The following is a 57,671-nucleotide window of genomic DNA, read 5'->3' as shown; positions in this document are numbered from 1 at the left end:
CGCCCTTGGCTTGCTTGGCTGCAAGATTTCGCGCGGCCCCCGGCCCTCCATTCACCGGAGTGGTCAGGACCGTTGCGCCCATTTCCCGCGCAAGGGCGGCGGTATCATCCGGAGATTGATCGTCGACAACCAGGACTTCCTGCACCTGATCTGTGTTCAGCATGTCAATCAGGGGCGGCAAAACCCGAGGCAACAAATGTTCAGCCTTGTATGCAGGCATGACCACACTGATGGAAAGTGGATGATCTGAAGTCACGGTGTTTCTCCGGCGGCATTTTGCGGCGGTCCCGACCACCTGACAAGGAATAGAAAGGCCGCCGAAAACGGCAGCAACCACATGACGCGCGCGCCGTATCGGTCGGCGGGTTGGGACACGCCGCCGCAAACCAGTGCGTTGACCGCAATCCCGATCAAGATGAACAGAACAAAAAGCTTGATGTTCGGCGCCACGCTGCCTGGTCGCAGCAACATGAACACAATGAAGGCAAATGAAGCGGCATAAATCACGCTGTGCAGGGTGTCGACAGGATCGATCCAAGCCCGGTCCCGAGACAATTGCCCTGCTTGAATCAAATAATGCTGGCTCTCTTCGAGACGAGCGAGGTCGCGCGCACTGTCCAATGCTGCATCAGTCGGGATCGTCATGTAAATGCTGTCGCGCAGGACTTGCCGGTAAGCGTTGTTTGCCAGCGCCAATGATGTGGCGACAGGTCGGGACAGGAAAACGTCTTTCGCGAAATCTCTTTGCGTCAGGGCGATCTGTTTCTGTTCCTCGGCGGATAACAGGCGGAACGAACCCAGACGTTGCGAGCGTTCAAATATGATATGAGACGCCGTCATCCTGTAAGGATCATCCGACCAGGACAGCGCCTCGTGCAAGGCGCAGGTCGGGACTTCTGTGTTCGGGCAGATTTCGTTCAGGTAGTCCAATCCCGGGCCGTCGACGATGAGTCGGGCGGTAATATGAGGCGTATATACGACTTCTTTGTTGGTTTTGGTTTCAACCGTAATCTGAAACGCCTTTCGCTCGGCAACGGACAGGGCAAGAACCGCGATCATAAGAACCGTTGCGCGCCAACGCCCACGCATCCTGCTAAACAATGCGGCAAGGATGACAAAGGGTATCATCAACCCGGCAATCGCCAGATGCGACGGATGCAGCAGTGTGCAGACCAGCGCCAGACCGGACATCAGCAAAAGTTCCCAAATCCGCATTGTTCGGCCAAAGGCCGTAAGCGCTGCGATCATGATCAACATGACCGGTGCGAAAATGTCCGGCATCATATACGCAATATAGAATGGCAGTGATGTGCTGGCCGCGACCAGCAGGGGAACCGTGGTCAGAACCGTTGTGTTCGGAGCCACGTTCAAAGACCGGCTGGCTGTTTTCGCCAGCAGCCATGCCGTCAGCAACACAACAAACATGTGCAGGATCGGAACCGCGTTGAGAGCGTTGGCACGAAGAAACGTAGCCATGATGAGTCCGTAGATCAGTGATCGGGACCCGGTCGCGGTATTGTCGTCATCTGCGGTGTACGCTCCGCCCGGCGTGCCGCCTTCGGTCACCGGTGGAAAAATGCTGTTCAGGGCGACGCTGCCCTGTCGGATATAGCTGCCGGTATCAAAATAATATAGTGGTCCGCCATTGATCAGCAGCACTGACAAACAGGCAATAACCGCCGCGAGCACCAGTACAATCGCTCTGGCGCTCAATAGTCGTTTATCAGAGCGAACCGTTACGGTCATATCCGTTCGTCTGCCTTCTCCGCCGCCAATGCGGTCCGCTGGAAGTATGCGATCGTCGCCTTCAACCCGTCTTCCAAAGGCACTTTAGGCGCCCAACCCAGCTGGTCGCGGGCGCGGGTGATATCCGGTTGGCGCTGAATAGGGTCGTCCTGCGGCAACGGGCGCTGAACCAGTTCGGATTTCGACCCGGTCAGACGGATAACGGCCTCTGCCAGCTCTCGGATGCTCAGTTCCACCGGGTTGCCCAGATTTATCGGTCCGGTCACATCCTCGGGCGAATCCATCAGCTTGATCAGACCGTCGATCAAATCGGAAACAAAACAGAAGGACCGGGTTTGACTGCCGTCGCCATAAATGGTGATGGGTTCGTCGTTCAGGGCCTGCATGATGAAGTTCGAGACCACGCGCCCGTCATCGGGGTGCATATTCGGGCCATACGTATTGAATATCCGTGCCACCTTGATCGGCAGATTGTGCTGCCGGAGATAGTCAAAGAACAAGGTCTCGGCGCATCGCTTGCCCTCGTCATAGCACGAGCGCGGTCCGATGGGATTGACGTGGCCGACATAATCCTCGGTTTGCGGATGGATCTGCGGGTCGCCGTAGACTTCGGACGTCGAGGCCTGCAGAATTCGCGCGCCGACGCGTTTGGCCAGCCCAAGCATGTTGATCGCGCCATGCACAGCCGTTTTGGTCGTCTGCACCGGGTCATGCTGGTAATGGAAGGGCGAGGCGGGACAAGCCAGATTGTAAATCTCGTCAACCTCTACATAGAGAGGGAAAGTCACATCGTGCCGCATCACCTCGAAGCAGGGATTGCCCAGAAGATGGCGCAAGTTTCCCCGACGCCCCGTAAAGAAGTTATCGACGCATAAAACCTCGTGCCCCCGCTCCAGCAAGGCGGCGCAAAGATGCGAGCCCAAAAAGCCCGCGCCTCCGGTTACCAGCACACGCTTGGCGTTCAAGTTTATGTTGTTGGGATCAAAATCGGACGCGTTCATAGGCGCTCTCTTCTGTTACATGCCAAAGTGCAGGCGCCCACTTTGGCTGAATAAAACAATCAGGCACTACAAACGGTTTAAGAACATATTCCGGCTGCAAAATGAGCGCCTGTAATAAGTACGTACGGGTTCGTTGAAGTTATACGAAGATTTTTAAGCGACGAAGAGTAAATTTTACAAGTGCCGGGATTTTGTGAACTTTCACAGGTCTTTCGCTTAAAGCGGCGCGATCCGACAGATCTGGCAACGACAATTGCCTGGTAATCTCGGGATTGTTCCGTCTGCTGGCATGTATCACCAACAAAATGGTGTAAGGAATCTGCTCGCCCCGTGCAAAGTGAGCAGCACATCTGTTATCTGTACGGAAAGATGGCTGGCTCCGGATGGCGTGCTTTTGGATGCGCAATGAGGCCGTAGAGTGAGGTCGTGTCGAACTTTCTGGAGATTCGCTTTTTCGCCACATTCTACGCGGAACTGTTGTCGCTCCAGAAACAAACGGAGGTTTAGTGTAAGATTTTTCGGCAAATCAACCTATGCGAACACAAAAAAACCATATTTTTCAAAAAAATCCTCGCGTGCTGGAAAAATAATGTGTTAACTCAAATGGAAGATTGAGTACTGCACCCTGTGATTAAAGCAGGTGCATCCTGACAGTGTAACGAGGGTGGAACATGTTTAAAGCATTAAAGATGATGGCCATTGCCGCAACGGCGGCCCTATTTTTCTCCGGGTCCGCTAACGCAATTACAGTAGTAGTTGACGGTGGCAGCTATGACATCAAATCCGACAACTTCTTCACGGGTACTGTGTCGACCAATGGCGGTCCGGGCATGTACTCGGTGAACTTCACGACTTCCGTTGACCCGTTGAGAGGCGTTGCGAATGCGTCTGTTACGGCGAATATTCTGGGGACATTCACCGGTCTGACTATGAGCTGGGTGGACGCCGCGACCAACACGCTGGTGAACTCAATTTCATTGGTGGCGGGTATCACAACGCTCGACACGATCTTCACCGCGGCCAACACCAACGGTCAGGACCTTGTCTTTACATGGTCGGATTCGCAGTCGGCGAATGGTGGTCCGATCCAGTTTGATTTCGACGTGGCTGCTGTGCCGCTTCCGGCCGGTGGTCTGCTGCTTCTGACCGCGTTGGGTGGTCTGGGTATCGTGCGCCGTCGTCGCAAAGCAGCTTAAAAACATTCGGCCAAGCAAAAACTGGCTTGGCTGGCTTCTATCTTCGGAAGGCCGCGCTTGAAGGCGCGGCTTTTTCGATTTTTGGTGGACGGGTAGTCAGGTTGTGTGTTCGAAAAGCACCTAAACCCATTGTTGGCAACTCGGTTGATGGCTGCGCTTTGAAACCAGTATTCTTGAATAATCGAATTCATACGGCGGGATCGCTCATTGCATCGAGGTCCGGTCTCGAAATCAGCCGGGAGAGAATGGCGTGGTGAGCAGGATTTGGATCGGGCTGATAGCGTTGATCGCCCTGGGCCTTGCCATATTTGCATTTGGGGCGATCGGGACGCCAAGGGGACATTCCTACGGTTTCAACATGAGCTGGACCGTGGCTTTTACGGACGCCCTAGGACCCGGCTCGATTTACCCACGGTTTCTTCCCGCACTTTGGGATGGCGTCGGTGGGTTCGATTTCTTCTTTTACGCTCCGCTTCCCTTCTATGTGGCTGCCGGACCGGTACAATGGCTTTGTCCGGATTGCAGCCCGCAGGTTCTGTTTGGTCTGTCCGGTGGGATTCTGTGCTGGTTGTCCGGCGTGACATTCTGGGTTTTCGGTCGTCAGTTCCTGCCACCGGCGGCCGCCCTGTTTGCGTCGTTTGTCTGGGCGCTGGCGCCCTACCATTTGGGCATAGACTGGATGGTCCGGCAATCAGCGGGTGAGTTCGCGGCATACGTCTTTGTACCCCTGGTCTGCCATGGCGTTCTTGTTGCCTTGAAAGACCGCCGTCCGGCATGGTCATTGCCGATTGGGTTGGCTGGTCTTGGCCTAAGCCATCTGCCGACGCTCCTTCTGGTGGCACATGTGCTGGTGGTTGTTGTCGGTGCATGGCTGTTGATCTATCGCACCCATATCATTCGATCGCTTGCGATCCTCGTCGTTTTGGGAGGGGCAGGTGTAGCTTTGTCCGCTTTCTATTGGTTGCCCGCTGTTGTGCTCATAGGTGATGTTTCACCTGAGGGGTTGTACACGCAGGAACTGATCCCCGAAAATTGGTACCTGTTTGGATTCGACACCCTTCCCAACAACAAATTCAGAATAGCCTTGTTGGTGTGTCAGGAAGCCGCGTGTGTCCTGGCCGGCTTGGCAGCCATTGTCTCCAAAGGCGAAGCAAGGAAGCGGTTGATCGTCTGGGCGCTGATGACTGCTGTTCTTGTTCTTTTGCTGAACGGTTCGTTCTCTCGGGTGATTTGGGACAGTTGGGTGATTGCGAAAGTCCAGTTCCCATTTCGGCTGACGATCATGTCGGATCTAGCGCTCGCGCTCGCGTCAGGAGCGGTGCTAAACGCCGTTCTGCATGGCCACAGTAAAAGGTGGCATGTCTTGTTTGGCGCGGGGTGTCTGGTTCTCTCTTTTGCCTTTGTAGGTTTGCTGGTGCCGGACCGGATCGCAGAAGGTATAGCCTCGCGAGGACAGCCGGTTGTGATGAGGGGTGCGCCAGAATATCTGCCGCCAGCAGTGTTTGAACCCCTGGCTGTGAAAATTGAAGCCGCCGACGCTCCGATCTGGGACCTGCCGCAACATCTTTTGGATTTCGTGGCGACGATCAAAACCCCTGGCTCCGGCTTCACGGAACTAACTGCCGAGGGGCCGCGCCAGTGGCTGATACCTCAAAATCAGGGACAACCGCAGGAGTTGGTGCGGGTCGAGTTGATGTATTGGTCCCATATGAAGGCCATGACTGCTGATGGCACTCACGTTCCGTTGTCCTGGGACCCAAACAACGGATTCCTGACATTTGAACCGGTTGAGGCTGATGTCAGAATCCTGTTGCCTTTGCACTGGAGCGAAAAGGTCGGGCTTGGCCTCACGGGATTGGGTTTGATAGTCGCGCTGCTCTTTGGTTTGTGGATGCGTTCCGAGCAACACCGGACACCCGTCTTGGATGCGCCAACCGGGTGACATTATCTCCTACCCGGGTTTTCGAAACACCCAGAGGGTCGAGATTATGTAATTTGCGACAAATGACGCGCCAATGGCCACCAGCAGGATGAACCAGAAGGGCAGAGCCGTGAAATAGGCCAACCCTTCCACCACTGCGAGGCGTATGCCCAGAGATGACATTACGGCCAGAAAATACTTGCCGTATCCCCTGAGCGATATGGTGCTCTGACTGGTATGTTCGTAACTAAAGATGTTGTGGCCGACATAATTGATGATCGAGCCCAGAATGAATCCCAGAGTCGAGGCTATCGCATAGGGCGTGGACAGAGTTACCGCCAGAAGCAGTGCCAGCACGTAATCAGCGGCCGTTCCGAGGGCACTGATGCCCAGGAATCTAATAAGCTGTCGTTTGTCGTTAAGGTCCGAGATCACGGCGACGGGGCTTTCTCAATGTCAATCATTCAACGGCTTGGGTAATTTTTGACAAGTGTCGAACCGGCTTTGAGGCGATCGATCTCACTGCCGGGACGAACACCATATTCATGAAAGCCATTGGTGGAACCCGTTTTGTAAACGATGAACTCACGATCATAGTAGCCGCCGGCCGAGGGCGACACGTCCTGAATGATGGCATTGTTCAGAACGGCCCAGTCGCGTTGGTTCTCATACCCGGTGATCTCGCTGACGGCGTTCTGTTCAATGACGACAGAAGTCGAGGATGTCACGTTTATGCGAGGGATTGTCACTTTGCCGCTGTTGGATATGGGCACTCGGATAATGGAATTCTTGCGAATGGAAAGATCGTCCACACCATGTACAGAAATACCATGAAGGTGTGCATTGTAGATAACGTTGTTCTCGATCAGAATGTTCCGATGGCGCAATTGCGGATTGCTCGTATCCTTGCCGCTGGCACCCATGAAGATTGTCTGAGTGTAGTCCCCGGCCCCGATGTCGAAAATATTGTCGCGGATCACGATATTGGTGCTGCGGGTATTCGTCGTGCGCATCAGCTGGATCATATCACGGTGATCCCGCGTGCTGCCGGCGCGGAAATTGTGCAAGGTGTTTCTTTCGATTACCACGTCATCAATCCCGCTGAATGCCATCCCGTCCGCACGAATATCGTAGATCTGGTTTCCCCGGATTGTAAGAAAAGTCGTGTGCACCGCCGTGATAGCACGCAACCACTTCCTCATGATGTTGTTGGAGATCGTGATTTTGGAGCTGTCCCGGATAAAAAGACCGCGGCCGTGCCCGATCCGGGCGTTATAGTCACCGTCGAATATCGAGTTTGAGATCGTGATGCCGTGGCTGTTTCTGATCTCAAAGCGGATAACATGCACCTTGTCACCCGGCGCCCGCACATAATCGAGCACCAGCCCGTCAAAGATGATGTTGCTGGACTTGGTCACGCGCAGCTCTGTCAGGCAGGCGGGGGACTGCGGATCAGCGGACCGTATGGTGACAGGCTTTTTGAATGTCTGCCGAACTCTCACCGCGCCATAGTTGCCGCCGGCCAGCAGAAAGGTTTCGCCTCCGCGCGCGCTTTTGAGTGCTGCGGTCAATTCCTGGGCGCTGCTGATGGCCTGACCGCCAGTGGCCTTCGGCAACGCTGCGGTGATGACAAAGCCACGGCAGGCGGTTGCGGCGTGCAATGGCGCGGCAAGAGCAAGCTGGAAAACGCAGACAATCAGCATCAGGCCAACGGAGGGGTATGTGAATCGCATGTGCAGTCACTCTTCCTGATGTAGGGTGCAGAATTACCCTACGAACACTCAAAAGCCTTGTCCATGACACGATCCGGCAGGTTTCGAAGAGATGACTCGGCGGGCTTACGTACCGGAAAGGGGCAATTTACCGCCTACGATTAGCGCGGATACGCGGCCCAATGCCTGAAAAATGGCAAAACTGTGTCCTTTGTTGCGGAACGGGAATCAATTCGCCAAACCCTTAATTACCGCAAAGGGAAGAGGAACAATTCCCAGTATCGAGTATCGAGTTTAACTCGGAAATGACGGCAAAGGGGCAGTATTGTCCCAATTCGGGCGACAATTTCCAATCATAGCCATATTCCGGCCAACGTGTCGCCATTGTGCGGCTGTTCCATCTGCCCAAGTGAGCGGAAACTCGTGCGCTGCCACTCATAGCGCCACTGATACAGAAGGTGAAAGATGTCGACGATAATTACGGTAACGTCTGCGGCAGAGTTGAAGCAAGCTCTCTCACAGGCAACTGGTGGGGAAACGATACTGTTGGCAACCGGCGACTACGGTCGCCTGGATGTCAGCAATCAGTTCGCATCCAATGTCACAATCAAATCAGCAGATCTGAACGCGCCTGCTACAATCTCGGAACTGCGCGTCAAAAATGCAGCGAATATCACGTTTGAAGAAGTGAAATTCGACTACACGTTCAATGGCGAAGCTCAAAGCTACAGGCCATTCCAGATTCAGGGCAGTTCGAACGTCACAATCAAGGATTCGGTCTTTGATGGGGATGTGGCGTCAGGCGTGTCCTCGGCTGCGGATGGCTTTGGTACGGGTTACGGCCTGTATGTGCGAAACAGCTCGGGCGTAACCGTTGAAAACAACGAGTATTTCAACTGGCTCAATGCGCTGCATGTCGGTGCCAGCAGCAATGTTGCCATCAAGGGGAACAATATCCACTCGATACGCGCAGACGGGATGTATCTGGATGGCAACCAGGGCATTCTGGTTGAAGGGAACTACCTGCACGATTTCAACCGGTCGCTCAACTCGGGTGATCACGGAGACTTCATCCAGTTCTCCAAACTGCTTGGCCCGAGCACCGACATTACCATTCGTGGCAATGTCATCGATATGGCCGGCGGTGACTACGCGCAGGCGATCTTCATGGGAAGCGGTCATGCCGACCCCAGTGATCCCAACATGTTCTACCAGAATCTTCTGATCGAAGATAACATGATCTACAATGGTCATATTCACGGCATCACCGTGTCTGGCGCCAACAATCTGACAATATCGAACAACACTACACTGGCGGTGCCGGGCTTGCTGACCGGTGGGGTATCGGTGCCCGCGATAAACGTGTCGGGTGCTTCGACGAATGTCACGATCGACAAGAACGTTACATCTGGAGTTATCGGCCATAACGGGCAATCAGACTGGAACGTATCGAGCAACGTGTTTGCCCAGAATACAAATCCAAACGCGGCCAACTACTACGACAACCTGTTCACGTATTACGCCACCGGAGCGAAGGACGGTTACAACCAGTTTGGCGTCAAGCAAGGCAGCGTCATTGACAACCTGGGCGCAGGCTCGAGCCTGGCGCAGCAACTCCCGATGTCCTACGACAATTGGGTTGGTACCAGCACAACCGGGTCAACCGGATCGAACACTGGCACCACCAGCCCGGACAATGGGACCAACAACCCTGATTCAGGTGCGTCGAACCCGGATAACGGAACCAACAACCCTGATTCAGGTGCGTCGAACCCGGATAACGGAACCAACAACCCTGATTCAGGTGCGTCGAGCCCGGACAATGGGACCGACAACCCCGATTCAGGTGCGTCGAGCCCGGACAACGGGACCGACAATCCCGATTCAGGTGCGTCGAACCCGGACAACGGGACCGACAATCCCGATTCAGGTGCGTCGAGCCCGGACAATGGGACCAACAACCCTGATTCAGGTGCGTCGAGCCCGGACAACGGGACCAACAACCCCGATTCAGGTGCGTCAAACCCGGACAACGGAACTACCAAACCGGATACAGACACTTCCAGCCCGGATACAGGTCCTACAAGCCCGGATACCGGCCAATCGTCTGGCATGATCTTCGATGACTTCATCTTGGATATCGCAAACCTGCCGGGTAACGATCAGGCTTCGCTGAGAGGCGATGCGCATATCGCGGATACCGGGTCCGGTCCGGCGATTCAGTTGGATGGCACGGACGATTTCGTCAAAATCGGCCGGTTGAAAGAGTTCGAGGACTCGGATCAAATCGCCTTTACGATTGAATACGCCCGCGACGAGGCCGACGGCAGCACGCAGCGCCTGGTCTGGAACCACAAAAAATTCGGTGTGATGCTGACCAAAGACGGTCTGAAGGTGCATGTCGCAAATGACGACGCCAAGTTCCACAAGGGGTTCACTGCAGAAAACATCGGTCTGAACGACACTGAAACGCACGAGATCACCGTGCTGGCGGATCAGAGTGCGGATCGTCTGCAGGTTCTGGTCGATGGCCAAGTGGTCATTGATGAATCCAGTGTCGACTTCGACTTCACCGGTGGGCGTGAATACGGTTGGATGCTTGGATCTCCGTGGGGCGCCGACATGGATGGAGAGATCAGTGCGTTTGCCATCGATAATGAGGTCGAGTTCGTAAACACCTGGGTTCAGGATGACGCGCAGTTCATCTGATGCGTGATATTCTGAACAATAAGTAAACTACTTTCGGAATGTTTAAGCGGGGCGTACAGTGTTGCGCCCCGTTTTTTTCATTCTTAGGCCGAAGACTGGTGTAGTTGGGAACTATCGGCCAACTGGTTTCGGACATATTGCGAAGCAAATTTTACACTTCGATCGCCCGCCAGGACATCAGCGGGTTTGGATGCATGAGTTTTCTCTATGATTCTGTGGCAATTGAGCTGAACAGGCGGAGGTTCGGCGTTGCGTTTTTTAATGCGGCCACGGGCAATAACATATCCAGGGCCGGGTCCATCCTTGTATGGTCGCGTTCCTACCCATCAGATATAGGGTGAAAACAATTTGGCTTTTGGTAGTATGAAAGACGATTTTGAGCGTTGGGCAGCGAGGGGTTCGCTGCGCGGCAGACACCCGAGTTCGGGGATTTGAAACGAAGTCAGACAAAGTTCAGTGGTAGCATCGGCAGATACAGCAAGAACGTTACACGCACCGGGGGCGCGGGCCGGTGCGAAGGGAAGCCCGTTTGTCATCCCTCTGCTTTTTTGCGGCTTTGTCCTGCCATTCTATTTTGAAGTCGCCGGATTGCAGATCGGTACATATCGACTGGTACTGCTGATCTTCTTTATTCCAGCCATGGTCCGCTGGCTTGATGGTTCCGGACGATACTATTTTGCCGATTACATGATGATCTTCTATGCACTTTGGAGCAGCTTGGCGATCCTCATAAACCATGGCATCGCCCGGTGGGAATACATCGGAATCGCCGCCGTCGAGACGCTCGGCCCCTATTTCATTGCACGCTGGATGATACGAGACGCAGACGCGTTTCGAGCCTTTGCCAAGTGGATGTTCATTCTGATTTTGTTCATGCTGCCGTTCAGCATCTATCAGTCGCTGATGGACAAATCCATCATTCTGGACTTCTTTTCCAAGTTCGCGAAAGTGCCCAATGTTGTTCACTATGAACCGCGACTTGGATTCTATCGCGCGCAGGGGTCCATGCCGCACCCCATTCTGTTCGGAATATTCTGTAGCGTCGCGTTTTCTCTGACGTGGTACGTGCTGGGCTATGGCAAAGGGATGGGCAACAAGGCGAGCCGTGTCAGTGTCGTGCTTGCGGCGACCTTCACCTCCTTGTCTTCGGGGGCATGGCTTTCGGTGGCCGTGCAGATTGCCCTGATGATGTGGAAGGTCACGTTTGCTTCGATCAAGAAAAAGTGGAACCTGCTGCTGTACCTGTTTGCCGGGTTTTATGTGTTGCTCGATGTTGTGGCAACGCGGCCTCCGGCGCAGTTGTTTGCGGCCTATCTCACGCTGAACAGCAATTCTGCCTGGTACAGGATTCATATTTTCAACTACGCCTATGATGACGTCGTAAACAATCCGATTTTCGGCATTGGCCTCAGAACATTCAGCAGACCGGCCTGGATGGTTGCGAGCCTAGATAACTTCTGGATGGTTGTTGCTTTGCGCTATGGATTGCCCGCGCTGTTTGTGCTGCTTGCAACAATAGTGGTGATCTTCGTGGTCGTCGGGCGTGCGCCGCTGTCGGGCCGGTTGGCTAGCTATCGGTTGGGTTACCTGTTTGCGATGACAGGATTCAGCATCGCAGCCATCACGGTGCATTTGTGGGAGGCAACCTATTGCCTTCTGATGTTCATGCTGGGTGCCGGTGCCTGGATGATCGATGCGAAAGATGAAGCAGCGCAGTCCGAAAACGATGCGCGGGCACCGCAGGCGAAAAAGATAAGGTATACCCGGTTCGAACCCACGGAAAGGCAATCTGCCAAGGATGCGTGATCAGAGGAACCGAGGTTGGGGTGTTTAGTATAAGGAAGTTATTGAGTGTCAGCTCAGCCTGAAAAAATCATGACGGATGCCGGAATTGGCCGCAAACCCAAACGATCGGGATTGCGAAAGGCCGTCACGCAAATCCCCATTTCGTTTCGCAAGAACTATGGCCTGTTAAAGAACCCCGAACTGTGGCGGATGATGCCCCTGTTTCTGGCGTGCAGACGCGAGGCAAAAGGGGCTGCAAAGCTGCAGCACAGGATATTTGTAGGGACCCATCACAAAGCGATGACCACCTATTTCAAGGCTGTGCTCAAGTTGCTGGCCTTTGGTCTTGGTGAACGGTTCGAGGACATTTCGCGACAGGCACCGGCGAAAGACACGAATGTTTTTCTTTCGATACACAGTCAGACGCCGCTATCCGAAATCGGACCGTACCGCGGTATTCACATCATGCGCGATCCGCGCGACATGATCGTCTCGTCCTACCACTACCATCTTTGGACAAACGAGATCTGGGCGCATGTGCCCGACGAGAATGGGCAGACCTATCAGGAGAAGCTGCTGGCGGCAGACAAGACCGAAGGGCTGTTCATGGCCATTCGCCACTTTATCTTTTTCAGCCGCGAAACGCTGGAAAACTGGGATCTGAACGACCCGGACATTCTTGAGGTCTCCTATGATGACTTGATGGGTGAAAACCGCGACGAACTGTATGATGAAATGTTTTCCTTTCTTGGATTGAACAGCAAAGCGCATGAACTGGGGATTCGCCTGATGCGCCTGTTCGAGGCCGGTAAGCGCAGCAAGATCTCGGCAACAAAAACCAATGAACGAGCGCATATACGCAGCGGGCGAAGCGGGCAGTGGAAAGACGAGCTGGAACCAGAACATATTGCGTATATCGAACATGAGCTGGGGCATATTCTGGACAAGTTCGGATATGCCCGGTCATCCGCTGACAGCTCGCAAGGCGCGGTGTGACCGTTGACTAACGCAGCGGAAACAGTCGCTTTCTGATCATGCCAATGGCACGCCGCAATTGTCTGGCGGGGGGTATATGGCCGGCAAGAATCGCATCGAATTCAGTCTGGGTCATATCTCTGCGCAGGGAAGTGCGGGGGCGCAGAAAGACCGCGTCGTTCATTAACCCGGTGTCGCTGGAAAACGCTGCACGGTAACCATGGCGGCTCAGCGCGCGCAGGACGCGGGCGTTGTAGCGGCCAAAAGGTATCCCGGCTTCGGTCACTTGTTGGGCGCACAAGTCCTGCAATTCGTCGCGCGATTTAGACAATTCCATATCCAGCGCAGCAGGCGCCAACTGGCTCCAGTCGACATGTGCTATACCGTGGCTGCCTATACCCATCCCTGCGGCGACCAGGGCTTTGACATGATCACGCCGCAGCGAACCGGGCTCATCCAATCGCCCCGTCAAAACAAAGAAACTGGCGGTCAGATCTCGCTGCTGCAAGGCAGGCAAGGCGATCTCGTAGTCCGAGAAGTTGCCATCGTCGAAGGTGATAACGAATTTTCGCGGGTCCGGCGCAGAAGCAACGCGGTCCAGGATATCCGTGAACTGCGTTTCCGACAGCCAGTACGGTGCCTCGCCGTCTTCCAGATCCCGCGCCGGAGTACCGATTCCGTGGAAATTTATGCCAATTTTCTGCACCACGTCAGGACTTCAGCTTTCTGTGCATGGATTCCGCAATGTCGATCAGGCTGGCACCATACCCGGCAGGCCGGGCTTCGTAAGGTCCAGCAGCAACGGATTCCTTGCCCCCGGTTCGCAGCTTGAATCGGGTAACGCTTGGGTTTGTCTCGGGATCAATGCCGCCCAAGTCGAAGCATTTGACCCCCTGCTCGCGGCAGTAGAGCATGGCTTGCCACATCAAGTAATGCCCTGCATTCAGTCGCCGCCCAGCTTCCGACGTCGCGCCGAATAAATACGTCGCGTTTCGGCCGGCACACCCAATGGTCATCGCACCGATATCCTCGCCATCTTTACGCGCGATCAACACGTCATGGTCGAAATCCTGCCCCGACAGATCGTAGTAGAAGTCCGGAGGGATATCGGGTTGAAACCCCTTGGCTTCCCGCACCTGTTCGTACAGATGGGAGAAGCGATCTGACAACTCTGATATCGCGCCCCTTTCCAGTTCCAGCCCGGCCTTCAATGCGTTGCGCAGCGGATTGCGCCATTTGCCATGTAAGGCGCGCATCAGGTCGTCATCATCGTGATCCGGATCAATCAACACAGTTCGATACACTGCGGCCCTATCCGTCGGTTCAAAACCGGCTTGTACAATGGCCTGTTCCGGCGGAACCGCCTGCACAGGAAATCGCAGGCGCAATACGTGACCTGCGTCATACGTATAGTCGCGCAATTTCGACAGGATCGTGCCCATCATCGCCGCAGATGGTTCGGGCTGGCTGCTGCTACACGTCAGTGGACCGGCCGCAATCCAGGCGATACCCCGGTTCAGTAGCGGGATTTTCTTGATCCTCAGACAAGCCGCGGCAACCGGGATGTTCTGCGCGTTGTAAAGGGCAACGAATTTTGCATTGGCGCCGATGCGGTGCGCAGCCGCCTGCGCGTAGGTCAGGCTCTGTTCATATGTCAGATCACTGAACAGGCCACTGATGCGGGGCCAGTCTTCTGGTGTGACGGTTCGAAGGGAGAGCTGGTTTTGATCCATCAATCCGCCACCCTGACGTCCTGACGTCCCAGCAAACCTTTCAGCAAGCCCTCTTCGTCGGCTTCGAGTGGCTTGGAAGGTCTGAGAGTGAATTGTTCGGGAAGCGTGTTTTGCTGCAACGCCACTGCGGGGACACTGTGCGCGGACAGAAATCCGGCCACATCGGACAGTGTTCCCTTTGGGTCGGCACAAAGCGCCGCGTAATCGATCACGAAGCGCCGGTCCACGCCGACATGGGCACAATCGCGTTCGATATCTTCAGCCACGCCACGGACCTGACGGCATGCCCGTTCGATATCCGTGTCACCCCCTGCGTTCGATGGGCGAACGGACCACCAGTCGTCCTCGTGCGCCTCCGGTCCCTTTTTGCGGCGCTGTGCCCGCAGGATCGATCTGGCGGTGTCTTTGGCGTCGCGCCGCACTTCCATAAACAGGCAATTGGGAAACAAGGCATCCAGCAGACGCACCCGGTTCGAGTGCATGACGTTCTTGTTGATAAAGGGCGAGGAAGACAGGTTCGACATTCCGGATATCGTTGATCTGATCTCATCGACTGGCAGCGTCGCAATCCTGCTCTCATCTGCCCATGGGCCATCCTCCAGCCAGCGCTGCCAAATCCAACCCCCTTCATTTGGCGCGGCCCAACCGGAAATATGGCCATAGTCACTTTGGTAGGACGGAATATGACGAGAGATGAAAGGTCGCCCGAACCTGGTTGCCGCCAGAGGTGTCTTGAAAAACCGATGTGCCAGGTTGGTGAAATAAGAGAACTCGAACTGCGTCGTCATCAGTTCATAGAACAACGACGTCCCGGATCTTGGTGCGCCCAGAATAAACACGTGGGGCCATCTGGCCGCGGGCTGCTGCGACAGCATTCTGGCCTCCATCGGACCAAGAGCCGTATGCACCGTCCCGCGCACGATGGATTTCGCCAAAGCCTTCATGTCACCAACCCGATATCAGGTTGCGGAGGCGTTTGCCCTTTCGGTTGCCTGAACAAAGCGCCTAGCAAGAATGCAGTCCGCGCGCGCCAGGCTTCGGCTCCTTTGTGGCCAGGTCGGACCAGAGAGATGGGCAGAAACCAGACGGCGCGAAGAAGATCGGCCAGCGTCATAAGCGCGGTTCCAAGCCAAGCGATAAAGGGGCCACGCGTAAAACGAAGGAAAAGAATGTGGCCCTTGGCGATTTCAACGGACTTCCACGGAGAGGTCTGACCCGTAGAGACGGCGCCATAGTGCATGAGGCGAATATCAGGATTGTAGCGCACTTTCAATCCGGCCTGCCGGACGCGCCAACACCATTCGGATTCCTCGCTATACATGAAAAAGCGGTCATCCATCATCCCTACCTTTTCAACGACATCCCGCGAGATCATCATGAAGCAACCTGCGACGACCTCTACGTCCTGCACCGCATCACGCGATAACGAGGCATAGCGCTGATCACCGAACAACTGGCTGCGACGCAGGACCCGGTTCGGGACAACGAGACCCCAGAACAACTTGCCGAGCGAAACTTCCCGGAACAGGGTCGGCTGTTGCGTGCCGTTTTCCAGAGATACATGACCACCCAAAATGCCGACCTGCGGGTTCTCTTCCATGTAGCAGACTGCACGTTCGAGCGTTCCCTCATAAACCAGCGCGTCGGGATTAAGGACCAGCAGAAAGCGCCCCCGCGCGCTTCGGATACCGACATTGTTCCCCCAAGCGTATCCGCCGTTATGACCGGCTGCCAGTATAGTTGCTTGCGGATGGGCTTTGCGCAACGCTTGGACACTGCCATCCTGGGAATCGTTGTCGACCACGATCACTTCGATATCCAGTGACCCGGAGTGATCCAGTACAGACTGTATCGCCTTCGATGTAACGTCAGGGGTTTTGTAGTTTACAATAATGACGCTGAGATCGATCCGAGGTGTCGCGGTTTGTGTCATGGTCCGCAACTTTCCCTTTTATTGCTAGTGGAAGACATGTCTGCGCATCTTCCCGGCCAGCCTGAATACCGCGCTTTCCACACCTTCGGGCCGTTTGGACAGGTGCCAGAGCAACAAGTGAGTACCGACATAGGCCCCGGCCCCCACCAGAACCTTCACAATGAAGCGAAAGCGCAACAGGGGCAGATCGTCGAATGACTCGTACGCCCAGCCGATCACTTCGGTGCTGCCATAGGCGCTGCCGACAAACAGCACAGCGGCAATCATGACCAGTGTCGAGACAAAAGACCGCCAGGCAACTGTCAATGGGCCGACAAATGTGCGTTTGCCATATCGCTTTGCCAAAAACAGGGTCGTCACGATTGCGGCTGCACTTCCGGCCCCCGCGCCAGCGAGCGCCCCGGTGAAGCCGTAGCCCACCCCGACCCACATAAACAGGCATACAATTACCAAAAGGAAAGTGTTGCGGATCAGTAGAATCCTGGTCGATCCTTCGACATAGGAAGCCGACTGGACGTTCTCCTGCAGTGTTTCCAGTGCTTTCAGCGGCGCCAGAACCCATATGACCTGGGCCGCGCCCAACCATTGCGGACCAAGCACCACGATCACGACGTGATTGGCCACCAATGCCATTCCAACCGAAACGGGCAAGACGATGGCAAGCAGCAATTCGTTCAGCCGGTTAAACGTTTCGTCCTGCCTGTTCGTGTTGCGTGAAATATCTGCAAGTCCAGGATAAAGCACGCGTTGCAACGGGGCGAACAGTTGCGTGGTGACCAGCGTGCTCAGCCGGTTTCCCAGCCGAAATACCCCTGCATCCGAAAGCCCCAGCGTTGCACCAACAATCAGCTGCGGCATATTTCTTGAAAAGAACTGGGCCACCAGGGCACCGGTGGACCAGATTGAAAAAGAAAAGCAATCGTGCCAGCGCGCCAGTGACAGTTTCGGAACCATCGGCGCAAAGTAGAATGTCCAGGCGCAGCGTGTGGTCAAAGCGCAGAAATTGGCCACGACGATGGCCCAGAAATCCCCCCAGTACCAGGCCAGGCTGATTGCGATGGCCGAGTAAATGATCCGGCTCAGCGTTTCTTCTCCGGCGGCGAAGCCGAAGCGCAGATTGCGTTCGTAAAGAACGAAACGCGGGCTCTTGATGGCTATAATCAGAGACAGCACGCAAAGAAGAGGAGTCAGCGGAACCAGTTCCGGCAGCCCGATGAATTCAACAAAGGGTCGGGACGCATAAAACAACAAACCGGCAGTGACGCCGAGGATCACCTGAAAGGTGAATACCGTCTCAAGATGTTCATGGATGACGTCTTCGAGCCGGATGAGTACGTTGGAAATCTGCCGTTGCATCATTTCCAGAAAGGCGGTGGCGACCAGAAAATATGCGGCGATACCAAAATCCTTCGGCGTCAGCAGCCGCGCCGTCACCACCAATGTCACCAGCCCCAGAACTTGACGAAACAGGCTGGATGCCAGCAATGTCGTGGCCCCGACGGCCAGAGCGGCGCTGCGCGACGAGTTACCATTCTGCTTCGGTTCGGTTGATCGCTTCAAGTTCTTTAACTTTCCATACTCGCAACAAATTACGTCAAATCGCGCCAGTGTTTCCAGATCGCGCATACATCAGAACCTCGGTCAGTACCGGAAAACGTGATTCCGGAACAGTGGCCGGGGGCGGAAAACTACACTGATAGTGCTATAATATATGCGGTTCGCAACGATTTAGTTCCATTTGTCAAAGGGCACTTGTTTTACCTGTCAGCACATTGAATTCTGCGTCAAATTGTAATTTCACTCGGTGTCATGAATTGGACACTAATTGCGTGAATATGCCAAGCAGGTGAAGATTTTTTGCTTGTGAATGGTTTACGAGTATCGAGTTTCGAAATGGTGTGACGGAATGAAGATTGCGATTTTCGGTTTGGGGTATGTGGGGTTCACCGCGGCGTGTTGCCTGACCCGTGAAGGGCATGAGGTAATCGGCATCGATGTGAATGCCGACAAGGTCTCGGAAATCAACGCTGGCCAACCGCCGATCAAAGAGCCCCAGGTGGCCGGGTTGCTGACTGCGGCACTCGGGAAAGCGTTGATCCGGGCCACCGTTGAAATGCCGGACCTTTCAGATGTGGATCTGGCTATTGTCTGCGTTGGCACGCCCAGTTCCACCGATGGCTCGCACAACATGAGCTTTGTGGCAGAGGTGACGCGCCAGATTGCCGAAACCGTGTCACCCGACCGGGCACGGCCTCTGACCGTCGCGTATCGCTCGACCTTCCGGCCCGGCACCGTGCGTCAACTGATCGAGCCGATCTTCCAAAGTTATCTGGGCGACCGGACGGCGCAGGCGGTCGAAATTGTCTATAACCCCGAGTTCCTGCGCGAAGCCTCGGCTGTGGAAGATTTTTTCAACCCGCCGAAGATTGTTGTCGGCACCGCAGATGGCAAGCGATCGGGGGTGATGGACGAGATGCACGAAGGTCTGGATGCACCGGTCTTTTATACTGCCTTTGAAGAGGCCGAGATCACCAAATTCGTCGACAACACCTGGCATGCAACCAAAGTGGCATTTGCCAATGAGATCGGCCGGATCTGTCATCGGATGGGCGTGTCGGCTAAGACCATGCACGAGATATTCGTCTCGGACACCAAGCTGAACATCTCGTCCTATTACATGCGCCCCGGTGGTGCGTTCGGGGGGTCCTGCCTGCCCAAGGACGTCCGCGCGCTGCAGCACATCGCGGGTGAGGTTGGCGCGCATACCCATCTTATCGACAGCCTGTTGCAGACCAATCAGGCGCACAAAAGCTATCAGGCGCAGGACATCATGGCCCGGCTGCCTGAAGGCGCGCGCGTTCTGATGGCGGGGTTGGCCTTCAAGGCCGGAACTGATGATCTACGCGAAAGCCCCAATGTGGATATTGCCCGGCGGCTGCTGCAGGCGGGATATCAGCTGTCGGTCTATGATCCGGCGATCAAGCCAGCCGACCTGCGGGGGCAGAACCTGGGCTATGCCTTCACCCACTTACCGTCGGTGGGTCGCCTATTGGTGGATCGTGCCACGGCCGAGGCCGGACCCTGGGATCTGGTGATTGGATCGAACAGGATTGTGGACGAGCTGAGCCTTGGCGATACAAAGGTGGTGAGAACCTATGAATATGACTAGCCCTGTGCCCGCCGTTCAGCCGATTTCATTCGAAGAGCTGCGCCAGAGCCAGCCCCTGAAGGGCCTCAAGGTTCTGATCGTAGTGGAAAACCTGCCCGTCCCCTTTGACCGTCGCGTCTGGATGGAGGCCCGCACGCTGGCCGCGGCCGGCGCGCTGGTTTCGGTCATCTGCCCTACCGGCAAGGGCCATGAGGAACGCGTCTGGGAAGACGAAGGCATCAAGGTTTATCGCCACCCGCTGCCGCTGGATGCCAGCGGTGCGCTGGGGTATCTGCTTGAATATGGCGCGGCGCTGTTCTGGGAAAGCTGGCTGGCGCTGCGGATCAAGCTGACGCGCGGCTTTCACGTCATTCATGGCTGTAACCCGCCCGATCTGATTTTTTTGGTGGCGCTGCCGTTCAAGCTGTTTGGCGTGCGCTATCTGTTCGATCACCACGACATCAACCCCGAGCTTTATGAGGCCAAGTTCGACAAGCGAGGATTCTTCTGGAAGCTGATGAAGACGTTTGAACGCCTGACCTTCGCCTCGGCGCGGGTGTCGATTGCCACCAATGAAAGCTATCGCAAGATCGCCATCGAACGGGGTGGAATGGCGCCTGAGGATGTCTTCGTAGTCCGCTCAGGCCCCGATCTGAGCCGCCTGCAGCACCTGCCCCCGAACCCCGAATGGCGCAACGGGCGAAAATACATGGTGGGCTATGTCGGCGTGATGGGCGATCAGGAGGGGATCGACCTCCTGCTGGAATCCGTGGCGCATCTGGTTGGGGTTCAGGGGCACGAGGATATCCAGTTCTGTCTTGTGGGCGGTGGCCCCAGCCTGGACAAGCTGCGGGAACTGTCCATCGAAATGGGCCTGTCGGATTACGTGACTTTCACCGGCCGCGCGCCGGATCATGATCTGTTCGAGATCCTGTCAACCGCGGATGTCTGCGTGAACCCGGACCGGGTGAACGAGATGAACGACAAATCCACCATGAACAAGATCCTCGAATACATGGCCTTCGAGAAGCCCATCGTTCAGTTCGACGTGACCGAAGGCCGATTCTCGGCGCAGGAGGCATCGCTATATGCGAAGGCTAACGATCCGGTGGATATGGCTGACAAGATCACCGAATTGCTGGCGGATGAGGAACGCCGCGCGGCCATGGGACGCTACGGTCGCGCGCGTGTCGAGGCCGAGATGGCCTGGCCACATCAGGTACCCGCGCTGATTGCAGCCTACAAGAGAATCTGGAAAAGCTAGCCGGACCGCCCGGTTTATTTTGCAGTTTGCTTTGACTCCACCGGCTTTGGAGATTTGGAGCGATGGCGCAGTTTCATCGCCGGCGCCTCGACAAGGTGCCAGGACAGCACCGCGCAGACAAGCGTGAAGGGCAGGGAAATCGCGATATTGATGGCAGGCGTGGTGACCCCGGACTGCGCGACCAATTGTTGGATCGGAAACGCATAAATATAGACGCCATAGGAATAATCCCCCAGCTTGTTGTAAAGCAAAAGCCGGGGCGTTCTTGCATACCCGCAAAAGAACACTGCATAAGACAGGCCGACTGCGAAAACCGGCATAAACAGCGGCGTAAACCAGGCCGCAACGGTGACAGCAGTCACCCCGCCTAGCGTTCCCAAGGACAGCGGTATGTTGTGTCGGAACAGGTAAAAGATCATTCCGGTAATGAAGGGCAATCCAAGCCGTGCAAGCTGCTCGATACGCGGGTTCAGCTCAAAGATCATCGTTGCGGCGTAGACGCACAAAAACAGCAGTGAAAGTCCGACAAAGGCTTTGCGGTGCCCGAGCAACCCAAGTACCCCGCAGAGGAAGACACCGGCGTAACAGGTCACTTCGTAGGACAGTGACCAGAGCGATCCGTTGATGCCGCCGCCGCCAGGGTTGTCGCCGAATACGCCAGGCAAAGAGTACTGTAAGTTGAACAGGGTGATATTTCGGACGAAATATTCTCCTGTCGCGGCCCAATAGACCGATGGGGCCGCTTCGGTCAGAAACAACCCTGCAAACAGGATCGTCACAATCAGTACCGTGGCCAGCGCAGGGAAAAGGCGTAGGACCCGGGCCAACAGGAACGACGATATGGACGACGTCCGGTCAAAGCTGCGGGTAATGAAAAAGCCTGAGATGGCGAAGAATATCCAGACGCAAACGGTTCCCAAGGCCGTACCGTGCAACAATGCTTCGAGCGGTTGGCGAGCACCGACGCCCCAGCTCAGCGGAAAGGCGTGCGAAACCAGCACCCCGGCGGCTGCCAGAATGCGGATCAGGTTGAAGTTGTTGTCGCGCCCGCCTGACCGGTCAGAAATGAATTCAACCCGGTTCCCGGTGGCTGCGCGCGTCGGTTCAGCTTTCATCTGCGGTTCCCTGGGCTGATATTATCATGAACTCAGAATAGGGCTATTGCGCGGCAGTTCTTTGGTACAGAGTCCACGGAGCGGTTGCTGCCAGGATGTGGAAGCCCTGAACTTCTGCTCGAAATGAGTCCATCGAACATATTACAACTGTATCTGTTCTTACGTCCTCCAGAACAGACAAAGCGGAAACTACTGTGTGGTTCGCCTCGGAACTGATCTGCTGGGTGGCCGCCTGCACATTGCGCAAAGTGCCAACAATGCGAATAGGTTGCTGTGTGGGGTTGGCGAATGTGGGAATGGCGGTTTCGTTGAAAGCCATCAGAAACGGCAACGGCATGCAACTGGAAGCAACAGCACCGGGGTCTTCAGTGCCTTCAAGATAAATGCCCGCGCCCAAGCTGCGCGTGTCGTGCTGGTTGAGGGCGTCCAGATAAGATGAATAGACCAAGCCATCCTGATACCAAGAAATGCTTAGTATCAAATTGCGTGTCAGAAAGACGGCCCCCACCGCCAGAAGTGCAATTTGCCGATGCTTTGTGGGTGCCTGAGGGTTCTGGGACAGGCTTGCGGCGAGAAGTGCCAGCAACAATAGAGGGATGCGTTCGCTCAGATGCCCGACGCCGAATAAGTTTGGGGGAGTGATAACAACCAGAACAGCACAGAGCGCCACAGCAAGTTTCATGCGTTTGTCGATTTGCCACACACCGACCAGCAGACCGATAATCAACATGCTCCAGATTACCAGTCCAAGACCATAATCGGCCATGCGCGCGGTCGATTCAGCCACGCGCAGAATGCCGTCGATCCGTAGCGAGATTTCCGTGCTCAGACGGGCTGCAAGCGTTCCCTGTTCTGCATGAGCCACGAAATTCGTAAATGTCGTGGTTGCGCCGCCACCGACCGTTTTTGTCTGGAGAAACAAAAGAACCGGAGCCACGGCAATCAGCAGCAACCGTCCCGCCCGACGCGCAAGATTCGGCAGGTTTACATGACCTGCCTGACGCGCAATCGCGAGCTCAACCATGCACAGCAGCAGACCCCACAGCGCGAAAGCCAGGCCATGGATAAAAAACAGGATCAGACCAAGGCCGGCCGTGACCGACAGTTGCCGAGTGGGCCGGTCCTGCGTCGCAATCCAATACCCCGTCGCACCCAACAGAAAGCCCAGCCCAAGCAGGAAATTCGAAAACCCCCAAATCAGAATGTGGTTATATGCGACCAACCCGGCCAGCAGGACATTCAGTGTTGAAACTCTGCCATGCAGAACATGTGCGAGGTAAAGCACACCAGCAACGAGTGCGGAAATGATCAGACCCGCAATCAATTTGGCGCCGAGTAACGGGGAGAGCAGCTTCATGATACCGACACCAATGATGTCGAGGCCCAGATTGGGCAGCAACTGCCAGGCGGCTTCATAACTTTGTTGGAACGCGACCGAGTCGGTGAGATTGGCCAGAATATAATATCGCGCAATGTGAGCGTAAAAATCCGTCAGCGGAAGGACGGGTGTAACGAAGAGAGGAACAAGGCTGGCAATCAGCACGAGCAACAGAACCAGGCGCAATTGGCCACCACGAGTCATGATATCTGGTTCGGCTTTTGACACACTGTTTCCATATGACAGAATATTGGTCATCGCGTTATTTTGCTGCTCGAAGGCCCTATGGCCTTACGTTTGATGGGCAGAGTTGCCTCGGCGCATCACGTGTCCCTGAGTAGCGGTGAGTGGATGACACGTGTTTTGGGATCAGGTTGAATATGGTGCTTTCCTTTGGTGTGAACATGAGGGTTTCGGTCATGCGATTTGGCCGGGATACTTGTTAAAATGGTACGAATTGTGGCAAGCGGTTAAGACTTGGCTCCATAAAGCGTTGCAACCGCGCATCCGCGTCTGCTTCGGTTTCTCCGGCCCGGATCGGTGTGACAAAGCGAACCAGCGCTCCATCCGTGCGCCCCATCGTGAACCCGTCCTGAATTACACTCAGCTTGGCACGGAAGTCGTTGACCATGCGCTTGCCGCGTTGTTCAAACCAGTAATAGACAAGCTGCTTTGACAATTCCTTCTGGATCACGGCGCGGTTGACCGTGAAACTGCCATACGGGGTGTTGCCGGGATTAACCTCGAACGGTTCAAGGCTGAAGATTTCCCAGCCGCCAACGGGGAGACAGACCTCTGGTGAGTGAATGCCGTCGCCATCTGTTTGCTTGTCGTAGAACGCGACGAACATGTTCACGTAATCGCCCGACTCGGTATCTATGTAGCTGGTATTGAGATAATCGCTGGCACCAAGAATTTGCTCGACTTCCGGATCAAGACTGGTGGTCGCACCCGACCAGGGCCCAAGCTGCCTGGGGTACAACACAAAAGGATCCCGTTCGATCGGTTGGATTTCCGATGCGGGACGCAACGCCCAGGCGGTTGAAACCGCAAGCGTCAAAAGGGCCGCTACTGCCATCGCCGCCGAGGCTTTGATGCTCAGGATGCGCAGTGCAATGGGGCCGAACCCTTCGGTATCCAGATCAATCGTTTCGGTAAATGGTTGCGGGTTGGGCGTCAGGCGTTGAAGCCCGATTGCCATGAGAAACAGTATAGCCACGCAGAGCAGGAAGATGATCCAACCTTCGAAGAAATGCATGAACCCTTCGGCCTGTTCGATCCCGTTGTGATTGACCAGAACGCCAATCACCCCGATGCGGATTGAATTCATCAGCACGGTCAAAGGCGCCGCGGAAAGCATCAAAACCGCCTTGTGCCAGACCGGACCTCGATAAAGCAGGGCGAAGAGGTAAGAGAAGCTCAGAATCGGGAACAGGTAGCGCAACCCGGAACAGGCCTCGGCCACCTGCAGCTTATAGACGCCCAGATCGATAACATTGCCTTCGATAAAAACCGAGACGCCGGCCATTTGCACAAACCAGACGCCAAGTTCCGAAGACACCCATTGAAGAAAGATCGTCAGCTTCCAATAGATGAACTGAGGCAGCGGCAGCATGAAAACCAGATGGATCACTGGCAACTGATGGTATTTGCCGCGCTCCCAGCCGAACACGACCAGCATGACACCGCCGACCCAAATGATCATCGCATAGGTGACGATGTCCGGAATGCGAGCCAGGTTGCCCAGAACGGCAACCAAAAGCGCCACCAAGATGACGGCAATACCCGGCCAGCGGTCATTCACTGTAGGGCTGGGCGTGGGATAGTTGCGCAGCTCGCGCAGGAATAGATACAACGAGATGACAGGGATCAGTGGTCCGTGGCTGTACTCGGGCGTAGTCCACGCCGCGCCCAATGAGACAATTCCGATCCAGAAAATCGGTACTGACCCGATCAGAAGCAGGCAAAACCAGAACAGCCCCGCCGCGTTTATACTGGGCAGGGCATTCCGGGCTACGTCAAGCGTAGAGCCCTGACTATCATTCGAGTCGAGACGGTGCATTGCCGACAATCATACTAAAATAACACCTGCATTTAAATTGTTCGGTCACGGTTCGCGCAGTTTTGAACCTCCGTCGAAACAATAGGTGTATTTCGACAACATTATTGCAGATCTAATAGTAAGCCTTTGAAAGTCAGGGCCTTAGTGTGAACCGGCGCCCAAGTGTCACAAAAACCATGTTGGAATCAGCTCTGAAACCGTTCTGATCATCATATTCATACTGATACCCAACGTTCATAGCCCAGTCCCGGGTGATCGCGCGGGTATACCCGGCGCTGAATGTGCCGCGCTGGCGAGGGTTGGTCGAGGCTGTTCCTTCATCTTCCTGGTCGATGTAGCTGACGCCAAAATTCAGGGCAGATACCGGGTTGATGAAATAATCATATGTCAGAAAAACAAGGGTCTGACGGGTTTCCACGCTCTGCGTGCTGGTGCCGACCCGTCTTTGGACCGTTGCCCCGATCTGAGAACTGGCCAGCCGGTGTCGATAATCGATCTGCCCGATTGGGGTAACCTCGTCGAAGGGGCCTCTGGTAAATCCTGCATTGAAAGCAAGCGTAGAACTGGCCCGCTGGTAGCTCCGGCCGAATGTCGCGTTGATCCGGGACCCATTCACACCAAATGTCTGGTCGAACAGGATATCGGCAGTCCCGTCCGGCAGCGTTTTGGTCCAGGCGAAATTCCAAACGAAATCTTCAGTTACGTTGTTATTGCTGGTCGTGCGTTCGGTGTCGTCCACCCGACTGTAGCCAAGGTTCGCGCTGACCGTGGTGACGGCGGAGACATCATAGGAAGCACCGGCCGACGCCACTGTTGTTCGCCGATCGGTCCGCACGCTGTCCTCGGCCTTGAAATCCTGGTAGCTGATGCGAAGGTTACCCTGCAGGGTAGGAGAGAACCGAAACAACGTTGTCGCGATGTAGTCGTCGAAACTGTTGTCGAACAGGGACGGATCGATTGTACCCGAATATGTCCGCTCGCGGTGGGCGTAGTTGAAGCGGAAACCCACGGGATCGTTCAGGCCAACCTCCCAATCCAGACCAGCGCGCGTGTTGACCTGATCGCCAACTGTACCGAGGACGTCCGACGAGTCGATGACGCCATCAAGGTTCGTGTCGGTCAGCGAGCGGTTAAAGGCCAGATCTCTTTCGCGATATTCCAGCAGCAGTCCAAGTTGGCTGTTGGCGCGCGTGCGCTGATAGGCCAGGCGCGCCAGCGGATCCGAAAAGTCGTATTCCGTGCCGATAACCGGTTCATTTGCGATCCGGTAAAGCCCCGACAGATCAAAGTTCAGAGTGGAATCGGCCGTTTGTTTAATAACACTCAGCGCCAGGGTGTTTTCCCACCAGGTGGTGGCCCCGAGAGACGGATCGGTCAGACGGAGATTATCGTCGTGCCTGAGCGACGAAAAGTAATCCAGCGTGACGGTAAGACCGGTCCCGGTGCCTGTCTGCTGACCAATTGCCGGCTGGCCGACACGGCGGGCGGGGTTTCGCTGCGCTTGCTGTGTAATAAGCTGCAGGCTGGGTACCTGCTGAACTTGCGCCGACTGAACCGTGGTCTGCTGCACAGTCGTTTGCTGCGTTGTCGCCAGGGTTTGCTGGGTGGACGCTGCCTGTTGCTGTGTTGACGTTTGCTGCCCGATCGCCGGTGTTATTAGAGTGAAAGCAGCGACCCCACCCCCAATTGCAGAGGTAAGCCTGAATTTGGATTTCCCCACCTGTATCAGCCCCTATTCGAACAAGCGGCGCGATGGAACCACAACGACGTCTCCGGGTTTAAGCACAGTATTGCCTTTGATGCCGCTGCCCGATCCATTGTAATTGTATGTATATTTGTTCATCACGCCTGTTTTACTGTCAGCCCTGCGCAATTCGATGCGTTTTGGGGCCGCGAAGTTGGTCAGGCCACCGGCCTGAGCCAAAACCTGAAGAATGGTTGTGCCTTGAGTTGCCAGATGTTTGCCCGGAATACTCACTTCACCCATGATAAAGACCTCAATCGTCGGTCCGGATGCAGCAAGCCCGCCCTGAAGTGGCGGCGGAGCAAGCGACGCGATCGAGATGAAAACTGTCGGTGGCGTATTGAAATTGGGCGCCAGCGCAGAAGACAGAGATGACCCGAGCCCGCCGGTCGATTGACCCGCGGCACGAAGTGTTCCAGCCAATGGAAAGTTTATTGATCCGTCCGGCAGAACCAGAACTGTTCTGTTGAGCGTTGGATCTTCCAGAACCTCTACTCGCAATGCATCACCCGGTTGGATCTGATATGACTGCGCCCAGGCGTGGCTTGCTACGACCAAGGTCACGACAAACGCGATCAGCGATCCAATTGCATTCCGCATACTAAAATCTCTCATCTTTTTTCCCCTTATGCCTTGTTCTATTTTTCTAAACAATCCCCGTTGAATTCGCCGAAGGCATGATGCGGCAGAATTGCAGCGGTGTCTATTACTGCCCAGCAGCAATTTCGTCGCTTAGTCTTTGTATCTCGTCATTTAATCCCAGCGTTACTTTCAGGGTGATCATGGTATTTTGCGCGGCTTCGAAGGCTTTCAGCGCGTCTTCTTTCCGACCAACGGCCTCGTAAGCTTTGCCCAGGTGATACAAGACCAGCGGGTGATCTGGCATGGCTTCAGCAGCGGGTTCCAGATAGGTCAGAGCCTCTTCGAAATTGCCGAGGCGGTAGGCCACCCAGCCATATGTTTCCTGAAATGCCGGAACCCGTGTTCCACGCAACCGGCGCGCCAGACGCTGCGCTTCCTGCAGGCTTTCTTCGTCCGTGCGATGGGTCGTCAGCAGGCTGGCGAGGTTGTTGGCGACAACCAAAGAACGGTTGCTGAGTGGATACAGCTTTTCGTAGACAGCAATCGCGTCATCCAACTCACCGGCGCGTTCGTGTTCCGCAGCCTGAAGCATCAGCAAATCCGGGTTGTCCGGAACAACCTGCAATGCTTCCTTCAAAGTCACAGTGGCTTGTTCCGGCCTGTCGAGTTCGGATTGCAGCAGATAGAGCGCAAGCCATGCCCGGTCCGTGTTGGGACGATCCCGCAGAATTCCGCGATAAAGTTGCTCTGCTTCGTCGAACTTCTCTTCGGTGACCAACGCGCGTGCTTTCACGAAACGAAGGATCAGGGAATCGGGGTCTTTTTTAAGCAACTCATCAAGATGCGCCGTAGCGCCGGCAACATCGTCCTGAGTCAGCATCAGTCGGATCAGAGCGATATCCGCGGGCAAACCGAATTCGGGGTCGTTGGCCAGTTCGTTCAGCAGTTCGGTCAATTCGTCCATCCGCCTCTGAGCCGCCAGCATCTGCGCCCTGAGTTCACTGGACTGACGCATCGCGTCGACATTGTCCAAGTCCTCGATGGTGTTCAGAACCGCCGCCAACCGATTCCAATCCTGCATAATCAGATAGACCTGTCCCAGTTGAACCAGCAGGTCGGGGTTGTCCGGGTTTTGGCTCAATGCTTCAATCAGAATGCCCTCGGCGATTTTGTTGTCGCCACCCTGAATCAGGAAATTTGAATAGCGCAGCGCTTCTTCCGGCGCGCTGTTCGAGACTTCGACAGCAAGCGCCAGCATCTCGCCCATCAATTCCCGGTCACCATTGCGTTCATGCGCCTGCGCCATGAGAGACATCAGCTGAAAGTCGCGAGGGGCGGCGCTCAAGGCTTCGCGCAACAGCAGGATTGCGTCGCCTATCTTGTCTTCTTCGATCAACCACGCCGCCTTGAATTTGACTGCATCCGCCTGGGAAACGTCTTCTTCCAGCACCTTTTCGATCAACGCGCGCCCGGCCTCGATTTGACCTGATGCAAACAGCATGCGCGCGTATTCCACCTCGCTCTCGCGGGTCTGGGTCGTGCGTTCAGCGCCTTCCAGCAGCTCTTGCATCTCGGCAAGCGCCTGTTCTCTGTCACCCGATTGAAACTTCAACGCGGCACGCATGGTTTTGAACCGGGATGTGTTGCTTCCACCTTCAGTGATGATAGCGCCCAATTCGGCAATCGCTGCGTCAGCACCGCGGTGCTCAACCAAAAAAGCAACCAGTCTTTGAACAGGCAGTGTGTTGTCAGACTCAGGTTCCAATTGGTTCCGCAGGATTTGCTCAGCGGCGTCGAGGTTGCCTTGGTCCACGTGGTGTTCAAAGAGCATCTGAACGACACCAGTGTCCTCGGGGAACAGAACCAACATCTTCTTGAGCTGAGCTTCGATTTCCGCAGGTTTTTCCAACTCCTGCAAAGCCCGAAGCCGAATTGCGTACAGGTTGGCTTCTTTCGGCGCAAAGGTCAGAGCTGCGTCGATCTGGTCCAGCAGGGTATCCCACTCCTGGGCACGTACCAGGTGGTCGACGACAATCTGACGTGCAGAGATCAGTTCAGGGTGCTCGTCCAGCAAGGTGCGGGCGTTGTTTACCGCAAGATCCACCGCAGCAGCGTTTCCGTTACGAATACCATCCGTGTAGGCCAGCGTGTTGTTGATCGAGTAGATTTCAACGTCATCCGGGGCGAGTTCTTCGGCGGATTTGGCGTACCGTCGCAGATCTTCCCAATTGCCCAATTGCAAGGCCATTTCCGCCAAGGCGCGATGACCTTCCAGATTGTCGGGATATTGCTCGATCACAAGCAGGTACTGGCTGTACGCGATGGGAATGTTTCCGCGTTCGCGTTCAAGCCGCGCATAAGTTAGACGGGCCTCCTTGTGCTCACCGTTCAGTTTGAAAACATTCCTGAATTCGATCAGAGCACGATCGACGTCGCCCTCTTCCAGATGAGCAAGGCCAGCTTGATAATGTGCCTCGGCCCGTTCTTCGGCAGAGTCGCAGGCGCTCAGAAACAAAGACAGGGCGAGAACGACAACCGCCAGACCCTTGCCGGTCGGGAACCCAGATTTGTTTAGTTTTGTCATTCTTAATCTATCCTGCGACGTGTTTTGCTGCGTGATCCGATTAGACCCGGCAGCAAACTATGGCGTCAACAGCCAGTACCGCGCAGAACGACGGAAACCGTCCGCATCAGAATGCTGGAATCCGACGCAAATGACATCGTTTCCCAGTATTCGGTGTCGTGGTGGGCACGCTCGGCGAACGAGGAATTGTTGCGCTTGGAAACCTGCCACAGACCTGTGATTCCGGGCAGCATCGAGTAATAGCGACTGCCGGGATACAGGTCCTGCTGGTTTACCATCATCGGGCGCGGGCCGACCATTGACATCTCACCCACCAGCACATTCCAGAATTGCGGCAGCTCATCCAAAGAGCTTTTGCGCAGGAACGACCCAAATTTGATGATCCGCGGGTCATCGCGCAGTTTCTGATTACGGCTCCACTCGTCCTGCGCCTCGGGATTCGCGGCAAGGTGTTTTTTCAACACGGTTTCGGCGTCATGCACCATCGTGCGCAACTTGAGCAGTTTGAAGATCTGACCGTTCCGGCCAACTCTTTCCTGGCGGTAGAACGGTGATACGCCCTGGCACGCCAGAAAGACCGCCAGGACAAGAATAACGGGCACCACGAACGGCGCGCTCAACACAACGAAAGCGACGTCGAGAATGCGTTTTCCATTTCGTCTGTAGTACCCCGATTTATGTACCGAGGTCCGTGGAACAGAAATCTTCGGATAGACCGCACGAGCGTCGGCTACCTCTTTCGAATGAATTGTCACTATTTAAACCCCCGGCACACACAACAACCCAAGAATCACCTACCCAACTCAGGAACCAACTACGCTCAACCTCAAATCTTGCTCAAAACTGTTATACTTTTATGTCTCTTTTGACCTCCGCCGATACTCACACGTTATGGCGGGCGACCTGAGATCAAGTTTTAACAAATTCTTACCTTCTTGCAAAACAAAATTCATGTTCTGCCGGGCGCCCGAACGCTGCATTTGCGTGGAGTCCGGAATACAACGAGATAGCGGTTCCTTTTGATTTAAATGCATTTTCCGCGTATTTTGTTGCCTATTTGGAAACAGTAATCGATTTTAGAATAGATAGGTTCCTGGAATCAGGTTTTTTGGGAACTATGAAGGTGCTGAAAATTACATCACTGCAGAGGCGCGCAGCCATTTTCCCGACCAGAACACTAAACGCGCATTGCGAAACAATCGCCCGATTAGTCCGAGATTGAGGCCGCCCAAAGGTCAATACGCCGCCTGTAAAGTTCTATGGCTTACACTATCTTGATTTTGTGGCACAGACGTAGCCTAGTTCAACTGGGTCGTGTAACGTCTCTGTATTGTGTAATGGTTTTCTAGTGGTTCAGGGCGCAAGTATGAGTAACCTCCGAAGTGCCAGGATTAGTTTTGACAAGGCGGAAGGCGACCGTGGAGCCATGGCTTCGAGTGACGGGTTTTATCTAGATTTCTTCGGACTTGACCGGCGGCCGTTCACCTTGCTGCCAGATCCCGGATTTCTGTACTGGTCACCTCTTCACAAACGGGGCTATTCGGTCTTGCAGTTCGGGGTGTTGAGCTGCGCTCCGATTACTGTTCTCACCGGAGAGGTGGGCGCGGGGAAAACGACGCTGGTTCAGCATCTCCTGAGTGAGATGGAACAATCAATCACGGTTGGGTTGGTCTCGAATGCCCAGGGCGGCCGCGGCGAACTGCTGCAATGGGTCCTGCATGCGTTGGGGCTGCCAATCGACAAAGATGCAACCTATGTACAACTGTTCCGCGAGTTGCAGGATTTCCTCGTCTCGGAATACGCCGAGGGGCGGCGGGTAATCTTGATCTTTGACGAAGCGCAGAACCTGACCGTCGAAGGTTTGGAAGAAATTCGAATGCTCACCAACATCAACGCCAACACGGACGAGTTGTTGCAGCTTGTTCTGGTGGGACAACCCGAGTTGCGGGACATGGTTCTGGATCCCAAGATGCGTCAGCTGACGCAAAGGGTCGCCGCAAGTTTTCATCTGGAGCGGATGGATGAAGCTTCGGTCGAGCGTTATATTAAACACAGAATGAAGATTGCCGCCGGCACAGGTGAAGAGTTCACGGAAGACGCCTGCAAGTTGATTTTTCAGCAGACCCGTGGTGTCCCGCGTCTTGTGAACCAGTTTTGCGATTTCGCCCTGCTTTATGCCTGGACGAATGAATCGGAAAAAGTGGACGAAGAAATCGTCAACCAAGTGATCCAGGACGGTGTGTTCTTTGGAGGAAATTCGCTTGAGAAGGAGCTGACAGACTGAAATGGGCCTGGTTCGTTACTATCTTTCAATTTTTTTAAGACGGCTTCCGTATTTCCTGATCGTGGCCACCATTGTGTCGGCGGCTTCGATTATCATCGCGTTGAACCTGCCACCGACATACGTGTCGCAGATGCGTTTGATTGTTGAGTCTCCGCAGATTCCCGGGAACCTGGCGGCAAGCACGGTGAATACGACGGCAGGCGAGCAGCTTCAGATCATCGAGCAGCGTCTGCTGACGCGGCCGGTTCTTCTGGATATTGCGCGCAAACATTCGGTTTTGCCTAATCTGGACGAGGCCAGCCCTGACCAGATTGTCGACGTGATGAGGGCAAACACAAGAGTGAGAATCAGCGCCGGGCAAAACCAGGCCAGCCTGATGACGATCACTTTCGATGCAAGGTCCGGGCCGATCGCGGCTGGTGTGTTGAACGACTATCTTACCGAAGTTCAAAAACTTGACGTGTCCTACCGCAAGAATCGGGCGTCGGATACTCTGAGCTTTTTTGAACAGGAAGTTGACCGCCTGGGTAAAGAGCTTGATCAGCGCAGCGCGCGAATTCTCGAGTTCAAGAGAGAGAATTCAGGAGCTTTGCCAGACAGTCTACAGTTCCGTCTGGCCCAGCAAGGTTCTATGCAGACAAACATCGAACAGATGGACCAGCAGATATTTGGGCTAAAGGGTCAACGCGAAAAGCTTATTGAGACTTACAGATCGACTGGTCAGATTCTGGGGGTTGCGCAACTGAATATGACGCAATCTCAAATCCAGTTGGAACAATTGCGCAACCAGCTGGACGCACAACGGGCCATCTATTCCGAGAACAATCCGTCGATCAGATTGTTACGCGCAAGGATTGCTCGGCTTGAAGAAACGGTGGCGGCGGAACAGGCGGCCAACGTCAACTCGAATACAGTGCCGAGTGCGACCTCCACCACAGGAAATGCCACCCTTGATCTTCAACTGGCCCAGATTGACAGCCAGATCGAAGCCACTGCGGACCAAAGGGCATTGCTTCAGGATCGCCTGAACAAACTGACATTGACGATAGACCAGACGCCCGCCAACGCAATCGCGCTGGCTGAATTGCAGCGGGATCACGACAACATTCAGGCCCAGTACAACAACGCCGTGGGCCGGCTGGCATCCGCGTCCACGGGCGAACGGATCGAGGTCACGTCCCAAGGTCAGCGTATTTCGGTGATCGAATACCCTGCGGTGCCCAGCTCTCCGACAAAACCCAATCGCATGGCTATTGCGGGCGGTGGTGTGTTCTTCGGAATTGCGCTGGGTGTCGGGTTGATCGTACTGCTGGAAATCCTGAACAGATCAGTGCGCCGTCCAGAGGACCTGATCAACAAACTCGAGGTCTGGCCGATTGCCGCGATCCCTTACGTGCGTTCCCGGGGCGAGTTGATCCGGGTTCGGGTGGCGTGGTCCTTGGTTGTTCTGGCCATTCTTATCGGTGTGCCAGCCGGGGTCTGGGCCATCCATACCTATTATTTGCCCCTGGATCTTATCGCCGAGCGGGTGATCGACAAGTTGGAGGTTTATTGGTGATTGTAACTCCTGCGAAATTGGGGAGGGCGTAATGGAACGTCTTCAAGAGGCCATTCAGAAGGCCCGCAAGGCACGTGAAAACCGCCAAGTTGAACCGCTTGTTCTGTCCGAAGCGCACGGTCCCATTGAACCTGAGATGGAAGAGGATCTGTGGCATTCTTTGCCAGAGATGAAGATTGACCAGTCTCTTGTTGCGCGAAATCGTCTGATCTCGTTTCAGGGCGGTCCAAGTGCGACACCCTATGACATGCTGCGTACGAAAATGTTGCAGCAAACCTTGTCCAACGGCTGGCGCCGCGTGGCATTGACCTCTCCCTACAGTGGGTGCGGCAAAAGCACGGCGGCTGCAAATCTGGCTTTCAGTCTGGGTCGACAGGTCGATCTGCGTACCATTGTCATCGATCTTGATATGCGCCGCCGAGGGTTGGGCGACATCCTCAAGCAAACCGGAAACCGAAGCATGGCGGACGTGTTGCAGGGAAAGGTACCGTTTCGCGAGCACGCCCGGCGATATGGCGACAACGTGATTTTCGGGCTGAATTATACGCCGACGCACAATTCAGCGGAAATACTGCAAAGCCGCCAGACAATCGAAGTCCTGGAGCAGATCGAGAACGAGTTCAAACCGGATATCATTCTGTTCGATACGCCTCCGCTGATGGTCAGCGATGATAGCCACGGATTCCTGAAGAATGTCGATTGCGCCCTTCTGCTGGCCGCGGCCGAGGAAACCAGCATCGACCACATTGATGTGGCCGAGCGGCAGTTGGCGGAACTGACGCAGGTCATGGGCATCGTGTTGAACAAATGCCGCTATATCAGTGGGTCCTTTGGCAATGAACAAGGTTACTACTGAAAACGCTCCGGCCGACGCGGTCATAATTCCGCATTATAACGACATCCCAAGACTGGAGCGCTGCCTGCGGGCGCTCTTGGCCAATGACATCTCTGATACTGAGATCGTTGTGGTCGACAACGCGTCCCCGGTTTCGCTGGACGACATGCGCCGCGCCTTTCCCATGGTGCGTTTCATTGTCGAGACCCAAAAGGGGGCCGCGCATGCCCGAAACAGGGGCATTGCCGAGACGACGGCACAGCGTTTGTTCTTCATCGACGCGGATTGCGTGCCAGACTCGGATTGGCTGGAAGTGGGACGAAAGATTGCGGCCCGCGCCGACCTGATCGGCGGGCGTGTCGATGTCTTCGACGAAACGCCGCCCCCTCGCACCGGTGCCGAGGCTTTCGAGGCGGTTTTCGCCTTCAATTTCCGCAGATACATCGAGGTTCAGGGCTTTTCGGGCGCAGGCAATCTTTTGACCCGCCGCGATGTGTTTGACGCGATCGGCGGTTTCATCAATGGCGTTTCCGAAGACCGGGAATGGACCATGCGCGCAGTCGAACAAGGCTACAGCTTGATCTATGAAGACCGATTCCGGGTAAGCCATCCATCCCGCCAGGATTGGCCGGCACTCAAGGCAAAATGGAGGCGAACGACACAGGAAGCCTTCATGCTGCACGGAAACGGCGGAATTGCACGATTGCGCTGGGCGCTTCGTGGTCTGGCGATGCCGGCAAGCGCTGTTGCGCATACCCCAAAGGTTCTGATCAGCAAGAAGGTGACCTCACCGGGTGAGGTGCTGCGTGCGATCACAACATTGGTGCGCCTAAGGTGTACACGTATGGTCTGGATGTTGCGTCAGGCCATGGGCGGTACGATCTGAAGCAGAGGTTCTGAACAGGGGTGCTGGGTGAGCTGGCTTTTGACGGCTAGGTTTTGACCTGCGCACGCAGCATCTGCCCCATCATCTGCCCGAATTTGCCCGAACCGCGCTGATAGAGCGCGCCGTCGACCGCCAGAACTGTTCCGCTGATATAGCTGGCAAGGTCGGAGCTCAGGAACAGGCAGGCATTTGCCACGTCCTGCGGTTGCCCCCACCGGCCCAGCGGCACGTCGCGGCGCAATTGCTCTCCGGCATCCGGAGTGGGGGCCAGACGCCTGGCGCCTTCGGTGCCTTCTATGAAGCCCGGCACGACCGAGTTCACGCGGATACCCTCTACTCCCCACTCCATCGACAATGTACGCGTGATCTGGTCCACGCCGGCCTTGGCTGCGCAGACATGGGCCTGACCTTCATAGGGCAGATAGGATTGCGGTGCCGAGATGTTGATGATGCTGGCACCGGGGCGTTTGAGATATGGGTAGGCCCCTTTCATCACATGGATCGTGCCCATCAGGTCGATATCGATCACTGTCTTGAAAGCGTTGACCGACATTTCGGCGGCAAGTGCAGGGAAGTTGCCGGCCGCACCTGACACCAGAACGTCGAAATCGCCAAAAGCGTCGTGGAACTGCTTCAGGCCCTCGGCCACGGCCTCCGGGTCGCGCACGTCAAACGCCGCCCCGATGGCGTCCGCCGCACCCGACGCTTTTAGCGCGGCAACGGTATCATCAACCTTTTCCTGCGACCGGCTTGCGACCGCCAGTTTGGCCCCCGAGGCCGCAAAAGCCTCGGCAATGCCGCGGTTGATCCCGCTGGTTCCGCCTATGACGATGACGGTCTTCCCTGAAAAGTCCATTTAGGCCTCCCATGATGCGAGAGCCCTATTCTCCGTAGGGCACCCAGATGTTTTTAACTTCGGTCGAAGCCTGAAGGAACCGGCGGGAATGGTCCATGTTCCAATCAAATGCCGTCGCGTTATTCACCCAGGTTCGTTTCAGGTTGCCTGCCGAGACGGCCTCGATCTCTTTAGACAGGTCAGAGGACGAGAACGACCACACAGCATCCACGTTCAGGTGCGAGGCCAGCGGTTTGGCCAGCTCTGAATGGCTGCCGGTCAGGATATTCACCACGCCAGCAGGAACGTCCGAGGTTTCGAGGATCTGGTAGAAGTCGGTTGCCGCCAACGGATAAGGCTCCGAGGTTACCAGAACCGTCCGGTTGCCCATCGCAATCGCCGGAGCCATCGCTGAAACCAGACCCAGCAGCGGCGCTTCGTCCGCGCATAGCGTACCGATCACGCCCACCGGTTCCTTCATCGCAATGGCGACGCCCCGGATCGGAACACCATGCACCTGACCGTCATATTTGTCGGCCCAGGCGGCAGCGGTGAACAGGCGCTGGATCGAGGCCTCGACCTCATTCGCGCCGTCTTTCTTTCCGGTCATGGCGTCGATACGCGCGGCGAACTCATCGGCGCGGGCCGAGAGGTTTTCGCCGATGTAGTACAGGATCTGTGCCCGCAGATGGCCGGTGGTACTGGACCAGCCTTTGGCCCCCGCCGCAGCTTCGACTGCGTTGCGGACATCTTTGCGGTTGGCAAGGCCGACATGACCCAGCAGGCCGGACTTGCCCCAGATCGGTTTCGAGTAGCCGCCGTCGGGCCGCGCCTGCTTGCCGCCGACATACATCTTGGCTGTGCGGTCAATCGGATCGACCGGCGCACCTTCGCCCATGATTGCTTCGACCTTCGCCAGTGGTTTGGCCTTGCCCTTGGGCTTGGTGTAGGCCGCCAGGCCTTCCCAGCCGCCTTCACGGCCAAAGCCGCTTTCGCGCACACCGCCGAACCCGGCAGCGGCATCGAACAGGTTGGTCGCATTCACCCAGACCACGCCCGCAACCAGCTTGGGCGCGATATCCAGCGCGAGGTTCACATTCTCGGTCCACACAGTCGCAGCCAGTCCGTAACGAGTGTTGTTGGCCAACTCGATCGCTTCTTCCGGAGTGCGGAAGGTGGACGAAACCAGAACCGGGCCAAAGATTTCCTCCTGCATCAGCGGGTCCGAAGTTTCGAGGCCCGAGATCAGCGTCGGCGGATAGTAGCAGCCATTCGCGGGCAACTCGCAAGCTGCCTGATGCACGTGGCCAACCGTGTTGCTTTCGACCAAGCCCTTGATGGTCTGCAGCTGAACCGGATCCACAACAGCGCCCACGTCGATGCACTTGTCCAGCGGATTTCCAACGCGCAAATTGTCCATCCGTGCGCGCAGTTTTTCATGGAAGCGATCCGCGACGCCTTCCTGCACAAGCAAACGAGACCCGGCGCAGCAAACCTGGCCCTGATTGAACCAGATCGCATCGACCAGACCTTCGATGGCACTGTCGATGTCGGCATCGTCGAACACGATGTACGCGGACTTGCCGCCCAGCTCCAGCGTCAGTTCCTTGCCCGAGCCGGCGGTCGCCTCACGGATACGACGACCTACAACGGTAGAGCCGGTAAAGGCAATCTTGTCCACGTCCGAGGCCACGATCATCTCACCCACCGCGCCATCTCCGGTGACGATGTTCACGACACCCTTCGGCAGCCCGGCCTGCGAGCAGATATCTGCAAACAGCAGCGCCGTCAGCGAGGTATATTCGGCCGGTTTGAGAACCACAGTGTTGCCCATCGCCAGCGCCGGGGCAATTTTCCAGGCCAGCATCAACAGCGGGAAGTTCCACGGGATGATCTGCCCGCAAACACCCAGCGCTTCTGCGTCGGGCAATTCGCTCTCCATCAGCTGCGCCATGCCCGCGTGGTAATAGAAATGCCGCTGCGCCAGCGGAATGTCGATGTCGCGCGATTCACGGATGGGTTTACCATTATCCAGGCTTTCCAGCACGGCAAACAGACGCGAATGCTTCTGCAAAAGGCGCGCAATCGCATAAAGGTACCGCGCTCGGACCGAGCCGCCCAGTTTCTCCCACTTCGGCTGCGCCTTGCGGGCGGCGGCAACAGCGGCATCCACATCGGCCTGTTTCGCCTGCGTCAGCTTGGCCAAAACCTCACCAGTTGCCGGGTTGCGGCTATCAAATCCTTTACCGGGTTTCGTGAATACCCCGTCTATATAGTGACCGAATTTGTCGCCCTGATCGACCAGCCAGGCCAGAGCCTCGGCTGCGCTTTCGGGGGCAGGGCCGTAGTCCATGGTCTCAAAAATCTCTTTGATTGTCATAGCCACATCCATCCGTCTCGGGATTTGTCAATTTTTGCTTCGTCAACTAGAGCCTGGGCTGCCCAACGCATCTCATACTGCCAAGTAAGAAATAGAGCTTCGTCTTTGCGTAGTTCCTGCTCGTGCTTGCGCCACATTTCTCGCGCAACCTCGACGATTGTCATTCTTTGAGTAGATGCGCTTAGAATTTCTGCTACCCAAGGCTTAAGCAATTGTTTTATTTCTTTTGAAGTCATTGCGTCAGCCCATTGAGTGTCTGTAGCCAGCCGAGTACGACCCGGTGACATAGTGTTCCAACTGCCGCTCAATATCGCCCAGCAGTGATGAGGCGCCAAAGCGGAACAGATCGGGCTCCAGCCAGCGGTCGCCCAGCTCGTCCTTGATCAGCGACAGGTAGACCAGCGCATCTTTGGCTTTCGAAATCCCACCTGCGGGCTTGTAGCCTACGCGGTATCCCGTGCGGTCATAATAATCCCGGATCGCGCGGATCATTACCAGCGAAACGGGCAAGGTGGCGTTCACGCTTTCCTTGCCGGTCGATGTCTTGATGAAATCCGCCCCGGCCATCATGCAGACCAACGAGGCGCGGGCGACGTTTCTCAGACTACCCAATTCACCGGTTGCCAGAATAGATTTGACATGCGCATCGCCGCAGGCGATGCGGAAAGCTTTCATCTCATCATACAAAGCCTGCCAGTTGCCTGACAGAACGTGGCGGCGCGAGATGACGATGTCGATCTCTTCGGCGCCTGCTTTCACGCTTTCCTCGATCTCGGCCACACGCAGGTGGAAGGGGGACAAACCCGCCGGAAAACCGGTCGAGACGGCGGCGACCGGAATGCCGGTACCCTTCAGCGCATCGACTGCAGTTTCGATCATGTCGTGATAGACGCAAACCGCTCCTGTCGTGATCGCCGGCATGTCCATCGCCTGCAACAACGCGGGCGACACCGGCTGACGCGCCTTGGCGCACAGGCGGCGCACGCGACCGACCGTGTCATCACCGGACAGGGTCGTCAGATCGATCATCGTGATCGCCTTGAGCAGCCAAGCGGCCTGGTAGTCTTTTTTCACCGACCGCCGACCGGGCAAGGTGGCCGCACGGCGTTCAATGGCCGAGGTGTTGGCCTGTACGGCCCGCACCCAATCCAGATCCAGGTCCATTCCCGGATTTCTGGGTTCGGTCACTTGCGGCAGATGCGCGGTGCGCACGGGGCTTTCTGTGCTCTGCGTTTCCATCATCGCGTCCTTTGGGAGATTTGCGCCAAATTCGCATGGGACACGAGCAAATGGAAGGCACCTGAGGGGTGCGAAGCAAAAAAATTTGACCAATTGGACAAAAACAGGGGTTTTCTTGCGAATAATTCTCAATTGCGTTGACTTAGTTGCGAATGGTTCGCATATTCATTCTCAACTGGATACCGAAATGGGGTCGGAAATGATTCGTCGCAGCTTTCTTGCAGCAATTGCCTTCGCCACTGCTCTGCCGTTTGCCGCCTGGGCGCAGGCGCCTCTCAAGGTGGTCGCCACGACCGGCATGATCGCCGACGCCGCGCGGCAGGTCGGAGGTGATCAGGTCGAGGTGAAAGGCCTGATGGGGCCGGGCGTCGATCCGCACGCCTACCGCCAGACCCGCAGTGACATCGTGGCTATGACACGCGCTGATCTGATCCTGTGGCATGGGCTCTATCTGGAAGCGCAGATGGAAGAGTTCTTTCACGACCTCGGCCGCAAGCGGAATGTCGTCGCGGTGGCGGACGGCGTGGATAAGTCCAAGCTGCGTGCGCATGACGATTACGCGGACAAATACGATCCTCATCTTTGGATGAGCCCGGTTCTATGGCGCGACGTGGTGGTTCAGGTGCAAAAGGCATTGACGGACGCGCGGCCCGAAGCTGCCGAGGAATTTGAGGCCAACACACAGGCGTTTCTGGCGCAGATCGACCAGTTGGATGCATATGGCAAACAGGTTCTTGCCGATGTGCCCGAAAACAATCGCGTTCTGGTCACCGCCCACGACGCCTTTGGCTATTTTGGTGAGGAATTCGGCTATGAGGTGTTGGGCATTCAGGGCATCTCGACTCAATCCGAAGCAGGCCTGAACCGGGTCGGTGAACTGGTTGATACGCTGGTGGATCGTCAGCTAACGGCTGTGTTTGTCGAAAGTTCGGTTTCAGACCGCTCGATGCGGGCCTTGATCGAAGGCGCTGCGGCCAAAGGGCACGATGTCACCGTTGGCGGGGAGCTGTATTCCGATGCCATGGGCGAGCCGGGCACATACGAAGGCACATATATCGGGATGCTGGATCACAACATCACCGTTATCGCACGGGCGCTGGGCGCAGATGCCCCCGCGCGCGGAATGAACAGCAAATTGTCCGCGGGGTTTTGAATGACGCTCGAGCTTGCATCCGTTCAGGGGATCGCGGTCGAAGATCCGGGGATCGCGAACAGCCCGCTGGCCATTCGGGGGCTGACAGTCTCTTACGGTCAGAAGCCGGCCGTGTTTTCCGTGGACATGACCGCGCAGCCCGGGGCGATGACGGCGATCATCGGCCCGAACGGAGCAGGAAAGTCGACGCTGCTCAAGGCGGCACTTGGCATTTTGAAGCCGCTGTCCGGGCAGGTGACTGTTTTCGGTCAGCCGATAGACCGGCAGCGCGCGAGAATTGCCTATGTTCCTCAGCGCTCCAGCGTGGATTGGGATTTCCCGACGCGCGTGCTTGACGTCGTACTGATGGGTCTGTCGCGTGAGCTGGGCCTGCTGGGCCGAGTCCGTGCCCGGCATCTGTCCCGCGCGATGGACTGCTTGCACCGCGTCGGTATGCGCGACTTTGCGGATCGTCAGATCGGGCAGCTCTCTGGCGGTCAGCAACAGCGGGTCTTTCTGGCTCGTGCTCTGGCGCAGGATGCCGATCTGTACCTGCTGGACGAACCCTTTGCCGGCGTTGATGCGGCCACGGAAAAAGCCATCATCGCCGTATTGAAGGCGCTGAAAGAGGCCGGCAAGACGGTCATCACCGTGCACCACGATCTGGCCACCGTAACGGACTATTTCGACCATGTGTTCCTGATCAATACCCGAAAGGTTGCCGAAGGTCCGGTATCGGAAGCCTTTACCGCGGAAACGCTGCAATCCGCCTATGGCGGGCGATTGGCCACGGCGCAGATCGACCAGATTTCGCGCGCTTTGGGGTAATTCATGCTTTGGGATGCTCTGAGCCTACAGCTTGGCTATAACGCCACGCTGGTCGCCATTGGCGCGACCTTGCTGGGTGTGTCTGCCGGTGTGACCGGGACATTCCTGTTCCTGCGCAAACGCGCGCTGGTGAGCGATGCGATCAGCCACGCGACGCTTCCGGGCGTGTGCCTGGCCTTTATGGCGCTGGTTGCCCTTGGGGGCGACGGGCGTAACCTGATCGGTCTTCTGGCCGGATCGGCCGTGTCCGCCTGGGTGGGGCTGCTGTGCATGAATTGGCTGACACGGCACACGCGGCTCGCCGAGGATGCCGCCATCGGTGCAGTTCTTTCCGTTTTCTTTGGGTTCGGCATCGTATTGCTGACCGTCATTCAGACCATGGGCGCCGGGCGTCAAGCGGGGCTCGAAGGTTTTTTGCTTGGCTCAACGGCAGGAATGCTCTGGGCGGATGCGATGATCATCGCAATCGGTGGAGCGGCGACCCTGGTTCTGGTCATGATCCTGCGCAGGCCGATGGTGATGGTTGCTTTTGATCCCGAATACGCTACGGCGCGAGGCGTGCCTGTACACCGGGTTGATCTTGCAATGATGGGTCTGGTCATGGCGGTGACCGTCGTCGGGCTGAAAATTGTTGGCCTGATCCTGATCGTTGCCCTGCTGATAATACCTCCCGTGACCGCCCGCTTCTGGTCGGATCGATCTGATCGCGTTGTTCTTCTGGCCGGTTTGGCCGGCGGTCTGGCCGGCTATCTGGGCGCGGCCCTGTCCGCTTCGGCCCCCAACCTGCCGACTGGTCCGATCATCGTTCTGGTGAGTTTCGGGTTCTTCGCAATTTCCATCTTTCTGGCACCGGTGCGCGGTGTTCTGGCAGCCCTTTTGCACCATTTGCGGTTCCAGCGCAGGGTACATATTCGGCAGGGCCTACTGGCCTTGGCACAAGGTCAAAAGATCTATGAACCGCTGACGCTACGCCTGTTGCGCCGTGCGGAAATCGTGCGCGCCGATGGTGTGGCGACCGAGACCGGCAAAGCGCGCGCCGCCAAGGCGCTTCGCGACGAAAAACGGTGGGAAATCGTTCGTGCCGATCAGGCCCATGAGGCCACAGCAGCGCTTTACGACGGGCTACGCGATATCGAGACGGTTTTGACCCGCGACCAGATCGCCGAGATCGACCGCCGAATTGGTGGCCCACAGGAGGTTTCGCCATGAGCGGAGCAGAATTTGTCCCCCTCTCGCTGACCCCCCTGCTGATAGGCACCTTCGCCGCAATCGCCTGCGCTTTGCCCGGAAACTTTCTTGTATTGCGCAAACAGGCCCTGATCGGCGATGCGATCAGCCATGTTGTGCTACCCGGTATCGTGGTGGCATTTCTGCTGACCGGTGTGATTTCGACCTGGCCGATGATGCTGGGCGCTGCGGGCGCCTCCGTGGTCGCAGTTATTCTGATTGAAACAGTCCGCCGTCTGGGTCAGATCGAACCTGGTGCTGCCATGGGTGTCGTCTTCACCACCATGTTTGCAGCGGGTGTATTGTTGCTGGAACAGACCGATACCTCGACCGTGCATCTGGACGTGGAACATGCGCTGTACGGCAATCTGGAAAGCCTGATCTGGCTGGACGCGACGGGCTGGTCCTCGCTGATGGACCCGCAAGCATTGGCGGGCTTGCCGCCGGAGCTGCCGCGGATCGCACTGACCCTGATCGGCGTGACCCTGTTCACCTGGCTGTTCTGGCGGCCGCTCAAAATCTCGACCTTTGACGAAGGGTTTGCCCGTACGATCGGCATCCGCACCGGGGTTTTGGGTATGGCGCTGGTGATCACGGCCGCGATTGCTGCGGTGGCAGCTTTTGATGCCGTCGGTTCGATCATCGTGATCGCCATGTTTATCTGCCCACCTGCCGCCGCGCGCATGATGACCAACCGGCTCGAGGCACAGATCGCGTGGAGCGTTCTCTTCGCCGTTGTATCCGCGGTGTCAGGGTACGTGCTGGCCGGTTACGGCCCGCTGTGGCTGGGCGGAGCGGATGCCGTCAGTGCAGCAGGTATGATCGCCACGATGTCCGGTTTGATTTTGGCACTAAGCGCGGTGTTCGGCCCATGTCGAAACCGGGCCGGCGCACCGGTTGCCACTTGATTTGGCGTCATCCCGCCAGTCATCGCCGCCGGAAATCGGCTAATATTTGCTTAAATGGAAACAACGGGCATACATATGCGGATTTGTTCACCTTTTTGTGGTAACGCTGCTTCAAGTGTTAACCATATAGCAACCACTCACCACGACCCGTTCGGTCCCTCGTTCACAATTTCCGACCTGTTGGTAGCATTGAACGTGGGCCGGACGGGGCTTTTTCTGGCCGGCGTATAACGTTTCAAATAGGTGGCAGAATCGCGCCGTGTTGTGCTAGGTCTAGCGGTATGGTGCAGACAATCCCCAATATGAGCCAAAAACGCCCGGTCATCCGACAGCTTGATGACGCGGCAATCAACAGGATTGCTGCAGGCGAAGTAGTGGAGCGCCCGGCCTCGGCCGTCAAGGAGTTGGTGGAAAACGCGATCGATGCCGGGGCGACGCGCATCGCCATTGACATTGCCGACGGGGGCAAGACGCTGATCCGCGTCACCGATGACGGATGTGGAATTGCGGCCGCGGATTTGCCTCTGGCTCTGTCACGCCATGCGACCTCGAAGATCGACGGCTCGGATCTGTTGAACATTCACACGTTCGGGTTCCGCGGTGAGGCGCTACCGTCTTTGGGGGCGGTCGGGCGGCTAACGATCACCAGCCGGATGCCGGTGGACGAAGCTGCCACGATCCTTGTTGCAGGTGGCAAGGTCGGGCCAGTAAAGCCGGCTGCCCTGCGGGCCGGAACGGTTGTGGAACTGCGTGACCTGTTCTTTGCAACACCGGCGCGCCTGAAGTTCATGCGTACTGACCGGGCCGAGGCGCAGGCGATCTCGGACACAGTGAAGCGTCTGGCTATGGCGGAACCGGCGGTTACATTTACCCTGCGCGATGTTTCTGGCGGCGGCGAAGGGCGCGTGACCTTCCGTGCCGACCGAGAAAACGGCGATTTGTTCGACGCGCTGCACGCGCGACTGGCGCGCGTTCTGGGACGGGAGTTTGCAGAAAACGCCCTGCAGATTGACGCCACGCGAGACGGCATTCGTCTTTATGGCTATGCTGCCTTGCCGACTTATTCACGCGGTGCGGCGGTTGCGCAGTACCTGTTCGTCAACGGGCGTCCGGTGCGTGACAAGATGCTGACCGGCGCGTTGCGTGCGGCCTATTTCGATTTCCTCAGCCGCGACCGACATCCGGCTGCGGCACTGTTCATCGATTGTGATCCGAATTTGGTGGATGTGAATGTGCATCCTGCGAAATCCGAAGTGCGGTTCCGCGATCCGGGTCTGGCGCGCGGACTGATCGTTTCGGCGCTGCGCCATGCGCTGGCCGAAGCCGGGCACCGGGCGTCTTCAACCGTGGCCAACGCAACGCTGGGGGCGATGCGACCTGAACCAGCTTCGGCGGGTCCGGCGCGCGTGTATCAGATGGACCGGCCCTCTCCATCGGCGCGGCAAGCAGCTATTCGGGCCCAGTCTCCGGGCTTTGCCGAAATGGCAAATGACTATAGCGGCAGCATTGTCGAACCGGTGACCACGCCCGCACAGATTTCGGATGCTCCCGACACATCTGCCGATGAGCTGCCACTGGGCGCGGCACGCGGACAGGTGCATGAGAACTATATCATCGCCCAGACTGCGGATGGCATGGTGATCGTCGATCAGCACGCCGCGCATGAGCGACTGGTGTACGAGAAGCTGAAACGCCAGATGGCCGAAAACGGTGTCGCCGCGCAGGCGCTTCTGATCCCTGAAATCGTGGAACTTTCCGAAGGGGATTGTGCCCGTCTGATGGCGGCGGCCGACGACCTGTCGCGCCTTGGTTTGACCATCGAGCCGTTTGGCGGCGGCGCGGTTGCGGTGCGGGAAACCCCCGCCATCCTGGGCGAGGTCGATGCCCGCGCGATGGTTCTGGATATCCTTGATGAACTGGCCGATCAGGGTGACAGCCAAAGCGTTCAGGTGCGGATCGAGGCAATCCTCAGTCGGGTGGCGTGCCATGGCTCGGTCCGCTCGGGCCGTCGGATGCGGGCCGAGGAAATGAACGCCCTGTTGCGCGAGATGGAAGCTACACCGCATTCGGGTCAGTGCAATCACGGGCGGCCCACCTATGTCGAACTGAAGCTGAGCGATATCGAGCGTCTGTTCGGGCGCAGTTGATCCTATGGCCTTGCCGGGCTATGAAGAATAAAACAAGAACATCCGAGGCGATATGATCGAGATTGCTGGAACTGAAATGGCATTGGACGACCCCGTGATCCTGATCGGGTCCGGAGTCATCGTGTTGATTCTGCTGCTGCTGTTTCTGTCGTTGCGCGCGGCCAACCGCTCGGCCCGGTTGACGGAGCCTCTGGCACGCCAAATGGCCCATTTGGGTCAGCATGTTCAGCAACTGGGCCAAGGGCAGGAGCAATTGCGCGGCGGGTTGCAGCATGTCTCGGACACCCAGGCCAATGCGCAGGTACAAGTGATCCAGACGGTCGAATCCCGCCTGTCCTCGGTTCAGCAGCAGATGAATGACCGGCTTGCGGACAATGCGATGAAATCGGCGCGCGCGCTGGCCGAGATGCAGGAGCGGATGAAAGAATCGCTGCACGGATCGTCGAAACAGACAGCAACTTCTCTGACCCAATTGCAGGAGCGGCTGGCCGCCATCGACAAGGCGCAGGACAACATCACCAAACTTTCGGGGGACGTTCTGACATTGCAGGACATTCTGTCGAACAAGCAGACCCGCGGCGCGTTTGGTGAGATTCAACTGAATGACATCGTCTCGAAAGCGTTGCCTCGGGACAGCTTCCAGCTGCAAGCGACGCTGTCAAACGGGCGGCGTGCCGATTGTCTGATCAACTTGCCGAACCCTCCGGGGCCAATCGTAATCGACAGCAAGTTCCCTTTGGAAGCCTATGAAGCGCTGATCGGCTCAACCAATGACGCCGAACTGAAAGCGGCGGTGCAGATGTTCCGCGCCACAGTGCGCAAACACATCACCGACATCTCTGAAAAGTACATCCTGGACGGCGAAACAGCTGATGGCGCGTTGATGTTCCTGCCCTCCGAGGCCGTCTATGCGGAATTGCACGCCAAGTTCCCGGAATTGGTGCAGGAGAGCTTTTCCAAACGTGTCTGGATTGTCTCGCCCACGACCTGCATGGCGACACTGAACACCATGCGGGCGATCTTGAAGGACGCGCGTATGCGCGAACAGGCAGGTGCGATCCGCAAGGAACTCGGGATGCTGCACAAGGATGTCGAACGTCTGGGCGACCGGGTCGCTAACCTCGACCGCCATTTCGGACAGGCGGCCAAGGATATTTCGGACATCAAGATCAGTGCTGAAAAGGCTGGCCGCCGGGCGCAGCGGCTGGACAATTTCGATTTCGAGGAACTGGCCCCTGACGAGCATCCCAATGTAGTTCCATTGGGCAAATCTGAAGCCTAGACTCTACTGGATCGACAGGTCCAGATTGTACCCGACAGTCTTGCCGGTATCGCGATCATTGCCCATCAGGTAGACGCGGATCGTGTAATCTCCGTTTTCGGGCAGGTCGATCCGGGCGGTATTGCCGTCAATCGAACCGATATAGATTGCTTCGCCATCGCTGCCTGGTGGCAGAATGTTGAAATAAATCACACCGTTTCCGTTCGTGTCGCTGACCTGAAGCTCGGCAAACATTTCCTGACCGGCTTTGGCCCCCAGCCTATAGTCGAAATACTCATCCCCGGTGATCGTTCCGCTGACCATCGTTCCATAATTTCCGGGTTGAAACTTCACGTCTGCGGTCATCTGTGCCGAGGCAACGGTTCCGATAAACAGCAGCGATAAGCCAAGAAGTAACTGTCTGAACATATGGTTGTCTCCATTCAATCACCACTTTCGGGTCGCGCGGATGGCCATGAATATTCAAATCCGCAAAAACGGCTGAAACAGTCGCGGCATCAGTTTGTTGAACTTGAGAGGCGCATCCGTGACTGCCAGACAAATGCAATCTTCGGACATATCCGCGATGGGTGTGTGCTCCAGGCTCTCATCAGCAATCTCGACATCGCCGCGCGCAAAGTGATCGACCTCGTCCGTGAATGCACCTTGCAGCACCATGGTCAATTCCATGCCTTTGTGGCCGTGATCCGGAACAGCAGCACCTGCCGGGATAAAAAGCAATCGTGCCGTGGCCTCGCGAGTCGTCGGCAGGATCGCCTGTTTGACACCCATGCCTATGGCTCGCCAGCGGATCGCGTTCACGTCACCGCCGACGTAATCCTGCAAGGGCGTGGGTAGCACGGAACACGGGGGCCGCGTTGGTTTCGGTTTCGGCGCTCCCTGCGCAATCAACGCCATCGTGGCAGCCAGTGACTCGTCACCCAATTGTGCCACGTCCAACTGCTCTTCAAGTACGTGCCCGCCCACGGCTTCAAAGCTTTCGGCCCGGGCACGACAGTGGTCGCAGAGCGAGATATGCGTCGCGACCATCAGGTCGAACGCTTCGGACAGTGAGCCTGCGGCGTAAGCCATCAGCAGGTCGTCTGTCAGGTGATGTTTGATATCTTGTCGCATCATCGTCATCTCAATTCATCGCATGGCGCAAGCGGTCCAGCGCCAGCCGTATTCGTGATTTGATCGTACCCAGCGGCAATCCGGTCTGAGAGGCGATTTCGCGATGGCTGAGATCGCCGAAATAAGCCTTTTCGATCAGTTCCCTTTGCGCATCCGGCAACGCCGACAAAGCGTTCCGCAGCTGCGTGGTTTCCTGCTGCAGCGCAATAACGTCATCCTGATCCGGTTCCGCTTCGGGACCCCAACCAAGATCCTCGGGTTCGGGGCGGCGTTGCTTGCGCAGGACATCAATGCGCTTGTTCCGAGCAATCGTGAAAACCCAGGTGGCAACGGTTGCGCGGGTCGGATCGAACAGATGCGCCTTGTGCCACAGGGTTGCCATGACTTCTTGCGCACATTCCTCTGCCAGCGTCGTGTCAGACCCAGACTTGATCAGGAATGCCTTGATGCGCGGTGCAAAATGCTGAAACAGCTCTGCAAATGCCACCTGATCCTGCGCATCGCGGATGCGTTTTATGTGGCCCACCCATTCAGCCCGGGTCTCGCAGATGTCTTTCGCACCGTTCACCGATTTGCCCCTGATACGTTTGCGCGCGATCCGGGGCGCGTCAACGCCTGACATCGGCGCGGGGTCGTCCAGGGTCACTGTGTCGATCTCGGTAAACATAACAACAATACGGGTAGATACCCAAGCCGGATCACTCGAACCTGTTTTTTTGATCCCCTCCGCCTTGGGATACGTAGAAAATGTTGGACAAAGTGCTGAGATGAACGCGAAATTACACATGCGCTGAGTGACCGGGAGTAGCTACTGGATGTCGGGAATAGAGCAAGTTGCAGCGCACACCTTTCACGGGCGCAAGGGGAAAATCGAAAACGCCTTCCGCTATTCCGTGGACTACATCCTGTTGGACCCAGAGGTGCAGCTGGACACGCCGGCGCTGTTCTCGATCAATCGCGCAAACCTGACAAACTGGCGTGTCACCGACCACGGGGGCGAGCCAAAACAGGGCCGGGGGGCCGATTGGCTGCGTGATCGCTTTGATGATCTTGGGGTCCCGCAACCGGCCCGATTGATGCTGCTGACCCAGCCCAGGGTGTTCGGGCATGTCTTCAATCCGGTCAGCTTCTGGTTTTGTCTGAATAATCAAGGCCAGCTTTTCGCAGTTGTGGCCGAAGTGACGAACACATATGGCACCCGGCACAGTTATCTGTGCCACAAGCCGGATTTGTCACCGATCGAGCCGACCGATCGCATCGTTGCCGACAAGCTGATGCATGTTTCGCCGTTTCAAAAAATCGCTGGCACATATACGTTCCGCTTTGACTATCGGCAGGATCGCGTTGGGGTTTGGATCGACTATGACCGCCAGCGAGGCGGGTTGATTGCAACCCTTACGGGACCGCGACAACCGCTGACCAATCAAACCATTCTGTGGTCTTTGCTGCGGCGCCCATTTGGCGCGCGCCGTGCAGTGTTTCTGATCCACTACCAGGCGGTCAAGCTGTGGTTCAAAAAAGCAACCTTCCTCCCCTTCCGTACGGCGCCGGTTCCGGAACAGACAGTGTCGCGCGCCCGCCCTAAGACGCATTTCTTGCGTAAGATCAAAGACGGGTACTGTTTCAGGTGATTTTGATAGACTGAAACCGCGAACACGAGGAGTTGGGACAGATGCTGGAAATCTCCGCAAGAAAAATTGCTCAGGTTGCCATGATGGGGCGCGAACTGGAACGGGCCGAGGGCGAACTGCGCGCCTTTATCGATCGGATGGGCGAAGATGAGCAGGCCGAACTGGTCGCTGTTATGTGGATCGGTCGCGAAAGCTTTTTCGCCGAAGATCTGGCCGAGGCCATCGCCACCGCCAAATCCGAGGCCTCAACCCCTTGCGCCGATTACCTGATAGGTACACCGCATATGTCGGACCATCTTGAGAATGGTCTGGATGCGTTGGGCATATCCGCTGAAGATGTGGAAAACGACCTGATGTGATCCTGGCTCGGGCGTCGGACGGCCGCATCCGGACGCCTGTGCCTGTTATGGCGAGTTTCGCCGCGATCTCCGGTCAAAATTGATGCAAATGCCGGACCCCGCTATCCCGACAGAAATCATAAAGAACTCTTAATTTCCTGCCCCTCAATCGTTAACGGGGCGCTCCTTTATCAGAAATCAGAAGACAGCTGATTTTCGGACATAAAGGAGAAAGATATGGAACACGTACAAACAGCCAAGACACAGAACGGCTTCTTTGCGAGCCTGCTCTCCGGCTACACCGAGAAAAAAGTCGAGAATTTCCGCCGTAGAATCTATTCACGGACGGTTCAAAGGCTGAGCAAGCTGACGGACCGGCAGCTGGAAGACATCGGCATCCCGCGCAATGAAATCCATCGCCGGGCATACGAGAGCGTCTACCACAACCAACCCTACCAGCAGTAGGTCTGACACCTGCGTCAGGCGCTTTCGTTGTGATCAATCAGGGAGGTCAGGAACATGCTGGATACAGACACCACGTTCCAAAAAGGCATCTCAAGCAGCGCGCTGGTGCTGTTTGACAGGGCAATGAGCATGCGCGCGATCAGCAGCGACATCGTGTGCGCTGCTCAGGAACTCAATCGCCTGTCGGACCATGAGCTGTCCGAACTTGGAATCAATCGTACCGACGTTGAAGCAATCATCGCTCAGTACATTTGAAAACAGGATAGAAAAGGGGTTAGGCACAGCACCTAACCCCTTTTTTGTTTGGCCCGGTTCGGGCTCATGGATCAAAAAGCCTTTTGGGTGCCGTGTTCAGAAAGGTCGTGGGCAAACTCGGAAAGCGCTGAATAGGGTGACGCCAAATAATCTCTGGCTGATTGAATGAACCCTGATTCCCAAAGGTCGTCCGAGATGGTGGCTTTCATATTGTTCACCTGATCGCCATGCCGGTGGTAATGGCGTTTTTGCCGGTTCAGTCTTGAAGAATGGCATTGGCAACTGGACAAAACTTTTAGTTGAACTCAGAAATAGTCCCGTATTGGCCGAGGCAATAGACTGTCCCGCTGCGGTGCAGGCAATTGACATTGCAATGGTTCAGCAAACGGGTGTCCGCCACGTACGAAAGTTGAAGGGCGGTTTGCAGCAGCAGTGCAGGTATTTGAATTCGTTCTGTTCCTCTTTGCCCATTGGGGAGAAGGACAAAGAGGAACAGAAGACGCAAACTGCTCTAACTTGCCGAGTGATCCACAATCTGCAAATGCTGCGCCAGCGTGTCGATCTCGGCCATCCAACCCTGAACCAGTTTCGGATCGCTGGGTGCGGCGTGGACACCAGCAGGGATGGCGCGGTTCAGAACGGCTTCGACCGCCAGTGACACCGGGATCGATACCAGGCGCGCCATGGCGGTGCCGCGCTCATCGCCCCATGCATCCATGACATAAGTTTTGTGCCAGACTTTGCGGCCCTCTTTTTCGGCCTTCAGCCCCACGCACAGGACTACACGGTCGGGTTCGCCTTCGTCATAGGCGTTTTCTTCCCAAAATTGATCTGACATTTCTTTCAGACGGGCGTCGCCTTCTGGGCCGGTAAGGGTTTCGATCTCGCGGAAAACACCCGACCAGGCATCCGCCCAACCGTTCAGACGCAGGGTGCCGCGGACGAATTCCTTGACGGGCCAGTGTTTCTCGAATTGGTACTGCTCCATGAAGGGGATCGAGTCGCGGTTCGGATAGACTTCGAAACTTTCCGGTGTGGGAAGCGGAGCGATATAGCTGCTGATCGCGTCCCACGGGCGGGCGACGTCCAGCGGCGCGTAATCGCGGATCGACTTTGATGGAGAGCGCAGCGCCTTAAGCACGCCCAAGGGCGACCAGCTAAACTTGTACCGAAATGGGTTGGGGTCCTTCGGAACGCCGCCGCAATACGAAATGAAACTCAGGTGATTTTGCGGATCGAACGCATCCGAGGCGCGATAATCGTCGACCAGAGCGTGTGCCATCAGGTGGTCAATCCCCGGATCCAGCCCAACCTCGTTGACCAGCGCGACTCCGGCCGCGCGCGCCTTGTCGTCCAATGCGCGCATCTCGGGTGCGATGTAGGACGAAGAGACAAAGTTCGATTCTTTCGAAATCGCCAGTTCCGCCAACGGTACATGCCAGTCACCCGGCAGCATCGAAACGATCACGTCGCCCTTTTCCAATACCGCACCCAGCGCGTCGAGGTCGAAGGCGCGGATGTCATCGGTCAGATCGCCGACCTCGGCCTGCGCCTTTTCGACGGTCCGGTTCCAGACAGTGACCTCATTCCCGCTGTCAATCAGGCGGCGCAGGCCGGGGATGGCCGACAGGCCGGTGCCACACCAATGAATCGTCATCGCTCAGATCCCTTCGATATGCGTGTTGTAGGTTGCTTCGGCCCGCCCCCAAATGCCACTTCCCAGATCGGTCAGGGTCAGCAATGAGGGCAGCAATTGCGCGGCGTAGTCTTCCGAGCTTTCGACCGGCAGCATCGACGGCAGGTTGTCGATGGCCATCACGTCCATCACCGGATCAGTGGCCACGCGCAGGGCGGGGGCGTTCCAAGTGGTGGCGCGGTCATAGACCGGCACCGGGTTGTAGTCGCTGTCCGGGTCGCAGGCCACGTCGCCGATGGCTGTCAGTTTGCGCGGGGCGCTCAGCGCCTCGCGGGGGACAAAGACCGGCGTGCCAGGGCGCGCGAAGATGCAGTTCAGGAACAGATCATGGTCCAGGATTTCGGGAAACGGTCCACCGCTGGCGGTCTCGGCCATGTCCCATTTGGTGACGCTGACGCCCATCGCCTCGCAGAGATCCGCAGCACCTGTACCCACGCGGCCCAAAGCGCCGACAACAATTGCGCGGGGGCGTTTGGCACCAGTGGCATCCAGCTCTGCCAACAACTCGGCATTCAGCGCGTCTTTGCCGGAATAAACACCGACGGGTGGGCATTCTTCACCCCTTTGCTGTGCGGCCCATGTTTTAAGTGTGACCGCTGCGCCTGCGTATCCCGCCCAATAGCCGAAGGCAGCCACCCGTCTGCCGTTTTCGTCCACGAGGTACTCCAGATCATACAGCGTACCGCCGCCCGCCTTGAACCGCTCCAACAGCGCGCGGCCGGAATGCTGACCCTTATAGGCATGGCCGAACATGATGTGACGATGGGGCAGGGGCGTACCGTCCTCGGGCAGTTCCTTGAGGCCGAAGATGATGGCGTCCAGCGGAGCATCGGGCCAGGAATTCTCGGGCGTTATCTCGCACCCAACATCCTTGTAGCCGTCGATTGGGATGGCGCGAACCGAGCTTTCCTCGACCGTTACGCGGATACCCGCGGCGATCAGCGCGGCGGCGCCCTCGGGGGTCAATCCCACCCGCTCCTCGTTCGGGCGCTGTTCCGACCGGACCCAGAGATGTGTCATGCAATTTCCTTTTCTCAGAGCATTCCTGCGGCACGGACCGCCTGAACGGAAGGACGCGCCTCCATCGTCGCGCGAAAGGCTTCAATCTTGGGAAAGGCCGGGACGTCGACGCCATCGCCTTCAAGCCAGCTGCAGACGACGTAGAGATACGCATCCGCCATGGAGAACTGTTCACCCAACACCAGCGGCCCGCGCAGCCCGTTCGACACGATGTATTCACAGGATGCAGCCATCGTTTCAGGGACTTTATCGGCCATATCTTTCCAACTGGTTTTCTTGTTTGCCCAGCGATGCCCCCGCAACTTGTGGGCGTGGTTCACATGCATTGTGGAAGCCAGGTAATACATCACCTCCCGCATTCGGGCCGCCATGATCGGATCATCGGGCACGAGGCCGACATTGGGTGCGATTGCAGCGATGTAATCCAGCAATGCGCCGGTCTCGGTCAGAATCCCTCCGTCAACGACCAGGGCCGGGACGCGGCCCTTGGGGTTTATCTGCTTGTAGACCGGTTTTGTCTGTTCCCCGTCCGCAAAGTTCAGGCGGATCGCCTCGTATTCCAACCCGGCCTCTTCCAATGCAATCGCAACAGCGACCGAGATTGTACGGGGGGCATAATATAGCTGCATCAGGAAGCCTCCGAATGGGTTACAAATGCGTCTGGGCGAAATGCCGGTCCGGGGTCTCGAGATGCGGAACGGCATTGAACAGAACCGGGCTTAGCCGAGCGCCAATCGGGTGCAGACGATGCATCGACGTGTTCATGATGGCAAGGGCTACGCGCGCCATCGAAGGGATGTCCAGCCCCATTGCCTGTCGCACCACCATCGAAATCAACCCGCCCGACGTTACGACTATGGCTGGTCCGCCTTCGGTTCCGATGTCACGTAACGCATCGCGGACGCGGGTTTCGAATTGTTCAAAAGTTTCGGGCGCGTCCCTGATGTCACCATTGGCCCAGGCGGCGAATGTCCTGGGCAGATGTTCGACAAAGCCTTCGCGATCAGTTGGAACTTCCACGCCATGTTGCTGCTGAAACAGCTGCGCCAGATTAAAATACTCGATCTCGTTCAGGCGCGGGTCGCAGATTGGATCGGACAACCCCATGCTGCTTGCCGTTTCCAGATGGCGGGTCAGTGTGCCGCAATAAACCCGGGGATGGTGAGCGCGCGTATCTCGCAGATGAGTCCCCAGCCAGCGCGCCTGCTGATGGCCCAGTTCGCTGAGCTTGTCATAGTTTGCCTCGTCTCGTGCGGCCGTGTTGGCCTGCCCGTGACGCACCAGTGTGATATGCGACATGTCGGATCCTCTTGCGCCGAAGTCTTAGGGTAGGTTCCGGGCGCGGACCAGAGGTGTTTCGCCGCCGCCGCGAAAAATCTGATTTCAGGGTGGTTTGCAATCGTGCCTCGCGGCTATGGTCTTGCGAAACTGCGGGAAAGGGGAACCATGGCCATTGATGAAAACCGCTTTCTGGCTGACCTGCACAAGCTGCGCGAGTTCGGAGCCTCAGGTGTTGGAAAAGGCGTGGTGCGCCCGGCATATTCCGACGCCGACATTGCCGCGCGCCGTTGGCTGGCTGACCGCATGACACAGGCCGGTCTGCAACCGCAATTCGACCCCGTTGGCACCCTGTTCGGTTTGGCGCCGGGTCGGTCCCTCCTGCTAGGGTCTCATTCCGACAGCCAGCCCGAGGGCGGTTGGCTGGATGGCGCACTGGGTGTCATTGCTGCACTTGAAGTAGCCCGTTCCACCGATCGTCCGATCTCGGTCGTGAGTTTTCAGGACGAAGAGGGACGATTTGGCGTCACCACCGGTTCTGCAGTTTGGTCGCGCGGTCTATCGTTGGAGCAGGCAGATGTGCTGACTGATGCCGCAGGCGTCAGTTTCGCCACCGCGCGGTCGACCATGGCGGATTTGTCCCAGGAATTTGTAGATCCCGCCCGTTTTAGCGGTTTCATCGAAATGCATATCGAGCAGGGGCCTTTGCTCGACGCGCAAGGCGAACAGCTTGGCGTGGTCACGGACATCGTAGGCATTCGCGATATGGTAATTGGGTTTGACGGCCAACAGAACCACGCGGGCACCACGCCGATGCACCTGCGGCGTGACGCGTTTCAGGCCCTGTCGCAGTTCAACGCGATGATCAATGACCGGTTCCGGAACGTCGTCACCCCCCAAACCGTCTGGACCATTGGCCGGGTCGATCTGCATCCCAACGCCTCGTCCATCGTGCCCGGTCGGGTACGATTCTCAATGCAATGGCGGGACGGTGACGCCGAACGTCTTGCGCGGATGGAAGATATTATCCGAACCACGGCGCAAGACGTCGCTAGGAAACGCTCCATGGAGCTGGATTTTGGACCGATGCTGGGATTGGAGCCGGTTTCCATGGATCCCCACCTTCGCCTTGCGCTGGAAGAAGGGGCTGACAAGATCGCCCCGGGAAAATGGCGATTGATGCCTTCGGGCGCGCTGCATGATGCGACGAACGTATCGCGATTGATGCCGGTCGCCATGTTGTTTGTTCCCTCTATCGGCGGGATCAGCCACGATTTTACCGAGGACACTGCCGAGGCTGATTTGGTCGCCGGATTGCGCGCGCTAAACCACGCGGTGAGCCAATTGGCGGATAACTGATAGGCAAAATACAAATTTGAAACGGCAATTTTGACTGCTAACACGCGAGTGGATTGCGATACGCTTGGGGCAAGGTGACAACGGCACAAGTGATCCTTGCAGGGATGTTGCGCAAGGGAAAAATGTTTCCTATAGGAACATTGAAAATGCATACGCCCGTATACAAGATGAACTTAGTCTTTTTTGTAGGCTCAAATGACCGCCTTCGCGCTGCGAAAACCTCTGTTTCTTCACCGCCTCACGGGCGACGGTTCACCGGGCCGTTGCAAAATGTGCGGCTTCCTTCAAACTGACGCCGATCCATTTGGACGATCCAGGGCGATAAGGAATTCCCGATGACCGATATTAAGCGCACGCCTCTTTACGCTTTGCATGTTGAGTTGGGTG

The 57,671-nt window shown here is 56.6% G+C and carries 51 protein-coding genes (1 of these 51 running past the window's edge); 22 read left to right on the top strand and 29 right to left on the bottom strand.

Annotation, left to right across the window (positions count from 1 at the left end):
• The 3 genes in view from AC2TEL_RS03575 to AC2TEL_RS03565 are tightly spaced (at most 32 nt apart) and all read right to left on the bottom strand, a layout consistent with a single transcriptional unit that may run on beyond the window.
• Nucleotides 1-220, bottom strand: the beginning of a protein-coding gene (locus AC2TEL_RS03575; RefSeq protein WP_480861936.1) for a glycosyltransferase family 2 protein. The gene continues 770 nt to the left of window position 1, outside the view; the window shows 220 of its 990 coding nt (coding positions 1-220); the start codon lies at nt 218-220; its stop codon lies beyond the left edge, outside the window.
• 32 nt (nt 221-252) lie between these two features.
• Nucleotides 253-1,746: a hypothetical protein gene (locus AC2TEL_RS03570; RefSeq protein ID WP_480901933.1), complete on the bottom strand. Its 1,494-nt coding sequence runs from the start codon at nt 1,744-1,746 to the stop codon at nt 253-255.
• Nucleotides 1,743-2,747: a UDP-glucuronic acid decarboxylase family protein gene (locus AC2TEL_RS03565; protein WP_480838064.1), complete on the bottom strand. Its 1,005-nt coding sequence runs from the start codon at nt 2,745-2,747 to the stop codon at nt 1,743-1,745. The genes AC2TEL_RS03570 and AC2TEL_RS03565 overlap by 4 nt, the downstream gene beginning before the upstream one ends.
• A 671-nt stretch (nt 2,748-3,418) precedes the next feature.
• Between AC2TEL_RS03565 and AC2TEL_RS03560 the strand changes: the two genes are divergently transcribed.
• Together AC2TEL_RS03560 and AC2TEL_RS03555 are read left to right on the top strand one after the other, a co-directional pair.
• Complete coding sequence (locus AC2TEL_RS03560) at nt 3,419-3,943, top strand: VPLPA-CTERM sorting domain-containing protein (RefSeq protein ID WP_480838062.1); 525 nt, start codon at nt 3,419-3,421, stop codon at nt 3,941-3,943.
• Nucleotides 3,944-4,196: 253 nt separating this feature from the next.
• The gene (locus tag AC2TEL_RS03555) at nt 4,197-5,885 is read left to right on the top strand and encodes a hypothetical protein (RefSeq protein ID WP_480901931.1); all 1,689 of its coding nucleotides are present in this window, start codon (nt 4,197-4,199) and stop codon (nt 5,883-5,885) included.
• Between the two features lie 9 nt (nt 5,886-5,894).
• Here the strand turns inward: AC2TEL_RS03555 and AC2TEL_RS03550 are convergent, their stop codons facing one another.
• The gene (locus tag AC2TEL_RS03550; protein WP_480901929.1) at nt 5,895-6,299 is read right to left on the bottom strand and encodes a GtrA family protein; all 405 of its coding nucleotides are present in this window, start codon (nt 6,297-6,299) and stop codon (nt 5,895-5,897) included.
• 29 nt (nt 6,300-6,328) lie between these two features.
• Nucleotides 6,329-7,597 carry a right-handed parallel beta-helix repeat-containing protein gene (locus AC2TEL_RS03545; protein WP_480901927.1) on the bottom strand — a complete coding sequence of 423 codons (1,269 nt, stop codon included), beginning with the start codon at nt 7,595-7,597 and terminating at the stop codon, nt 6,329-6,331.
• A gap of 444 nt (nt 7,598-8,041) precedes the next feature.
• Here AC2TEL_RS03545 and AC2TEL_RS03540 point away from each other — a divergent pair, with 444 nt between their 5' ends.
• The 3 genes from AC2TEL_RS03540 (at nt 8,042) to AC2TEL_RS03530 (ending at nt 13,066) form a co-directional block, all read left to right on the top strand.
• Nucleotides 8,042-10,285: a right-handed parallel beta-helix repeat-containing protein gene (locus AC2TEL_RS03540; protein WP_480901925.1), complete on the top strand. Its 2,244-nt coding sequence runs from the start codon at nt 8,042-8,044 to the stop codon at nt 10,283-10,285.
• Nucleotides 10,286-10,741: 456 nt separating this feature from the next.
• Nucleotides 10,742-12,091 carry an O-antigen ligase family protein gene (locus tag AC2TEL_RS03535; protein WP_480901923.1) on the top strand — a complete coding sequence of 450 codons (1,350 nt, stop codon included), beginning with the start codon at nt 10,742-10,744 and terminating at the stop codon, nt 12,089-12,091.
• Between the two features lie 45 nt (nt 12,092-12,136).
• The gene (locus tag AC2TEL_RS03530; RefSeq protein ID WP_480901921.1) at nt 12,137-13,066 is read left to right on the top strand and encodes a sulfotransferase domain-containing protein; all 930 of its coding nucleotides are present in this window, start codon (nt 12,137-12,139) and stop codon (nt 13,064-13,066) included.
• Between the two features lie 7 nt (nt 13,067-13,073).
• Here the strand turns inward: AC2TEL_RS03530 and AC2TEL_RS03525 are convergent, their stop codons facing one another.
• Genes AC2TEL_RS03525 through AC2TEL_RS03505 form a run of 5 tightly spaced genes read right to left on the bottom strand, consistent with a single transcriptional unit; the run spans nt 13,074 to nt 18,271 of the window.
• On the bottom strand, nt 13,074-13,754 hold the full coding sequence (locus tag AC2TEL_RS03525; protein WP_480901919.1) for a polysaccharide deacetylase family protein: 681 nt from the start codon (nt 13,752-13,754) through the stop codon (nt 13,074-13,076).
• A 1-nt stretch (nt 13,755) separates the two neighbouring features.
• Nucleotides 13,756-14,778, bottom strand: a complete 1,023-nt coding sequence (locus tag AC2TEL_RS03520; RefSeq protein WP_480901917.1) for a lipid II:glycine glycyltransferase FemX — start codon at nt 14,776-14,778, stop codon at nt 13,756-13,758.
• The gene (locus AC2TEL_RS03515) at nt 14,778-15,722 is read right to left on the bottom strand and encodes a sulfotransferase (protein WP_480901915.1); all 945 of its coding nucleotides are present in this window, start codon (nt 15,720-15,722) and stop codon (nt 14,778-14,780) included. Before AC2TEL_RS03515 ends, AC2TEL_RS03520 begins: the two co-directional genes overlap by 1 nt.
• Nucleotides 15,719-16,711 (bottom strand): glycosyltransferase family 2 protein, encoded by a 993-nt coding sequence (locus AC2TEL_RS03510; protein ID WP_480901913.1) that lies wholly within the window; start codon nt 16,709-16,711, stop codon nt 15,719-15,721. The genes AC2TEL_RS03515 and AC2TEL_RS03510 overlap by 4 nt, the downstream gene beginning before the upstream one ends.
• 24 nt (nt 16,712-16,735) lie before the next feature.
• Nucleotides 16,736-18,271, bottom strand: coding sequence for an oligosaccharide flippase family protein (locus AC2TEL_RS03505; RefSeq protein ID WP_480838040.1), 1,536 nt, complete (start codon nt 18,269-18,271; stop codon nt 16,736-16,738).
• A 346-nt stretch (nt 18,272-18,617) separates the two neighbouring features.
• Here AC2TEL_RS03505 and AC2TEL_RS03500 point away from each other — a divergent pair, with 346 nt between their 5' ends.
• Entirely contained in the window at nt 18,618-19,880 is a 1,263-nt protein-coding gene (locus AC2TEL_RS03500) for a nucleotide sugar dehydrogenase (protein ID WP_480901910.1), read from the top strand.
• Nucleotides 19,867-21,123, top strand: a complete 1,257-nt coding sequence (locus AC2TEL_RS03495; RefSeq protein WP_480901907.1) for a glycosyltransferase family 4 protein — start codon at nt 19,867-19,869, stop codon at nt 21,121-21,123. Before AC2TEL_RS03500 ends, AC2TEL_RS03495 begins: the two co-directional genes overlap by 14 nt.
• A gap of 14 nt (nt 21,124-21,137) precedes the next feature.
• On the opposite strand, the gene AC2TEL_RS03490 is transcribed toward AC2TEL_RS03495, so the two are convergent.
• From AC2TEL_RS03490 to AC2TEL_RS03460, 7 genes are all read right to left on the bottom strand, one after another.
• Nucleotides 21,138-22,238, bottom strand: coding sequence for an acyltransferase family protein (locus AC2TEL_RS03490; protein WP_480901905.1), 1,101 nt, complete (start codon nt 22,236-22,238; stop codon nt 21,138-21,140).
• Nucleotides 22,239-22,281: 43 nt separating this feature from the next.
• Entirely contained in the window at nt 22,282-23,820 is a 1,539-nt protein-coding gene (locus AC2TEL_RS03485) for a hypothetical protein (protein WP_480901903.1), read from the bottom strand.
• 238 nt (nt 23,821-24,058) lie between these two features.
• Nucleotides 24,059-25,678: a VPLPA-CTERM-specific exosortase XrtD gene (gene xrtD, locus AC2TEL_RS03480; protein WP_480901902.1), complete on the bottom strand. Its 1,620-nt coding sequence runs from the start codon at nt 25,676-25,678 to the stop codon at nt 24,059-24,061.
• A gap of 133 nt (nt 25,679-25,811) precedes the next feature.
• Nucleotides 25,812-27,248: a porin family protein gene (locus tag AC2TEL_RS03475; protein ID WP_480838028.1), complete on the bottom strand. Its 1,437-nt coding sequence runs from the start codon at nt 27,246-27,248 to the stop codon at nt 25,812-25,814.
• Between the two features lie 162 nt (nt 27,249-27,410).
• Entirely contained in the window at nt 27,411-28,037 is a 627-nt protein-coding gene (locus tag AC2TEL_RS03470; RefSeq protein ID WP_480838026.1) for a polysaccharide biosynthesis/export family protein, read from the bottom strand.
• Nucleotides 28,038-28,128: 91 nt separating this feature from the next.
• Nucleotides 28,129-30,588 (bottom strand): tetratricopeptide repeat protein, encoded by a 2,460-nt coding sequence (locus tag AC2TEL_RS03465; protein ID WP_480901899.1) that lies wholly within the window; start codon nt 30,586-30,588, stop codon nt 28,129-28,131.
• Between the two features lie 65 nt (nt 30,589-30,653).
• A complete protein-coding gene (locus AC2TEL_RS03460; RefSeq protein WP_480838022.1) occupies nt 30,654-31,343 on the bottom strand; it encodes a sugar transferase in 690 nt (229 codons plus the stop codon).
• A 611-nt stretch (nt 31,344-31,954) separates the two neighbouring features.
• On the opposite strand from AC2TEL_RS03460, the gene AC2TEL_RS03455 reads away from it, so the two are divergent.
• From AC2TEL_RS03455 to AC2TEL_RS03440, 4 genes are read left to right on the top strand one after another with little or no spacing between them, the layout of a single operon-like run.
• A complete protein-coding gene (locus AC2TEL_RS03455; RefSeq protein WP_480838020.1) occupies nt 31,955-32,872 on the top strand; it encodes an ExeA family protein in 918 nt (305 codons plus the stop codon).
• A gap of 1 nt (nt 32,873) precedes the next feature.
• Nucleotides 32,874-34,430: a GumC family protein gene (locus AC2TEL_RS03450; protein ID WP_480838018.1), complete on the top strand. Its 1,557-nt coding sequence runs from the start codon at nt 32,874-32,876 to the stop codon at nt 34,428-34,430.
• Nucleotides 34,431-34,461: 31 nt separating this feature from the next.
• On the top strand, nt 34,462-35,286 hold the full coding sequence (locus AC2TEL_RS03445; RefSeq protein WP_480838016.1) for a CpsD/CapB family tyrosine-protein kinase: 825 nt from the start codon (nt 34,462-34,464) through the stop codon (nt 35,284-35,286).
• Nucleotides 35,267-36,151 (top strand): glycosyltransferase family 2 protein, encoded by an 885-nt coding sequence (locus tag AC2TEL_RS03440; RefSeq protein ID WP_480901897.1) that lies wholly within the window; start codon nt 35,267-35,269, stop codon nt 36,149-36,151. Before AC2TEL_RS03445 ends, AC2TEL_RS03440 begins: the two co-directional genes overlap by 20 nt.
• A 46-nt stretch (nt 36,152-36,197) precedes the next feature.
• Here AC2TEL_RS03440 and AC2TEL_RS03435 read toward each other — a convergent pair whose 3' ends face one another.
• Genes AC2TEL_RS03435 through deoC form a run of 4 tightly spaced genes read right to left on the bottom strand, consistent with a single transcriptional unit; the run spans nt 36,198 to nt 40,605 of the window.
• Nucleotides 36,198-37,007 carry an SDR family oxidoreductase gene (locus AC2TEL_RS03435; RefSeq protein ID WP_480901895.1) on the bottom strand — a complete coding sequence of 270 codons (810 nt, stop codon included), beginning with the start codon at nt 37,005-37,007 and terminating at the stop codon, nt 36,198-36,200.
• Between the two features lie 25 nt (nt 37,008-37,032).
• Nucleotides 37,033-39,366 (bottom strand): aldehyde dehydrogenase family protein, encoded by a 2,334-nt coding sequence (locus AC2TEL_RS03430; RefSeq protein ID WP_480901892.1) that lies wholly within the window; start codon nt 39,364-39,366, stop codon nt 37,033-37,035.
• Nucleotides 39,363-39,602, bottom strand: a complete 240-nt coding sequence (locus AC2TEL_RS03425; RefSeq protein ID WP_480901890.1) for a hypothetical protein — start codon at nt 39,600-39,602, stop codon at nt 39,363-39,365. The genes AC2TEL_RS03430 and AC2TEL_RS03425 overlap by 4 nt, the downstream gene beginning before the upstream one ends.
• 4 nt (nt 39,603-39,606) lie before the next feature.
• The gene (gene deoC, locus AC2TEL_RS03420) at nt 39,607-40,605 is read right to left on the bottom strand and encodes a deoxyribose-phosphate aldolase (protein ID WP_480901888.1); all 999 of its coding nucleotides are present in this window, start codon (nt 40,603-40,605) and stop codon (nt 39,607-39,609) included.
• Between the two features lie 199 nt (nt 40,606-40,804).
• Here deoC and AC2TEL_RS03415 point away from each other — a divergent pair, with 199 nt between their 5' ends.
• The 6 genes from AC2TEL_RS03415 to AC2TEL_RS03390 all read left to right on the top strand — a co-directional run bounded on the left by AC2TEL_RS03415 (nt 40,805) and on the right by AC2TEL_RS03390 (nt 48,129).
• A complete protein-coding gene (locus tag AC2TEL_RS03415; protein ID WP_480838006.1) occupies nt 40,805-41,758 on the top strand; it encodes a metal ABC transporter solute-binding protein, Zn/Mn family in 954 nt (317 codons plus the stop codon).
• Complete coding sequence (locus AC2TEL_RS03410) at nt 41,759-42,565, top strand: metal ABC transporter ATP-binding protein (protein WP_480838004.1); 807 nt, start codon at nt 41,759-41,761, stop codon at nt 42,563-42,565.
• 3 nt (nt 42,566-42,568) lie between these two features.
• Nucleotides 42,569-43,774, top strand: coding sequence for a metal ABC transporter permease (locus tag AC2TEL_RS03405; protein WP_480838002.1), 1,206 nt, complete (start codon nt 42,569-42,571; stop codon nt 43,772-43,774).
• Complete coding sequence (locus AC2TEL_RS03400; RefSeq protein WP_480901886.1) at nt 43,771-44,700, top strand: metal ABC transporter permease; 930 nt, start codon at nt 43,771-43,773, stop codon at nt 44,698-44,700. Before AC2TEL_RS03405 ends, AC2TEL_RS03400 begins: the two co-directional genes overlap by 4 nt.
• Nucleotides 44,701-44,981: 281 nt before the next feature.
• Nucleotides 44,982-46,847 carry a DNA mismatch repair endonuclease MutL gene (gene mutL, locus AC2TEL_RS03395; protein ID WP_480901884.1) on the top strand — a complete coding sequence of 622 codons (1,866 nt, stop codon included), beginning with the start codon at nt 44,982-44,984 and terminating at the stop codon, nt 46,845-46,847.
• A gap of 52 nt (nt 46,848-46,899) precedes the next feature.
• A complete protein-coding gene (locus tag AC2TEL_RS03390) occupies nt 46,900-48,129 on the top strand; it encodes a DNA recombination protein RmuC (RefSeq protein WP_480901881.1) in 1,230 nt (409 codons plus the stop codon).
• Between the two features lie 3 nt (nt 48,130-48,132).
• Here AC2TEL_RS03390 and AC2TEL_RS03385 read toward each other — a convergent pair whose 3' ends face one another.
• From AC2TEL_RS03385 to AC2TEL_RS03375, 3 genes are read right to left on the bottom strand one after another with little or no spacing between them, the layout of a single operon-like run.
• Nucleotides 48,133-48,537, bottom strand: coding sequence for a hypothetical protein (locus AC2TEL_RS03385; protein ID WP_480901879.1), 405 nt, complete (start codon nt 48,535-48,537; stop codon nt 48,133-48,135).
• A 54-nt stretch (nt 48,538-48,591) separates the two neighbouring features.
• On the bottom strand, nt 48,592-49,242 hold the full coding sequence (locus AC2TEL_RS03380; protein ID WP_480840174.1) for a ChrR family anti-sigma-E factor: 651 nt from the start codon (nt 49,240-49,242) through the stop codon (nt 48,592-48,594).
• Between the two features lie 10 nt (nt 49,243-49,252).
• Nucleotides 49,253-49,909, bottom strand: coding sequence for a sigma-70 family RNA polymerase sigma factor (locus AC2TEL_RS03375; RefSeq protein WP_480901876.1), 657 nt, complete (start codon nt 49,907-49,909; stop codon nt 49,253-49,255).
• 148 nt (nt 49,910-50,057) lie between these two features.
• Between AC2TEL_RS03375 and AC2TEL_RS03370 the strand changes: the two genes are divergently transcribed.
• From AC2TEL_RS03370 to AC2TEL_RS03355, 4 genes are all read left to right on the top strand, one after another.
• Nucleotides 50,058-50,873 (top strand): DUF1365 domain-containing protein, encoded by an 816-nt coding sequence (locus AC2TEL_RS03370; RefSeq protein WP_480901874.1) that lies wholly within the window; start codon nt 50,058-50,060, stop codon nt 50,871-50,873.
• A gap of 41 nt (nt 50,874-50,914) precedes the next feature.
• Nucleotides 50,915-51,232, top strand: coding sequence for a DUF3775 domain-containing protein (locus tag AC2TEL_RS03365; protein WP_480837988.1), 318 nt, complete (start codon nt 50,915-50,917; stop codon nt 51,230-51,232).
• 216 nt (nt 51,233-51,448) lie between these two features.
• Nucleotides 51,449-51,676 carry a DUF1127 domain-containing protein gene (locus AC2TEL_RS03360; protein ID WP_480901872.1) on the top strand — a complete coding sequence of 76 codons (228 nt, stop codon included), beginning with the start codon at nt 51,449-51,451 and terminating at the stop codon, nt 51,674-51,676.
• Between the two features lie 54 nt (nt 51,677-51,730).
• Entirely contained in the window at nt 51,731-51,931 is a 201-nt protein-coding gene (locus AC2TEL_RS03355; protein WP_480837984.1) for a DUF1127 domain-containing protein, read from the top strand.
• 71 nt (nt 51,932-52,002) lie between these two features.
• On the opposite strand, the gene AC2TEL_RS03350 is transcribed toward AC2TEL_RS03355, so the two are convergent.
• The 5 genes from AC2TEL_RS03350 to AC2TEL_RS03330 all read right to left on the bottom strand — a co-directional run bounded on the left by AC2TEL_RS03350 (nt 52,003) and on the right by AC2TEL_RS03330 (nt 55,946).
• Nucleotides 52,003-52,140, bottom strand: a complete 138-nt coding sequence (locus AC2TEL_RS03350; RefSeq protein ID WP_480901870.1) for a hypothetical protein — start codon at nt 52,138-52,140, stop codon at nt 52,003-52,005.
• A 302-nt stretch (nt 52,141-52,442) separates the two neighbouring features.
• Nucleotides 52,443-53,588, bottom strand: a complete 1,146-nt coding sequence (locus AC2TEL_RS03345; RefSeq protein ID WP_480901867.1) for a saccharopine dehydrogenase family protein — start codon at nt 53,586-53,588, stop codon at nt 52,443-52,445.
• A gap of 3 nt (nt 53,589-53,591) precedes the next feature.
• Nucleotides 53,592-54,647 (bottom strand): saccharopine dehydrogenase, encoded by a 1,056-nt coding sequence (locus AC2TEL_RS03340; RefSeq protein ID WP_480901865.1) that lies wholly within the window; start codon nt 54,645-54,647, stop codon nt 53,592-53,594.
• Between the two features lie 14 nt (nt 54,648-54,661).
• Complete coding sequence (locus AC2TEL_RS03335; protein ID WP_480901863.1) at nt 54,662-55,276, bottom strand: glutathione S-transferase family protein; 615 nt, start codon at nt 55,274-55,276, stop codon at nt 54,662-54,664.
• 19 nt (nt 55,277-55,295) lie between these two features.
• Nucleotides 55,296-55,946, bottom strand: a complete 651-nt coding sequence (locus AC2TEL_RS03330; protein WP_480837977.1) for a histidine phosphatase family protein — start codon at nt 55,944-55,946, stop codon at nt 55,296-55,298.
• A 147-nt stretch (nt 55,947-56,093) separates the two neighbouring features.
• Here AC2TEL_RS03330 and AC2TEL_RS03325 point away from each other — a divergent pair, with 147 nt between their 5' ends.
• Nucleotides 56,094-57,284: a Zn-dependent hydrolase gene (locus tag AC2TEL_RS03325; protein ID WP_480901862.1), complete on the top strand. Its 1,191-nt coding sequence runs from the start codon at nt 56,094-56,096 to the stop codon at nt 57,282-57,284.
• The last annotated feature ends 387 nt before the right edge of the window (nt 57,285-57,671 follow it).

Source organism: Ruegeria sp. HKCCD9138 (assembly GCF_057220975.1).
This window is presented reverse-complemented; position numbering and strand designations above follow the sequence as displayed.

What these genes read in the sequence shown, in the direction of transcription:
- AC2TEL_RS03470 (WP_480838026.1), bottom strand. Translation starts at nt 28,037, where the DNA reads ATGAGAGATTTTAGTATGCGGAATGCAATTGGATCGCTGATCGCGTTT.
- AC2TEL_RS03435 (WP_480901895.1), bottom strand. Translation starts at nt 37,007, where the DNA reads ATGGACTTTTCAGGGAAGACCGTCATCGTCATAGGCGGAACCAGCGGG.
- AC2TEL_RS03430 (WP_480901892.1), bottom strand. Translation starts at nt 39,366, where the DNA reads ATGACAATCAAAGAGATTTTTGAGACCATGGACTACGGCCCTGCCCCC.
- AC2TEL_RS03375 (WP_480901876.1), bottom strand. Translation starts at nt 49,909, where the DNA reads ATGTTTACCGAGATCGACACAGTGACCCTGGACGACCCCGCGCCGATG.
- AC2TEL_RS03415 (WP_480838006.1), top strand. Translation starts at nt 40,805, where the DNA reads ATGATTCGTCGCAGCTTTCTTGCAGCAATTGCCTTCGCCACTGCTCTG.
- AC2TEL_RS03365 (WP_480837988.1), top strand. Translation starts at nt 50,915, where the DNA reads ATGCTGGAAATCTCCGCAAGAAAAATTGCTCAGGTTGCCATGATGGGG.
- AC2TEL_RS03425 (WP_480901890.1), bottom strand. Translation starts at nt 39,602, where the DNA reads ATGACTTCAAAAGAAATAAAACAATTGCTTAAGCCTTGGGTAGCAGAA.
- mutL (WP_480901884.1), top strand. Translation starts at nt 44,982, where the DNA reads ATGGTGCAGACAATCCCCAATATGAGCCAAAAACGCCCGGTCATCCGA.
- AC2TEL_RS03440 (WP_480901897.1), top strand. Translation starts at nt 35,267, where the DNA reads ATGAACAAGGTTACTACTGAAAACGCTCCGGCCGACGCGGTCATAATT.
- AC2TEL_RS03360 (WP_480901872.1), top strand. Translation starts at nt 51,449, where the DNA reads ATGGAACACGTACAAACAGCCAAGACACAGAACGGCTTCTTTGCGAGC.
- deoC (WP_480901888.1), bottom strand. Translation starts at nt 40,605, where the DNA reads ATGGAAACGCAGAGCACAGAAAGCCCCGTGCGCACCGCGCATCTGCCG.
- AC2TEL_RS03340 (WP_480901865.1), bottom strand. Translation starts at nt 54,647, where the DNA reads ATGACACATCTCTGGGTCCGGTCGGAACAGCGCCCGAACGAGGAGCGG.
- AC2TEL_RS03325 (WP_480901862.1), top strand. Translation starts at nt 56,094, where the DNA reads ATGGCCATTGATGAAAACCGCTTTCTGGCTGACCTGCACAAGCTGCGC.
- AC2TEL_RS03385 (WP_480901879.1), bottom strand. Translation starts at nt 48,537, where the DNA reads ATGTTCAGACAGTTACTTCTTGGCTTATCGCTGCTGTTTATCGGAACC.
- xrtD (WP_480901902.1), bottom strand. Translation starts at nt 25,678, where the DNA reads ATGCACCGTCTCGACTCGAATGATAGTCAGGGCTCTACGCTTGACGTA.
- AC2TEL_RS03510 (WP_480901913.1), bottom strand. Translation starts at nt 16,711, where the DNA reads ATGACACAAACCGCGACACCTCGGATCGATCTCAGCGTCATTATTGTA.
- AC2TEL_RS03390 (WP_480901881.1), top strand. Translation starts at nt 46,900, where the DNA reads ATGATCGAGATTGCTGGAACTGAAATGGCATTGGACGACCCCGTGATC.
- AC2TEL_RS03515 (WP_480901915.1), bottom strand. Translation starts at nt 15,722, where the DNA reads ATGAAGGCTTTGGCGAAATCCATCGTGCGCGGGACGGTGCATACGGCT.
- AC2TEL_RS03520 (WP_480901917.1), bottom strand. Translation starts at nt 14,778, where the DNA reads ATGGATCAAAACCAGCTCTCCCTTCGAACCGTCACACCAGAAGACTGG.
- AC2TEL_RS03545 (WP_480901927.1), bottom strand. Translation starts at nt 7,597, where the DNA reads ATGCGATTCACATACCCCTCCGTTGGCCTGATGCTGATTGTCTGCGTT.
- AC2TEL_RS03465 (WP_480901899.1), bottom strand. Translation starts at nt 30,588, where the DNA reads ATGACAAAACTAAACAAATCTGGGTTCCCGACCGGCAAGGGTCTGGCG.
- AC2TEL_RS03500 (WP_480901910.1), top strand. Translation starts at nt 18,618, where the DNA reads ATGAAGATTGCGATTTTCGGTTTGGGGTATGTGGGGTTCACCGCGGCG.
- AC2TEL_RS03370 (WP_480901874.1), top strand. Translation starts at nt 50,058, where the DNA reads ATGTCGGGAATAGAGCAAGTTGCAGCGCACACCTTTCACGGGCGCAAG.
- AC2TEL_RS03540 (WP_480901925.1), top strand. Translation starts at nt 8,042, where the DNA reads ATGTCGACGATAATTACGGTAACGTCTGCGGCAGAGTTGAAGCAAGCT.
- AC2TEL_RS03330 (WP_480837977.1), bottom strand. Translation starts at nt 55,946, where the DNA reads ATGTCGCATATCACACTGGTGCGTCACGGGCAGGCCAACACGGCCGCA.
- AC2TEL_RS03445 (WP_480838016.1), top strand. Translation starts at nt 34,462, where the DNA reads ATGGAACGTCTTCAAGAGGCCATTCAGAAGGCCCGCAAGGCACGTGAA.
- AC2TEL_RS03485 (WP_480901903.1), bottom strand. Translation starts at nt 23,820, where the DNA reads ATGACTCGTGGTGGCCAATTGCGCCTGGTTCTGTTGCTCGTGCTGATT.
- AC2TEL_RS03410 (WP_480838004.1), top strand. Translation starts at nt 41,759, where the DNA reads ATGACGCTCGAGCTTGCATCCGTTCAGGGGATCGCGGTCGAAGATCCG.
- AC2TEL_RS03355 (WP_480837984.1), top strand. Translation starts at nt 51,731, where the DNA reads ATGCTGGATACAGACACCACGTTCCAAAAAGGCATCTCAAGCAGCGCG.
- AC2TEL_RS03450 (WP_480838018.1), top strand. Translation starts at nt 32,874, where the DNA reads ATGGGCCTGGTTCGTTACTATCTTTCAATTTTTTTAAGACGGCTTCCG.
- AC2TEL_RS03345 (WP_480901867.1), bottom strand. Translation starts at nt 53,588, where the DNA reads ATGACGATTCATTGGTGTGGCACCGGCCTGTCGGCCATCCCCGGCCTG.
- AC2TEL_RS03400 (WP_480901886.1), top strand. Translation starts at nt 43,771, where the DNA reads ATGAGCGGAGCAGAATTTGTCCCCCTCTCGCTGACCCCCCTGCTGATA.
- AC2TEL_RS03335 (WP_480901863.1), bottom strand. Translation starts at nt 55,276, where the DNA reads ATGCAGCTATATTATGCCCCCCGTACAATCTCGGTCGCTGTTGCGATT.
- AC2TEL_RS03380 (WP_480840174.1), bottom strand. Translation starts at nt 49,242, where the DNA reads ATGCGACAAGATATCAAACATCACCTGACAGACGACCTGCTGATGGCT.
- AC2TEL_RS03405 (WP_480838002.1), top strand. Translation starts at nt 42,569, where the DNA reads ATGCTTTGGGATGCTCTGAGCCTACAGCTTGGCTATAACGCCACGCTG.
- AC2TEL_RS03455 (WP_480838020.1), top strand. Translation starts at nt 31,955, where the DNA reads ATGAGTAACCTCCGAAGTGCCAGGATTAGTTTTGACAAGGCGGAAGGC.
- AC2TEL_RS03565 (WP_480838064.1), bottom strand. Translation starts at nt 2,747, where the DNA reads ATGAACGCGTCCGATTTTGATCCCAACAACATAAACTTGAACGCCAAG.
- AC2TEL_RS03495 (WP_480901907.1), top strand. Translation starts at nt 19,867, where the DNA reads ATGAATATGACTAGCCCTGTGCCCGCCGTTCAGCCGATTTCATTCGAA.
- AC2TEL_RS03490 (WP_480901905.1), bottom strand. Translation starts at nt 22,238, where the DNA reads ATGAAAGCTGAACCGACGCGCGCAGCCACCGGGAACCGGGTTGAATTC.
- AC2TEL_RS03350 (WP_480901870.1), bottom strand. Translation starts at nt 52,140, where the DNA reads ATGAAAGCCACCATCTCGGACGACCTTTGGGAATCAGGGTTCATTCAA.
- AC2TEL_RS03570 (WP_480901933.1), bottom strand. Translation starts at nt 1,746, where the DNA reads ATGACCGTAACGGTTCGCTCTGATAAACGACTATTGAGCGCCAGAGCG.
- AC2TEL_RS03560 (WP_480838062.1), top strand. Translation starts at nt 3,419, where the DNA reads ATGTTTAAAGCATTAAAGATGATGGCCATTGCCGCAACGGCGGCCCTA.